The organism is Pedobacter panaciterrae, from assembly GCF_013204795.1.
In the GTDB taxonomy this organism is placed as follows: Bacteria; Bacteroidota; Bacteroidia; order Sphingobacteriales; family Sphingobacteriaceae; genus Pedobacter; species Pedobacter panaciterrae.
This window is the reverse complement of record NZ_JABMKW010000002.1, coordinates 57,672-115,342: the sequence shown is the minus strand read 5'-3', so window position 1 is coordinate 115,342 and position 57,671 is coordinate 57,672. Positions and strand designations below refer to the sequence as shown.

The 57,671-nt window shown below is 39.4% G+C and carries 49 protein-coding genes, 1 tRNA gene and 1 pseudogene (2 of these 51 cut by a window edge); 13 read left to right on the top strand and 38 right to left on the bottom strand.

Annotation, left to right across the window (positions count from 1 at the left end):
* The 21 genes and pseudogenes from HQN86_RS00495 to HQN86_RS00395 form a co-directional block, all read right to left on the bottom strand.
* Positions 1-3,050: the 5' portion of a hypothetical protein gene (locus HQN86_RS00495; protein ID WP_172659090.1), read on the bottom strand. It extends 2,143 nt beyond the left edge of the window; the window shows 3,050 of its 5,193 coding nt (coding positions 1-3,050); the start codon lies at positions 3,048-3,050; its stop codon lies off the left edge, out of view.
* 11 nt (positions 3,051-3,061) lie between these two features.
* Entirely contained in the window at positions 3,062-3,649 is a 588-nt protein-coding gene (locus HQN86_RS00490) for a hypothetical protein (RefSeq protein WP_172659089.1), read from the bottom strand.
* Positions 3,646-4,194: an OmpH family outer membrane protein gene (locus HQN86_RS00485; protein WP_172659088.1), complete on the bottom strand. Its 549-nt coding sequence runs from the start codon at positions 4,192-4,194 to the stop codon at positions 3,646-3,648. The genes HQN86_RS00490 and HQN86_RS00485 overlap by 4 nt, the downstream gene beginning before the upstream one ends.
* Positions 4,195-4,219: 25 nt before the next feature.
* Positions 4,220-4,567 carry a hypothetical protein gene (locus HQN86_RS00480; RefSeq protein WP_172659087.1) on the bottom strand — a complete coding sequence of 116 codons (348 nt, stop codon included), beginning with the start codon at positions 4,565-4,567 and terminating at the stop codon, positions 4,220-4,222.
* Between the two features lie 160 nt (positions 4,568-4,727).
* Complete coding sequence (locus tag HQN86_RS27115) at positions 4,728-4,952, bottom strand: helix-turn-helix domain-containing protein (RefSeq protein ID WP_172659086.1); 225 nt, start codon at positions 4,950-4,952, stop codon at positions 4,728-4,730.
* Between the two features lie 16 nt (positions 4,953-4,968).
* Positions 4,969-6,126 (bottom strand): type II secretion system F family protein, encoded by a 1,158-nt coding sequence (locus HQN86_RS00470; protein ID WP_172659085.1) that lies wholly within the window; start codon positions 6,124-6,126, stop codon positions 4,969-4,971.
* Positions 6,127-6,141: 15 nt separating this feature from the next.
* Positions 6,142-6,639, bottom strand: coding sequence for a PulJ/GspJ family protein (locus tag HQN86_RS00465; protein WP_172659084.1), 498 nt, complete (start codon positions 6,637-6,639; stop codon positions 6,142-6,144).
* Positions 6,620-6,985, bottom strand: coding sequence for a hypothetical protein (locus HQN86_RS00460; RefSeq protein WP_172659083.1), 366 nt, complete (start codon positions 6,983-6,985; stop codon positions 6,620-6,622). Before HQN86_RS00460 ends, HQN86_RS00465 begins: the two co-directional genes overlap by 20 nt.
* The gene (locus tag HQN86_RS00455) at positions 6,970-8,208 is read right to left on the bottom strand and encodes a hypothetical protein (protein WP_172659082.1); all 1,239 of its coding nucleotides are present in this window, start codon (positions 8,206-8,208) and stop codon (positions 6,970-6,972) included. Before HQN86_RS00455 ends, HQN86_RS00460 begins: the two co-directional genes overlap by 16 nt.
* Positions 8,208-8,744, bottom strand: coding sequence for a toxin-antitoxin system YwqK family antitoxin (locus HQN86_RS00450; RefSeq protein WP_172659081.1), 537 nt, complete (start codon positions 8,742-8,744; stop codon positions 8,208-8,210). Before HQN86_RS00450 ends, HQN86_RS00455 begins: the two co-directional genes overlap by 1 nt.
* Position 8,745: 1 nt before the next feature.
* Positions 8,746-9,240 carry a hypothetical protein gene (locus tag HQN86_RS00445; RefSeq protein ID WP_172659080.1) on the bottom strand — a complete coding sequence of 165 codons (495 nt, stop codon included), beginning with the start codon at positions 9,238-9,240 and terminating at the stop codon, positions 8,746-8,748.
* Position 9,241: 1 nt separating this feature from the next.
* A complete protein-coding gene (locus tag HQN86_RS00440) occupies positions 9,242-10,192 on the bottom strand; it encodes a fibronectin type III domain-containing protein (RefSeq protein WP_172659079.1) in 951 nt (316 codons plus the stop codon).
* Positions 10,185-10,742, bottom strand: coding sequence for a hypothetical protein (locus HQN86_RS00435; protein ID WP_172659078.1), 558 nt, complete (start codon positions 10,740-10,742; stop codon positions 10,185-10,187). Before HQN86_RS00435 ends, HQN86_RS00440 begins: the two co-directional genes overlap by 8 nt.
* Positions 10,714-11,796, bottom strand: a complete 1,083-nt coding sequence (locus HQN86_RS00430; protein WP_172659077.1) for a hypothetical protein — start codon at positions 11,794-11,796, stop codon at positions 10,714-10,716. Before HQN86_RS00430 ends, HQN86_RS00435 begins: the two co-directional genes overlap by 29 nt.
* 1 nt (position 11,797) lies before the next feature.
* Complete coding sequence (locus HQN86_RS00425) at positions 11,798-13,753, bottom strand: type II secretion system protein GspD (protein WP_246269355.1); 1,956 nt, start codon at positions 13,751-13,753, stop codon at positions 11,798-11,800.
* Between the two features lie 47 nt (positions 13,754-13,800).
* Positions 13,801-15,225 (bottom strand): GspE/PulE family protein, encoded by a 1,425-nt coding sequence (locus HQN86_RS00420; RefSeq protein WP_172659076.1) that lies wholly within the window; start codon positions 15,223-15,225, stop codon positions 13,801-13,803.
* 510 nt (positions 15,226-15,735) lie between these two features.
* Positions 15,736-16,167 carry a type IV pilin protein gene (locus tag HQN86_RS00415; protein WP_172659075.1) on the bottom strand — a complete coding sequence of 144 codons (432 nt, stop codon included), beginning with the start codon at positions 16,165-16,167 and terminating at the stop codon, positions 15,736-15,738.
* 182 nt (positions 16,168-16,349) lie between these two features.
* A complete protein-coding gene (locus HQN86_RS00410; protein ID WP_172659074.1) occupies positions 16,350-16,577 on the bottom strand; it encodes a hypothetical protein in 228 nt (75 codons plus the stop codon).
* A 762-nt stretch (positions 16,578-17,339) separates the two neighbouring features.
* Positions 17,340-17,752 (bottom strand): annotated as a pseudogene (locus HQN86_RS00405) (JAB domain-containing protein).
* A 603-nt stretch (positions 17,753-18,355) separates the two neighbouring features.
* Positions 18,356-18,649 (bottom strand): DUF7677 family protein, encoded by a 294-nt coding sequence (locus HQN86_RS00400; RefSeq protein ID WP_172659073.1) that lies wholly within the window; start codon positions 18,647-18,649, stop codon positions 18,356-18,358.
* 10 nt (positions 18,650-18,659) lie between these two features.
* Positions 18,660-19,010, bottom strand: a complete 351-nt coding sequence (locus tag HQN86_RS00395) for a hypothetical protein (RefSeq protein ID WP_172659072.1) — start codon at positions 19,008-19,010, stop codon at positions 18,660-18,662.
* Between the two features lie 80 nt (positions 19,011-19,090).
* On the opposite strand from HQN86_RS00395, the gene HQN86_RS00390 reads away from it, so the two are divergent.
* On the top strand, positions 19,091-19,309 hold the full coding sequence (locus HQN86_RS00390; RefSeq protein ID WP_172659071.1) for a DUF7336 domain-containing protein: 219 nt from the start codon (positions 19,091-19,093) through the stop codon (positions 19,307-19,309).
* A gap of 130 nt (positions 19,310-19,439) precedes the next feature.
* On the opposite strand, the gene HQN86_RS00385 is transcribed toward HQN86_RS00390, so the two are convergent.
* Together HQN86_RS00385 and HQN86_RS00380 are read right to left on the bottom strand one after the other, a co-directional pair.
* Complete coding sequence (locus tag HQN86_RS00385; protein WP_172659070.1) at positions 19,440-20,051, bottom strand: Arm DNA-binding domain-containing protein; 612 nt, start codon at positions 20,049-20,051, stop codon at positions 19,440-19,442.
* A gap of 163 nt (positions 20,052-20,214) precedes the next feature.
* Positions 20,215-20,288 (bottom strand) — tRNA-Ala (locus HQN86_RS00380).
* 218 nt (positions 20,289-20,506) lie between these two features.
* Here HQN86_RS00380 and HQN86_RS00375 point away from each other — a divergent pair.
* From HQN86_RS00375 to HQN86_RS00365, 3 genes are read left to right on the top strand one after another with little or no spacing between them, the layout of a single operon-like run.
* Complete coding sequence (locus HQN86_RS00375) at positions 20,507-21,214, top strand: DUF2490 domain-containing protein (RefSeq protein WP_172659069.1); 708 nt, start codon at positions 20,507-20,509, stop codon at positions 21,212-21,214.
* A 45-nt stretch (positions 21,215-21,259) separates the two neighbouring features.
* On the top strand, positions 21,260-22,000 hold the full coding sequence (locus HQN86_RS00370; protein WP_172659068.1) for a head GIN domain-containing protein: 741 nt from the start codon (positions 21,260-21,262) through the stop codon (positions 21,998-22,000).
* Positions 22,000-23,097 carry a serine hydrolase domain-containing protein gene (locus HQN86_RS00365; RefSeq protein WP_172659067.1) on the top strand — a complete coding sequence of 366 codons (1,098 nt, stop codon included), beginning with the start codon at positions 22,000-22,002 and terminating at the stop codon, positions 23,095-23,097. The genes HQN86_RS00370 and HQN86_RS00365 overlap by 1 nt, the downstream gene beginning before the upstream one ends.
* A 25-nt stretch (positions 23,098-23,122) precedes the next feature.
* Here the strand turns inward: HQN86_RS00365 and HQN86_RS26785 are convergent, their stop codons facing one another.
* On the bottom strand, positions 23,123-24,877 hold the full coding sequence (locus tag HQN86_RS26785; RefSeq protein WP_172659066.1) for an ATP-binding protein: 1,755 nt from the start codon (positions 24,875-24,877) through the stop codon (positions 23,123-23,125).
* 406 nt (positions 24,878-25,283) lie between these two features.
* On the opposite strand from HQN86_RS26785, the gene HQN86_RS00355 reads away from it, so the two are divergent.
* Positions 25,284-26,474: an ROK family protein gene (locus HQN86_RS00355; RefSeq protein ID WP_246269352.1), complete on the top strand. Its 1,191-nt coding sequence runs from the start codon at positions 25,284-25,286 to the stop codon at positions 26,472-26,474.
* Positions 26,475-26,551: 77 nt separating this feature from the next.
* On the opposite strand, the gene HQN86_RS00350 is transcribed toward HQN86_RS00355, so the two are convergent.
* The 9 genes from HQN86_RS00350 to surE all read right to left on the bottom strand — a co-directional run bounded on the left by HQN86_RS00350 (position 26,552) and on the right by surE (position 43,055).
* A complete protein-coding gene (locus tag HQN86_RS00350) occupies positions 26,552-27,967 on the bottom strand; it encodes a glycoside hydrolase family 125 protein (RefSeq protein ID WP_172659065.1) in 1,416 nt (471 codons plus the stop codon).
* Positions 27,968-27,970: 3 nt separating this feature from the next.
* Positions 27,971-30,232: a GH92 family glycosyl hydrolase gene (locus HQN86_RS00345; RefSeq protein ID WP_172659064.1), complete on the bottom strand. Its 2,262-nt coding sequence runs from the start codon at positions 30,230-30,232 to the stop codon at positions 27,971-27,973.
* Positions 30,233-30,400: 168 nt separating this feature from the next.
* Positions 30,401-32,053: a RagB/SusD family nutrient uptake outer membrane protein gene (locus HQN86_RS00340; RefSeq protein ID WP_172659063.1), complete on the bottom strand. Its 1,653-nt coding sequence runs from the start codon at positions 32,051-32,053 to the stop codon at positions 30,401-30,403.
* Between the two features lie 11 nt (positions 32,054-32,064).
* On the bottom strand, positions 32,065-35,124 hold the full coding sequence (locus HQN86_RS00335) for a SusC/RagA family TonB-linked outer membrane protein (protein WP_246269350.1): 3,060 nt from the start codon (positions 35,122-35,124) through the stop codon (positions 32,065-32,067).
* 590 nt (positions 35,125-35,714) lie between these two features.
* Positions 35,715-37,271, bottom strand: a complete 1,557-nt coding sequence (locus HQN86_RS00330; protein WP_172659062.1) for a RagB/SusD family nutrient uptake outer membrane protein — start codon at positions 37,269-37,271, stop codon at positions 35,715-35,717.
* A 54-nt stretch (positions 37,272-37,325) separates the two neighbouring features.
* Entirely contained in the window at positions 37,326-40,529 is a 3,204-nt protein-coding gene (locus HQN86_RS00325) for a SusC/RagA family TonB-linked outer membrane protein (protein WP_216854295.1), read from the bottom strand.
* Positions 40,530-40,910: 381 nt separating this feature from the next.
* A complete protein-coding gene (gene lpxB, locus HQN86_RS00320) occupies positions 40,911-42,017 on the bottom strand; it encodes a lipid-A-disaccharide synthase (protein WP_172659061.1) in 1,107 nt (368 codons plus the stop codon).
* On the bottom strand, positions 42,014-42,283 hold the full coding sequence (locus HQN86_RS00315; protein ID WP_172659060.1) for a stationary phase survival protein SurE: 270 nt from the start codon (positions 42,281-42,283) through the stop codon (positions 42,014-42,016). Before HQN86_RS00315 ends, lpxB begins: the two co-directional genes overlap by 4 nt.
* A complete protein-coding gene (gene surE / locus HQN86_RS00310) occupies positions 42,276-43,055 on the bottom strand; it encodes a 5'/3'-nucleotidase SurE (RefSeq protein ID WP_172659059.1) in 780 nt (259 codons plus the stop codon). Before surE ends, HQN86_RS00315 begins: the two co-directional genes overlap by 8 nt.
* Before the next feature lie 250 nt (positions 43,056-43,305).
* On the opposite strand from surE, the gene HQN86_RS00305 reads away from it, so the two are divergent.
* The gene (locus HQN86_RS00305) at positions 43,306-46,239 is read left to right on the top strand and encodes a M16 family metallopeptidase (RefSeq protein WP_172659058.1); all 2,934 of its coding nucleotides are present in this window, start codon (positions 43,306-43,308) and stop codon (positions 46,237-46,239) included.
* Between the two features lie 69 nt (positions 46,240-46,308).
* Here HQN86_RS00305 and HQN86_RS00300 read toward each other — a convergent pair whose 3' ends face one another.
* Together HQN86_RS00300 and acs are read right to left on the bottom strand one after the other, a co-directional pair.
* Positions 46,309-46,494 (bottom strand): CsbD family protein, encoded by a 186-nt coding sequence (locus HQN86_RS00300; protein ID WP_048903769.1) that lies wholly within the window; start codon positions 46,492-46,494, stop codon positions 46,309-46,311.
* A 67-nt stretch (positions 46,495-46,561) separates the two neighbouring features.
* Positions 46,562-48,454 carry an acetate--CoA ligase gene (acs, locus tag HQN86_RS00295; RefSeq protein WP_172659057.1) on the bottom strand — a complete coding sequence of 631 codons (1,893 nt, stop codon included), beginning with the start codon at positions 48,452-48,454 and terminating at the stop codon, positions 46,562-46,564.
* A 378-nt stretch (positions 48,455-48,832) separates the two neighbouring features.
* Here acs and rpmB point away from each other — a divergent pair, with 378 nt between their 5' ends.
* The 7 genes from rpmB (at position 48,833) to HQN86_RS00260 (ending at position 54,711) form a co-directional block, all read left to right on the top strand.
* Positions 48,833-49,066, top strand: a complete 234-nt coding sequence (gene rpmB, locus HQN86_RS00290; RefSeq protein ID WP_039866682.1) for a 50S ribosomal protein L28 — start codon at positions 48,833-48,835, stop codon at positions 49,064-49,066.
* 40 nt (positions 49,067-49,106) lie between these two features.
* Positions 49,107-49,289: a 50S ribosomal protein L33 gene (gene rpmG, locus HQN86_RS00285; RefSeq protein WP_048903767.1), complete on the top strand. Its 183-nt coding sequence runs from the start codon at positions 49,107-49,109 to the stop codon at positions 49,287-49,289.
* Between the two features lie 38 nt (positions 49,290-49,327).
* Complete coding sequence (locus tag HQN86_RS00280) at positions 49,328-49,489, top strand: DUF4295 domain-containing protein (RefSeq protein WP_069378912.1); 162 nt, start codon at positions 49,328-49,330, stop codon at positions 49,487-49,489.
* A 72-nt stretch (positions 49,490-49,561) separates the two neighbouring features.
* A complete protein-coding gene (gene ftsY, locus HQN86_RS00275) occupies positions 49,562-50,524 on the top strand; it encodes a signal recognition particle-docking protein FtsY (RefSeq protein WP_172659056.1) in 963 nt (320 codons plus the stop codon).
* 128 nt (positions 50,525-50,652) lie between these two features.
* On the top strand, positions 50,653-51,987 hold the full coding sequence (gene rimO / locus HQN86_RS00270; protein ID WP_048903765.1) for a 30S ribosomal protein S12 methylthiotransferase RimO: 1,335 nt from the start codon (positions 50,653-50,655) through the stop codon (positions 51,985-51,987).
* A 46-nt stretch (positions 51,988-52,033) separates the two neighbouring features.
* A complete protein-coding gene (bshC, locus tag HQN86_RS00265) occupies positions 52,034-53,620 on the top strand; it encodes a bacillithiol biosynthesis cysteine-adding enzyme BshC (protein WP_172659055.1) in 1,587 nt (528 codons plus the stop codon).
* Between the two features lie 8 nt (positions 53,621-53,628).
* Positions 53,629-54,711 (top strand): Ldh family oxidoreductase, encoded by a 1,083-nt coding sequence (locus HQN86_RS00260; protein WP_172659054.1) that lies wholly within the window; start codon positions 53,629-53,631, stop codon positions 54,709-54,711.
* On the opposite strand, the gene HQN86_RS00255 is transcribed toward HQN86_RS00260, so the two are convergent.
* The 3 genes from HQN86_RS00255 to dapB all read right to left on the bottom strand — a co-directional run.
* Positions 54,706-56,130 carry an alpha-L-fucosidase gene (locus HQN86_RS00255; protein ID WP_172659053.1) on the bottom strand — a complete coding sequence of 475 codons (1,425 nt, stop codon included), beginning with the start codon at positions 56,128-56,130 and terminating at the stop codon, positions 54,706-54,708. The genes HQN86_RS00260 and HQN86_RS00255 overlap by 6 nt on opposite strands.
* 313 nt (positions 56,131-56,443) lie before the next feature.
* Positions 56,444-57,643, bottom strand: a complete 1,200-nt coding sequence (lepB, locus tag HQN86_RS00250) for a signal peptidase I (RefSeq protein ID WP_172659052.1) — start codon at positions 57,641-57,643, stop codon at positions 56,444-56,446.
* Between the two features lie 9 nt (positions 57,644-57,652).
* Positions 57,653-57,671: the 3' end of a 4-hydroxy-tetrahydrodipicolinate reductase gene (gene dapB / locus HQN86_RS00245; protein WP_048906372.1), read on the bottom strand. Its footprint extends 722 nt past the window's final position; only the last 19 of its 741 coding nucleotides appear in the window; the start codon falls outside the window, past its right edge — the gene reads right to left on this strand; its stop codon occupies positions 57,653-57,655.

Sequence of the window (57,671 nt, the reverse complement as noted above, 5' to 3'; positions counted from 1 at the left end):
GAATATCCCGGTGTACTCCACATCATCGTTATTAGGCTAATGTTATCCCCGATTCTAAACAGCTCATTTAAATTTGGGATGTTTGAATTAGTGATATTAAATTGGTAATCATAACCACCAACATTTGTGAAATTACTAATCTGAAATGGCCTCGATTCATTTAGTACGCTCTTACTGTAAGTATCTCCTTCGTATTTTATTTTCACTTCTGCTCCCAATCCTGTAATGACTTTCCTAAGTGACCATACATCTGAAGACATATTTGAAACAGGTGTAGTTAACCTGTCTAGATTGCTGTTGTTGGTGTAGCTATAATCAGCCTTATACATCCCCCACAAATCGTAAAATTCTTTATTATATGGCGGATTCTTGGTAGTCTTTAATGTAGCCGTTATAGCACCTCCACTATAGGTACTATTTTTTAAGGTATAAGTCGAATTCCCCCCGGTTGGACTACCTTTAGCTATGATTACTCCGTAAAATGCCCCAGTACTAGCATTAGCTAATAAGTCACCGACGTTAAAGGCAGTGCTGGATCCGATAAATGAATTCGACGAGAGTGTTCCTGTAAAAGATTTACTTTCAGAGGGATCTAGTTCATATTCAAAATCAGTTGATGGCAATAAACTAACACCTCCTTTTCCCCGAAATTTTACCGACTTTAATGTCAGCTTCCCCTCTTTGGTACCAGTAGAATACATCTCGAAGCTGTTGGTTGTAGCCTTAGCGAGTGAATAATCATAGTTCATGTCAATAATCCTGATGGCTTTCGCTTCCAAATTTGCCCGACCGACGACACCAACATCATACCTATCTAATATATTATTTTCTAATTCGCATCCGGTACAAGTTACTGTTCGTCCATTGGTTATATAATTGTTGGAAGCCGATGATGTAGTGACAAAACTAGCGTCTGAGGCATTGAGTAAATAAATTTTATCCAAGCGCATAGAAATGGTGGAATTGATATTATAAAGGCCATCGTTCGTATAATTTTTGTCACTGTTTGTATTAAAAATTTCAGAAGAGGCACCTTTTGCATCCTTTCTGATATCCTTTTCAAATATTGCAACATGAGATCTTGTTCGAACGGCATTGAGATAATAGATTTCTCTTTTGCCCATACCCACCGTTCTAAACTGACTGTCGTCATCGGTTTGATAGCCTTCGGATGGGTTTCTCCAGCAATATTGATCCGACCACTTTCCGTATTCGAAACTAACCCAATAGCCATAGTCAGATGCATCAACCTGTCCAATCGTACCCCGATCTACATAATCCGGACCCGTAATTGCTGTTAAATGCCAGGTGTATGCATACCCTTCACGTTTCCTCTGCCTGTTGAACATCTCTCCAGGAGAATATGCTGTATTTTCCTGGTACATTTCTTCATCGTAAGCATAAGCCGGCAAGTTATAATGATAAGTAATTCCATTGGAATTGGTAATGGAAAATCCAGCAATGTGATTGCTTAACTCAGATTGATAAGTGTGGGCCCTTCGGTTTAAACCATATACTACTGGTGTTATAAATTTATTGTCATAATTATGTACTGTACCGGTAGGAGTTGTGACATAGTAATTTATATCTCTGGATCCTGCAAGCAAATTACTGGATCCCCCCCCATTATACCAATCACCGTCTATTGGAGTTGGTCCTGAAAAAGGAGGATCCCAAATATAGATTTCATTATTCACGTTTGGATAGTCTCCGTAGCTCTGCAAATAATTATTTGAAAAATCATTATCAAATCTGAATTCTGGGTAATCACCATAAAAATTTGAGTAATATTTGACAGTCTGAACATTTGTTGTAGGATTAACCATTTCCCAACGGTTTTGGTTAATCGTAATACCTTCAAAGGCATAAGGCCTCATTGTACCTCCAAGACCCTGAGCAGTAACCTGATATGAATCATAGCTAGGTAGTGATCCTCCTTGTATTTTATTAGGATCAGGATTATCAACCCCATTTAGATTCTCATCTGCAAAAGAGTAGCTATCATAGGCATAATTGTTGGGCACCTCTTCATAAGCAGAAGTTACTTGGTGCAGGCCGCCAAAAATCTTAGATTCCTGCTGTTCGTCAGACCAGTACCGAGTTTTTTCCCGGCTATAAGACACTAAAAACAGATCAACTGACACTGAACTCGTGCTTGTCCTGATATTTCCTTGTTTCGAACTGTTAACTGATGCTGTAAAACCTGCAACATTCAGGCTTGAAGTCGGACCATTCGATGACTTCGAGATGTCCTGAGTGCTGTAGCTCAGATTTGCACCAATCCCAACATTCAGAGATTGAAAATTCGTAGATAAGTTCAATCCACCTGATACATTAAAACCCTTGCCATTTGTACTTGCTGTCAAAGAAGCATTGGCATACGGACCTTGTGTACTTATTCCTATCGCCAATGAAAAAGGCCCCTTTGTAGCTCCGACTTGACCGTAAGCGTAAAAATCACCGTTGTCAGCATTAACACCTATTCCCGCACCTATGGAAAACGGAGAACCTTCAAACCCGATGCCGACTCCAGCGTTCCAACCCCAACTTCTCCCGGCATAAGTATCGTTTGAAAATGACAAACCAAATGAAGCTGAACCGACATTACCAAATATTGGTATATTTACACCTATGCTAGTTTTCTTCTTAACCCCCCCTACCCAATAATCACGTCTGCTCGCTTGTGCTCCAAGCCAATCATCAGGAAAACCATTTACACTTCTATTTATAGCGCCAGGATTTAAGGACCATCCTAATCCGACCCAACTTGCGTCTTCATTTGGTTGGAGGCCTCCATGATACGATAATGTTAATGGATACCCTCCTTCAGGTCCAGGCACTTCCATTAAAGGGAGGTTGTACACAAAGTCACCAGTTAAAGGATTTACCATATCAGTTGTGTCCACCGGCTCAAAACTCGTTGCTTCGGGTGATGTCGGTCCTGACGTAAGCGCATACACTACAGAAGGTGTAAACACCTGGTTCAGAAAACAGAAGAGCAGAGATAGAGAAACTATCCGGCTTATTTTTGATTTATACCTAAATTTCATAGCGCATGTATTTAAATTTTCAGTGCTTTATTAAGTCGATCAATGTCACCTCTTAAAAAATTATATTTCAGTTCTCCTAATCCTATACCGAAGTCCTCAATTGTTAAACTATATTTTTTTGAAGCTTTTATTTCATCGGAATCGAAAACCAGAAGAAGTTCGTTCGCAGGTGAAAGACCATAAGTTTGCTGAAACAAGCAATCGGTTGGAGAAATAACATGTTCATCATCCATTTTTAAGGATACCAATGGAATCATTTGAAATGACAACGTTTGAAGTACATCACTGTAGACGTTCAAATCCAGCTGACTCAGTAATTCTTTTCCATTCCTCGAAAAACTTATAATGAAACAAATCTTAGAAGATTTGCCTGAGTTTGAATTACTATTTTTCTGAAAATTCCATTTCTTATTGTAGATAATTTGAAAAGGCACATAGCTGGCAGAAGTAAGAACATCAGATTTCTTAACCTCTTGCAACAAACCGTTATCTTTGTCTTTGACATACTTAAAGAAACCTTCTCTGCTATGGATATCCTGTGTACAGCCACTTACGAAACTTATCAAGAGAATAAGGCTTGAAGCCACTAGTCCTTTCATTTCTTTAAATCTTTTTGATATTGATCGTTCATTTCTTTTAAAACTGCATCGGTGATATCCAAATGGTCTTTGGCATACGCAATAGTCCCCGAAGGATTCGCAATCAGGATCATCGTGTAATTGTGATCTTTACCATATTCCAAAAGAAAGTCATTAATCTTAGTGACCACGGGCTGTGTTGCCTTAGCATACTCCTCCTGGGCATTTCCTTGTATACTCCGTTGATATTGATATAACTGTTTCCTTTTCTCATCAATAAGTTTTCTCGACTTAACTTTTTCAGTACTTGAGATTTTAGAGGCAGTCTGCTCATACGTCTTTATTTCCTGTTGGATCTCCTTAGTCAGCGTGTCAATATTGGATTGCCAGACTTTGGATTTTTCCTCATATGCCTTCTTCGCTTGTTCTGATGCTTTATATTCAGTAAGGAGTTTGTTTGATTGCACATAAGCAATTTTCTCACCTTGAAAAAAACTGTTAAAAAACAAAATCAAAACCAGGAGCAACAAGGCCAGATTCAGAAACGGACTTTTCAAAACTTTCATAGCTAATTTAGATGTTTAATTGTTATTAATAATCTCCTCGCCTTTTCTGATCCCGCGAGATACGTGCATCAGATTTTTTGGAGATAATTTGCTTCATTTTGGCTGTTCTGGCTTTTTCCAGATTTTTCAGCCGCATTATTTTCACTTCAGAAGTCAGGGTAGAATCTTGAAAAACCTTGTTCATAGCCTGCGTTGTGGAATCCATAAATACAACTATGCTCTTTGCTTCTGTTGCAGTTAAACTAAACTTTTTACTCAAAAAACTTGCTCGTGAATTTTGCATGCTTTTATCAGTCTCTTGTGCACTTAAACCCAAACAAACAAAAGTGCATAACGACAGGATTCCCGGTAATATAATTTTGAGCTTTTTCATCATTTAGATATTTACATTCATCTCATTACAAACCTAATCATCAGACCTTTATCAATCCAGCAAAAAAGGATGACCTCTAGTCATAAAGCATGATTAATAATCATATTATATGACCTTCAGTCATATTTTAAAAAATCGAGCTAAAACAGTTTATTTTACTCTAATAATTTCTGTCCGATTTTAGAAAATCAGGTGGATTGAATTCAAGTAGCTCAAAAATCTGAAACAATCTATGTCCTGAACATTTGCTTTTACCTGATTCGATCTTGCAGTATCCAGTTTGAGTAATACCTAACTTCGCTGCCATATAATCTTGCGTGAGGTTTTTTATCCTCCGTTTAGTGCGGATCAGCTCCGCAAGCTCCAAGTAGATTTTATCTTCCATATTACTATTAAAAAATTCAAAAACTATTGCTCATCTGGAACATTGGCAAGTACATAGAGATCAGTATAAATCCCACCACCAAGCCCAAAAAGATAATGATCAGGGGCTCTATGAGCTTACTAACCGTTCCCGTCTGATATTCAACTTCCTGCAAATACTGACCAGCGATATTTTCAAAGAAGTAATCCAGTTTATTGATCTCTTCTCCCACCTTCACTAGCTGAATCATTTTCGCGGAATAAATGGGGAAAGCAGATAAGCTCAAGTACAATGACTTTCCCTCCATAATATCCTGTTCGACTTTTTTTAGAGAAACCTCCATTGGATAAAAACCGATCGTCTTTCTAGACATACTAATTGCCCTCAACAAAGGGATTCTGGTGCTAATCAGCAGTCGCATGGTATTGCAGAACCTGGCCAGATAGATCTTTATCACCAGTTCCCGAACCAGGGGAATTCTCAGTACCACTCGGCTGGAAATGTCCCTAAAACGCTCATGCTTGCGATATCTGAATAAAAGGTAAACCACAGCAGCACTGACCAGAACAAATGGTATAAACAAGACACCCATTAACGAGGAGGCCTTTATCACCATCTCAGTCATCCAGGGCAGCTTACCGCCGAACCTTTTAAATACATCACTGAACATCGGCACAACAAACCTCAGCATGAAAAACACCGCTCCAGCAGAAGTGCAGAGCACAATAGCGGGATAGGTCAGTGCACCCAATATCTTCCTTCGCTGCTCCACCTTGCGCTTATAGAATAATGCCAGGTCCTTCAGCACCTCAGCCAGGTTACCTGTCTCTTCTCCTATCTGTATACTGAACTCATCATAATCCGAAAACTTCCCAGTTCCCCTTACCGCCTTAGCGAGTGCGCTACCTGAGATCACCTGGGTCTTAATCTCACGATAAATGCTCAGATGCTTGTCTTTCAAACTTTCCAGTGTAACCAGGTCCAGACTATTTTTTAAATCTATACCTGATTGTAGCAGCGTGCCAAGCTCAAAAAAGAAATGTTCCTTCTTCTGATCATTTAACCCTGAGGATTTGAAACTGATATCCCTGGACATCAGTTCCATCAGCTTTGAGGGTTTTTTAGTTCCAAGGCTGGCTTCTAATCGAGTCGTCCTCTTTTCCTTTCTATACTTTGAAATATCTATCGTTTCCATCAGAATGTATTTGCTTTAATCGTCCGTATCAGGATCTTGGTAAGTAAGTAGCTCAGCGGACGAATAATTCCTGTGTATACTGATCTCCATAGGCTTTTTATGGTAAATAAACTTCAATACCAGATAATCTGTAATGCCTTCTGAGACATCCGATCCTTCAAATGAACAGTACATCTTCAGATCCTTCATTCTCAAGGAATCGGTCACCGTACCTGCCCTGCGCAGCAGGTAGTCCCCGCTGGGCGTATAGCTGACCTCCTCCCTTCTCAATGAGTCCTTAAGATGTAATCCATTTTCATCTACTTCTGCCAGAGAGGCACATTCCATATCCCTACCCAATGCCAGCCTGATCAGCTGCAAATTGGCATGATCAAGGTTCTTTATCCTGTAATCACTATATAACCTACTGAATATTGTAAATACAGTATAGGCCATGCTCATGACAATAGCCGCCAGCATCATCGCCAGCACCATTTCAATTAACGTAAAAGCCTTAATCCTTCGCTTCTTCATCTGTCATTAAGAATTTGGTATATTCATAAAGATTGGTACTGTCTGTTGCACTCACCTTCATAATAATTAAACCTCTTCTTTCGAGGTCAGCTTTATAACTTATCTGAAATTGCAACCCCGCTCGTTCAAGCCGCAAATCCTCCCGATTTCTCGTTGCAGAAAGACTGTCTGCTACCAGCTCTGTCAGGTTTTTCGCCCGTGATCTCTGATCATTTACCCCTGTGCTGGTTACCCTAAGAAAGACTACCATCCCTGCTGAAAAAGTGATCAGCAACAGTAACATGGCTATCACAGTTTCAATTATCGTTGCAGACCTGATCATTCCTCCTGTTAGTTTACTTTGCATAGCAACCTCCCTCTTTTTGTTTCCATATTCATTAGCCTAGAACTCAAATAGTATCTCGACCGACAGGTTTTATCCAACACTACATCGATCAGGTAGTTTTCATAGATGGCGGAGGACACTTTGGCCATCAGCCGGATAGCAGATACAGAACCATGTATTCTGACAGTCTTATTCAACGCCACATACCCCTTACACCAAACTTCTCCCTTAATGACTGTACCTGCATCCAGCGAGATTATCGGCATTAGCAGGGTCTTCGCCTTTTCCCAGGCAAAAAGTTGCCCCCTTATCTCGGTATTCTTTCCAATCTTTATCCCAGCCTGAAACTCTGCAGTATCATTTTTCAGCACCATCAGCGCTGACGGATAGGCCAGCTTCACTGAATCTCCAACTACAATAGAATTCGATGCGATCACCTGCAATCGACCCTTAAAACCTGTCCCAATCCTGACCTGAGGCGCCACCAGGATCACCTGGTCCAGCATGCTGCCCGCAATTACCTCAATTAGGCTGTCAGAAGAAATGATCACATTTCCATGAGCCTTAAACCTCTCCGATATTACCGTTTCCCTGTGCTGATGGATCCTTTTTACAGCATAAAAAAATGAATTACTAAGCGTGTCGGGCAAAACTTCCTCTGCCAGATTTTCTGTTTCCAGTAAAGCGTTGAGATATTTCAACATAGCCTTATCAGGCAAAGGCATCATCCTTTCGCTATCTTTTATAGCTCCATAAATCAGCGTTCTATCTTCATAACCAGTTCCATCTACGTAAGCAGCCCTAATCCCTGATTTCGGCAGGTATGCCGTACCGCTTATTTTACTTTTCCCGCTGATGGACACAGGTCTGTCCTCGTCAGTAAGGTACAGTACCTTTAAGGTATCGGTGAGCAAGGCCCCGATTAGAAATGCATTCTTTACCGTATCTGTATTCGCATAGCTTTTCACCAATCCCAATTCGTAAGCACCCCATTGCCTCTTCTCCAACAATACACTGTCGTCACCATTTCCAAAAAGGTCAGTTCGCTGAACAGAATCCTTTATAAAGTCATCCCCCATTAAAATCAGTTTAGCTGAACCTGCATTCCTATTCAGCAGATCCATACGCTCATACTTTCGTTCCTCCATTTTATACGTATAACCGATCAGTAGCATGGAGCCGCAGACCAGTACAATAAGAATGGAAATAATCAGAGAAATATAAAGTGCTGAAGAACGTATCATTACTTACCGAATTTTAAGAACTTCTTAACTCTTGAAAAGAGCCCCGTAGTATCTAATGAAGTCTTTTTCATTACCAATAATCCTTTCCTATATTTCAGCGTATCTATCGGCCTACCCAGACTATCATACTTTATCACAAACCCATTCAGATGTCCGTCTTTATAGGTTTCGCTTTGCTTCAATTGCCCCCAGGTATTCCACAGAAGCCATCTACCACTTTTAAGCCCCCTTTTAAATCGGCCCGATAGCAGCAACCTTTTGGTTCCCACACTGTAGCCCCTGAACTGTCCATGTAGTACTTTGCCTGAATGGGCACCCTGTGAGCTATTTATCCTACCATTTTCAAACCAGTAATAAGTATTTCCCGTTTTAGGCGGGATCAGCAGTCCTTTACGCTGCACTTCCATCTGTATGGTAACTGTATCTGCCTGTATTACAACGTGTGTCCCCAGATTATCCATATATCTCAACTCTACCGGCTTACAGGAAGCAAGCCAAAGTAGTAGCAGTAATAATAATTGCACAGTTCTTTTCATGTCATTCCGTTTTAAGTAGTCTGTTTTTGCCCATATAGCTGACCATTACTGCATCTTTTCCGATCTTTTTTACTTTGACCTTGTTAATCGTATCGCCCTCTTTCAGCATTCTATCCTGTCCCTGGCAACTAATGATAGCCACTCTGTGGGCTCCCCTGCTGTCCGCTACAAAACCCAGATATTTCATTTCCTTTACAGGGTCAGGAAAAGGTGTCACGGGGATAGCATCAATCCGTTGCCTGGCAGTCAGTCTTTTTATTGTGTCTGGCAGCTTTGACCTCTCTCCTGTAAATGGATCCGGATATTCCGGCAGCAACTTAAAAGTATCCGGGTACAATTTTGGTAAGACAGTCTTGTCTGCAGGGCGGTCATTTTGCACTATGGCATCCATATCAACAGAATCACCTCCTGAAAGAAAGATCTGATACAGCACCAGCCCCCAGATGCCTAGCACCAGAATCCCCAATATATACACCAGTGGCTTTTTAGTATTCATCTTACTGCAAGCTAAAATTGCGCATATCGGTTAGCGATCCTTCATTCCCAACTTCATCTATGGCAAGTACCCGCCAGAAAATTGCCTCACCCTGCACCTGTCCTAGCCCAAAGGAATAGCTAGTTCCGTTCAACGTCAACGGAAAAGAAGAATTGTAAAGCGTGCTGCCGTCGCTTCGGTACATATAAAGTTTATATTTCCTAGCCGTACTCACCGGCTTCCAAGATAACACTACGGGCAAAGGAAGTATCGCTCCGTTTGCCGGGCCGATCACTTCAGGCTTCCCTGGTGGAGTCTTATCAAAGTTCATGATCCTGGCTTCAGACCACTTGCTACTCTGTGTCCGATTCTCTGCTCTAACGCGCCACTGATAGCTCTGATCTTTGGGGAAGCTAAAGCTAAACTGATTACCACTTAGCGCATTATCGTATACTAGTTTAGTCTCGTCTGTAAAGTTTAGGGTGTCGATCTGCAAACGGTATTGCTCTGCGCTAAACAGTACATTCCAGTTCAATAATACCTGAGGCTGATTACTCAGATAACCGCTTGCCGGACCAATCAGCGTCACCTTCTGCTCGTCCAAACTGGAGGGATGTAAGATAAAGGAGTTGCGTTGGTAAATAGATGCACTACTCCCGTTCTCCGCACGCAGCCGCCACTGATAGTTTCCCGGGTCGAGGGTAAGTTCCAGTCGTGTGCCTTTGCTAATAAGGGTATCGAAAGCAATGGAAACCGGCCTGTCAAAATCAGGGCTCGCAATCTGCAACCGGTAACGGAGTGCATCCTCCATGGGTTCCCAGGCAAAGCCTACTTGATATTTATTCGTTTCTGCACCGTCTGCAGGCGCAAGCAGCTTCACTTCACGTTTTTCCAATGAAGGTTCAATAAAGTCCTTGCAGGAAGTAATCATTGCCAGCAGTAAGCAGCAGCCATAAGTAATGCTCTTATTCATTATGATGTCCTTTCTTTACAGGTATCCCTGTTAATATCAATATTAGTGTAGTCTGTGTATCTCTAGATGCTCTTTTATAGCTGAGGCCTGTAATACGACCTACAGCACTTATTGTATCCAATTCCCGTTGCATTCTGAGTAGGTCGTGGAAATTACCTGTAAACTCTATCTTCTGGTTCAGTCCCCCCGTATTACCTAAGTGCACATTTATCCAGCTTGGAAATGCTTTTACTAAAAGCTTGTTTTTCTGGCTAAGGGTAGCGCAATAGTTCCAGAGCCGGTTCTTCCATAGCATAGTATCTACTTCAAACCTATGGTACACGCTACCAATAAACTGTGCTCTATCTGCTGTATACCCTGGACTAATAGTCAGCTCGCTGGACTGTATGACTGCATCCTGCAATAACAAGTATTTCTGGTAGCTTTCCCATGTTTTTTTCAGTGCCAGCTGCCAAACCCCAACACAGAGCAGCAATGCCAGCAATGGGCTGCACTTCACCAGTATTTTATAGTTGATCCTTTTAGCCTTCATCTGCATTCCTCCCCTCATAATCACTGATACTAATTTCGATCACAAATTCACCCCTGCTAATATCCCTGTTCAGACCATAGCTTGCTATATCACATGTCTTAACCCAGTTCATCGCCCTGATCTTGTGCAGCCAGTTATTCAGTGTAGAAGCATCGCCGCTATTACCGTTGATCCTGATCTTTCCTGTTTCATATACTTCATCAGGGACAGTAGTTGATGGTTGAGATAAGCGTAGAGGATTAATAGTAAAACCCGAAATACCTATATCAAAAGGCTTAGATGCCATCAACCTGTCGGTAAGCCAAGCACAAGGATAGCCACCTGTCCAGCCAGCATGTTTGATCAGCACAGCCTTCTGCTGCAGTGTCTCTTCCATCTCCTGATATTTTTTTACTTGGGCCCCGGTAATATTGTTTTGCCGCATTAACTGCTCAGTCTTGTCAGAATAAACGCTGAAAAAGAAAAAATTAATGAGCAAAACCAGTAATAAGACTAAGCCGGAAAGCATCAGCATACCCTGAAACCTAGCCTTTGCTACCACTTGATCATAGTTTTCCTGTAATCCCGGATATCCTGCCTTTACCGTTTCCGCACCAAGCAATAGCTTTATTGCATTTTCCTGCTGTTCTGCCGTTTCAGGGCCAAGATTTAACGCCAGAATCTCAAACCCGCCTCTCGTCAGTTCCTCAATGTAAGGATCCGCAACCTCCTTTCTCACTACTGAAACTGCGGTTAGGTCTTCTCTTGCGACCCACTGCATGTAAAAATCATCCGGTCTCGCGTTTGGCAAGGTGTGAGCGAATACCTGCTCATCTGTTAAACGCTGTCTGTCGATCTGCTTGCTAAGCACCCCCCTCCCAGAAAGACAGAGCATTAGTGGGCCAGGCCTGAACAGACGGCTGAAATGTGCAATATTTTTAAAGCCACTCTTTCTGTCCGTCACCTGCAGCTTCTCACCAGAAAGGTTTAGTTCATAGACATGACACGTAGTAAGCCCGTCGTTTTCCAGCCGGATCTGTAACACGATAAGCCGGCGCAAACGAAACAGGTCTTTAAAGATTTGTTTTTTCATATTATTGGTAAATGATAGTAGGTTTAATGAATACCAGCGTAACCACCTTGCTGCGTGTACGTTCCCGGGAACTGAAAAGCCATTTGAGCACTGGTATACGTGATAAGAATGGGATACCGCTTCCAGCCTCGCTTTTCTCCATTCTTTCCATCCCACCAAGCACGATCATATCCTCGTTGTGTGCCCTGATGATGCTCTCAAATTTGCTTGTCGAGGTTGGAGGTGGGGCATTGGCGGGGGGTGTCCCGATGAAGTCAGAAATCTCTACCTTGATACGCATGGTCACCTGATCATCCCCCGAAACCACCGGATTTACCGTAATGGCAAGGTTTGCATCCACTTTATTAAACTGCTCAGTAAAAACCGTCTGCGTGTTCACAGATGAAAATACATTCTGCGTCTTGGTTACATAATATCTCGTTGTACCTATACTCAGTGTAGCCGCATGACCGTTCAGCGTACTCAGTTTAGGCACCTGTCTGATTTCGGCATTATTGTTTGCTTCTAGTGCACTCAGTTTCATATAAAAATTAGGCGTCACCTTGCCAATGTTAAAAGTCCGGTTGGTTCCTATCCTGCCCAAAAACTCATTGATTGAACCCGCACCCAAAGTCATGTCTAAACCGGAGAGTACCTGTCCGCGGGTTCTCACCGTAGAGTCTGCGATCCCCGCCTCAATACCCGTTCTCACTGTATGGCCCTTTCGCACATCCAGCAAAGTGATCTCCATCAACACCATAGGAACCAGTCTGTCCAGCTCCTTCACATAAGCCTCCACTTCGGCAATCTGAGGGGAAGCCCCTGAAATGAGCAACGTATTCTGCTCCCGGAATTCCTTAATTTCCAACCCCTTTTTAAGCTCCATAGGAATCATCATCATCACTGTGTCCACAGAGCGGTACTGCAGCTGTAGTACTTTGTTCCTACGCAGTCCTTCCAGTTTCCTATCGCCGATCAAGTAAATGCCATTCTCTATTTTATAAGTATAGTCCGTTCCATTGAACATCGCTGTTAGAAAATTATCAAAGTTCATGTCTGTTACTTTTGTACTAATGTTTCCTGTCAGGTCTGAATACAAAAAATAATTGGCTCCAGTTTCAAATGCGGCAGATTTTACCAGGTCAGCAATAGGTGAATTCACCGCTTCAATATTTAACATCTTCCCCCTTTTTTCAATATTAAAAGGTCCCGAAGGCTGGCCCCCATTCTGGTTCCCAACAATAGCATTATCGCCTGCAGCTAGTCTGAAAGGTTTCCTTACCGCAGTTTGCCCATCGCTATTGATGTACAATTCCTCCCCCTCTGCCAGTGGCTGGAACACAAAAACCTGGTCGCTGGTCTTTACTAGCTTAATACCATTTCCAAAGGCCAGTTTTTCAAGTGCGGTTTCCAATAAAGCCTCATTGTAGAAGCCACTCACAAGTTTGCCGTTCAGACTAGCAGGCACCACAATGTTCTTACCCGAAAGCCTGCTCACTTTGCGCACCACCAAGTCCAGCGTATCGTTATTCAATTCCATCGACAGCGTATTTGCGCCTGCATTATAGTTTACCGGAATCTCCTTAGGTATATATTTCGGCTTTACCACAGGTGGATTGTAAGATGCTACAGTGATGATTGATCCGATCACATTGATGTCCAAATCATAGTTCTTAGCTAGAAAAATCAGGATGTTAAGTGCATTTTCATTAGTCACATTACTACTCACCTTGATATTCAACATCGGATCAACATTGATGTTCAGCTGGTTCGACTGTGCAACTGCACGCAGAAGTTCCTGTATAGAAGCACCTGACAGTCCCACCTGTACCCTTTGCTTCAGCCCCGGCACAAAAGCTGAAAGCCCTACTAGTTTCTTCTCCAGTTCTGTCATTCGCTGTTCTTTGGTCTGCTGCGCCATTACAGGGTTCTGCCAGCTCAGCAAACCCATCACCAGAAATAAAATAACTCTTTTCATTTGTTTGTTCATCTTAGCGCTTGTATCGATCCTATTAAATATTATCATTAGTTCAAGAGTAAAGGATAAATCTCTTCCAGTGAAGTCTCACCAGAAGCAAACAGTGCAAAAGCATTTTCTGCCAGTGAGCTAATCCCTTTTTCCTTTAACACAACCTCTGCATTCATCTCCGAGGCCTTGATCAGTGCTGCCAAATCACGATCCATCCCAATTACTTCATAAACTGCCTTTCGGCCACTAAAACCCGTATTATAGCATTTCGGGCATCCAGCCGGGAGATAATGGGTATCCACTCTATAAAAAGGTTTAAAACTTCTGGGATATCCCATTTCGTCAAACTCCGCCAGGCTCTTGCACACAGGACATAGTAGCCTTACCAGCCGCTGTGCTACGCTAGTATTTAATGTATTTGCTGCCAGAAATGCCGGGATACCCATATCCAGCAATCTGGATACCGTACCCCATGCAGAGTTTGTATGTATGGTAGACAATACCAGGTGTCCTGTCAGTGCGGCTCTTATCGCCATATTCGCTGTTTCCGGATCACGGATCTCACCTACCATGATCACATCGGGATCCTGGCGCAAAAAAGTCCTCAATGCAGAGGCAAAGCCAAGGCCTATATTCTCCTTCAGTTGTACCTGATTGATGCCTTCCAGTGTATATTCTATTGGATCTTCTATCGTTACAATATTTCTTGTACTCTTGTTGAGCAGTTTCAAGGTAGCATACAGTGTCGTGGTCTTGCCCGATCCGGTAGGCCCACTGATCAGTACGATACCGTTTGGTCGTTGCACCCCTTCCAGATAGGCACTTAGATCTGGCTCCGACAAGCCCAGTTTAAACAGGTCAATATTAGCTGTGTCATTATTCAGCAGACGCAGCACGATCTTTTCTCCAAACAGTGTTGGCAAAACAGACACGCGGATATCAAAGGCCTGACTAGCTGTCTTAAAGCTGATTCGGCCATCCTGCGGCAACCGCTTTTCCGCAATATCCAGGTTTGCCAGGATTTTAATCCTATTGATGATTGCGGGATATTCTGAAATACTTAGTCGATACCGTTCTATCAGCATGCCATCTATCCTGATCCTTACACGACATTTCTCTTCATAAGCCTCGATATGAATGTCACTGCTCTTTAGCTTTTTGGCCTCAGAGATAAGCTTCTGCAAAAAATCATTCGAAACAGGTTCATTGCTCGTAATCTCCATTTCAGTCCTGTGATTTTCCCTCAGGTAATACTGATTCAGTAGCCTTGATAATGTTTCTGGGGTTTCCGGATGCAGAGAAATCTTTCTGTTCATGACGATCTCCAGTTCATCTTGAAGCAAAACAGCTTGTTCTGCGCTTTCAGTATACATGCAAAGTACCCCTTCTTTGAGATCAAAAGGAAAAATACGGTAATGCCAAGCAGTCTCGCCTGTGATCTCATGCAGGAGCTCAGCTTTTACAGAATTTTCAGGTTTCATAATAGACAAAGGATGAGGTTTTCATTTAGATCTTTTAGTTGAATATTTCCTAGCCATACTATTCCAAGTACAGGAATAAGCATCAGACTCTGCAGGCCAGCGAGCGGTATGGTAAAGTTTTCAGGCCGGTTATACTTTATATATATTCCAGAGCAAATGGTGATCAATACTAGGCTAACTAGATAAAAAAGGAAGAATAAGGCAACTGGAAAATAAACAGCGAGGCAAAACAACAGTAAAATGTCCCCAAGGCCTAAGTAACTTTCCATTACATTAATCAGTCTGTGGTCCCTAAAACTGAAGAACAGGGTGACCAGAAAAAAATTGAAGAGAATAAGACCAACGTTCACAGCTGCTTCGACAACTGTGAAATCTTTATTGCTTATGAGTAGTAAAAAGCCCAACACAGGGAATGCGTACCAGGAAATTGCCCTGTACTTAAAATCTTGAATACCCATCATCAGAAGGATAAATAAGATGGAGCCGTTAATCGATAGCGAGAGCATGCTGTTAATCTTGGATCACTTCCTTCAGATTCTTTTCCTGGTCTATTTCCCAGACATTGAAGGTCCCGTCCCCATCAAAGTCTACCACTGCAGTCGCCCTAATCACAAATCCAGTCTGTGTGGCAGAAGTCACTTCTAGCCTATAGTTGGCCTTCCCATCAGCGCCATCAGTTGTGAGCTTCTCTTGAGTGAAACCGATCTCCAATAAGTCATTGCTATATTTGGAATGTTCATAGAAATAGGCCTTTTCCAGTTGATGTGCATGTTCCAGCTGCATCTTAGCTTCGGTTGATTTTGCTTTAGTGATCAGCGGCATCAGGTTGGGTAGTGCCAGCAGCACCAATATACCTATGATAACCAAGACAACAAGGATTTCTGTAAGCGTATAGGCAGGGACTTTCCTGCCAAATAAATTTGTCGGTTGATTACTTTTCATACTAGCGAGTTTTCACAATGTTATTAAATCCCAGTACACTTATAGTGTACTGGGAAAAATGTGGAAAACTTCACCTTTTAGACATCGATTAAAACTTGGAAAAGCTGCCTAAATTAAGGAGTACTTAAAAATGAAATCGACTATGATATCAATTTGGATTGGATAAACAACAAATCTGCCAACTATTCCTCATCAACAAATCCTACAAAAAAGTATCCCTTTCGTGTATATATGTATCCACTACTAATCGTATAAATAATGGGCATTTTATACTCATGCCGCATATACCCAATTAGTCTTTTCACATAAGTAGGCGATAATGAGAGTCTTTTAGCCAGTTGAGTGGGCGTTCCGGTTGCCTTCTTTCGAATCAATTGATCAATTCTCTGACAATTTTTTACCGTTGACATATATAACCACTAAGAAACTTAACATCATTTTTCTGTACATTTCAATCATCCAAAATTAGATCAGTTAAAATTCTAGCAAGGCAGAAGAGCGCTTCGATAGAGATAATAACATATTTACAGTAATTTCTTGTAAATGCAAAATATATTTTATCGTCAATCAAAAGCCTAATTTTTCTTATAAAAATCCACCTTGCAGTTGAGTAACTATTTAAATGCACAGGAAAAACAAAAAAGTTAGGCAATATATTTGTGCAATACCTTCCTGAAAACCTCCACAAACAAAATAAACGAACAAAAAAATTGAAAAAGAGAACGATAAATAAGATATATCAAATTAGTTTATCCAAAAAATTGTTTTACTATGAAAAATTCGATCTGCTGATTAGGGCAAAAAAGACCGGAACAACGGAAGAGCTCGCTCAAAAATTTTCAATTACTACTGCACTTGCTCATGATATTATATTCCATATGATCAATGAACTAAATTGTCCAATCGAATATTGCGAATTGGATGAATCATATCATTATCGAAGAAAGGGTAAGCTGATTCTGGGTTTCCTTTCGGAATAAATGATTTACTTTCATTATTATATTATTTAAAAGCACCCATCTAAACCTGGTTTTAAGCCATCTGTTCTAATCATTACTGGAGACCAGATCAAAGTTAAAGGTAGCCCAACAGAATCATATCAAACTAGAGAAGTCTTTTCTTTTCTTATTCAGCACTTGGGAAATTTATCAACCTTTCAAACAAACAATGCACTATGCTGTGAAAACATGAGCAGCCATATGAGATAGGTATATGAAGCACAATAGAGGGGGCTTTTGAGTTATAATACCAATACCTGCTGGTTCATACAGGGCTAAAAGCCCTTCATCCCTAAAGGAGAAGTAACCCTGTTTAGTTAGAATGAGGTGATCCAGGATCAACAAATCCAATAATTTCCCTGCCTCTACCAGTCTTCGGGTTAAACTAAGATCTGCCTGGCTGGGTTTCAAATTACCACTCGGATGATTGTGAAACTTATGATTCCGCTGGCACAGCTTTTCAAGGCAATGGCGAATACCAGCTTTGGATCAACCAGTGTTCCTGCAAATCCGCCGATGGAGATTTCTGTCATGCCGATCACATTGTTCGCACGGTTCAGCAGCAGGATGAAAAATTGTTCGCTCATTTCAATCCTCCCCTGATCCCAGTTGTTGAACAATAGGTTATACGCATCTTTTGACTGGGCCACTTTAGGCCTGTCGCAGGCTTTAAACTTTGGCTGATAACTTACTTTGATTTCTGATACCAGGAACAGGGAATTTTGGATTTGCACTTTCATCGTCTTAAATTTTAAATTGAAAATTTGATTAATTGTGCGCATCTCCCGGACAGGACTGAGCAAGCAAAAAATGCAGCGGAATTAATGGACAAGCGGGGAAAGGCCATAGGAGCGTTTATGCCGAACAATTTTTGCGCCCCGAAAGTCCCGTCCGAACTTAGAGCAGGATGAATAGAATAGCTCCTCAGCTACTGTCTACAACCCATTCTTTGAAACGATCAAAACGCCTTCCGCCAGCCGGCGGAAGGCGATCAGGCCTTCAGGCTAATGGCCCGTCTTGATTGTAGCGATCAAAAATAGCATCATCCATTCTAGTGTATTCGTAAGTCTTTAGACTCTTGAAGTCGGAAGTGATTCTCGACTTTTTACGTCTCTCTTTGTAGCTATCGATAGATGTCCCAATAACAATAAAAATTGCATAACTAGCTATTCTGTAATCGAAAGTAGGCATTAGTGCAAGATGACCTCCCAATCTTCATAAGGAGGCTCCACATTGAAATTTCCATCGCAGTACTCTCGCAGATAATCCGTTGCTCTCTTTTCTGCGTACTCTGCATTTAGTACAGTTCCTGCATCATCCAGTTCGAGTACATTAATAAATATAACGTAAGTCTGCTCAATAGCGCTCGGTTCTTCTCCATACAGAGACAGATAGTCTATACCTTTTAAATTGTGGTGATTGCCACTTGATAAGAAGTAGGCAAACTTTCTAAATGCAGAATTAAAAGATTTACTTAGTTTCATGTTGATATGATTAGAGATCGTACTCGGAAGTGAGATCTAAAAGATAGTGTCCAGTTATCTTGCAACCGTTTAAATCAACGACTACGACAGCATATTGGTTTGAATTAGAGCCAGAAAGTAAGACATGGTCAAATATTGACGTATCAGTCCGGTAAACATGTTCAACCCGTTCATCATTAAGAACAGAGTCGGCAACGATACCTTGTTCGTTGAGCTGTTTCACGTATGGCCAAATATCTAAAACAGGTTCAGCTGAATCAGTTACATCGATCATCTTATTACCGAATGTACTTTTAAATTCTTCTTCGGTTAGTTCAGTTGTCATAAAGTACCAAGATAGCAGTTTGCTTTCAGTTTCCATATCCATCTATTATTATAAAACCTATTGTTAAGAGGTAAGTACAGATTGTGGATATGGAAAGAGGATTGTAGCTTTATACTATGGAAGTATATTTACTATGGCATACTCATGTTGACCACATGCTTGATGGTGGCGAAGATGTGAAACTAATTGGAGTCTACAGTTCAATTGCCGAGGCCAACTCAGCTATCGAACGGAAAGGAAGTTGTGAGGGCTTCAGAGATCATAAAGTTGGGTTTGAAATATCTACTTACACTTTAGATAAAGACACTTGGTCTGAAGGGTTCGTAACGCAATAGTTCATCCCTTATCCTTTACAAGGTAAAAAGTATCCTTTGATATTCGAGTGCTTCACCTTTTAAACAGGCAGGAACTACTGCTCCTGTTGAATTAATAGGATCAGCAGCACTACACTTACTTTTATATCAGCTATCGCACATCTGGACTCCAAGTTATATGCCCGTTAACTTCCTCGCAAAGGAAAACACCTCCCATACCATAGTCGTAAATCAAACAAAACTGTATTGCTTTATCTTCGATATAGTCTTTAAACGCAGTAGACAAGTCTAGCATCCGCATAAACTCCTTCTTTACATCGCCCATTTCTAATATACAAGAGCTTCTGGTAATAAGAGTCAGATCATGTTTTACAGTGCTTCCTGTAACTTGAATATTGCTATTGTCCAAAGTTCTGAAAGTTAGTCCGCCAACGTTATATAAGTGCCCCCCAGTAAGCGAGTGCACGGCATTCTCAAGTGCTTTAACTGTGTTGTCAGTTGTCATTTGTGTGTATATTTCGCAGATAGTTCCGCGAAAGGGGTGGCCACATACGGAATAATCTCCATGCAATCGTCTGTTTAACAATACTGCGTTACTGTGTTTTCTTATCATCTTCTTACCGCTGTCCCATTGATCTTCTTTGAGATAGATTTTAGTAGAGCGAGTGGCGGATTTACCTCCATAGTAAATCCTAAAGTTTAGTGGGCAGGTCTCTTCCTTGGTGATCCTTCGTTTGTCCAGAAAGATTTTGATGGTTACCATAGCATTTGTTGTTATGGTTAGGCCGTGCATGTGCACATCTATGTGCACGATTTATGCACGTTACCGTGCACATTTTAAGCACATCTCGTTTTATAAAATCAAGAACTAGAAGTCTAAAGCAACAAAAAAGCCTCTCAGAATTAACTGAAAGGCTCTCTAAGGGTGGAGAATAGCGGAGTCGAACCGCTGACCTCTTGCCTGCCAGGCAAGCGCTCTAGCCAGCTGAGCTAATCCCCCTTGGCTAATAATAGTTCGAAAACTACCAGAGTGGGGCAAAAGTAATTAATTTTAGAAACCTTACAAATTAAATAACGAAATAGATGAATTAAAATCAGATAAGCAGAGTCTGGATATAGTTTTGAAAACTAAAAGAACAGCCTCTAATAGAATAAGCTTTTATAAATATTAAATTTTGTTCCTATTTTAGCAACACACACAAATAGAACAATATTTTTATGCGCCTTTCCTTATTTCTACTCGCTGCATTAAGCCTATTTTGCACCGCCGGTATTGCCCAAACCATACAACAAAACAGCGGTTGGTTATTCTTAATGAACACTACTAAAATAAATAATAAATGGGGTGCCCATCTTGATGTTCAACTAAGAACGGCTGACAACTGGGACCAGCTGAGAAATTTCATGTTCAGACCCGGCTTAACCTACTATATTAATAATAAAAATGAAGTGACATTAGGTTATTTGTTAAATGAAACTCACACCCAGTTAATCGGCACCAATGATAACAAGTTGACTGAGCATAGGATATGGCAGCAATATATTTATAAACATAAAATCAGCAAAATTCTTACCAGTCACAGGTTTAGAACAGAGCAACGTTTTATAGAAAGAAACGGAACAGATGATCTTTTTTCACAACGCTTCAGGTATTTTTTAAGATTTATTGTGCCACTAAAAAAAGGTCAACAGGATTTTGAAAAAGGACCATTTGTAGCCTTACAAAATGAGGTATTTCTAAACCTTCAAAATAAAGACGAACTAAACGGCCATGTATTTGATCAAAATCGTGCCTACGCCGCAGCGGGATATAGATTAAGTAAAAAGGTGGATATTGAAGCTGGCTATCTTAATCAAACTTCTAAGGGGCTAAACTCCTCTACAATGAACAACGTAATTCAACTAGCTCTTTACACAAGGTTTTAGACATTAATTCGTTTATTTAGACATATAAAATTTAAAAAGATAAAGATGAAGAAGACATTTCTATTTGCCGCCTTATTTTGTACCATTGGGTCCAATGCAATTTCTAAAAATAATAATTCAGTCTTCCCTCCTTTTGCTAAGATAGATGCCTCTTCTTTTGACGAAAGAAATGTAAAAAACTTTACCGGTGTTGCCGCAGGTGGGCCTATTAATGTGGTGATTAAAATGGGCAGTACCGAAAGCTTAAAATTTGAGGGGGATGCAGAGGCAATTTCTACATTAATAAGTGAAGTTAAGGGCAACATCCTGGTAATTCGCCCAAAGAATAGCTGGACAAGCTGGGCAAAAAAATATGAAGGTAAAACAATTACTGCATATGTAACGGCAAAAGACATCACAAGTTTAACCATGAGCGGAAATGGAAGCATAATTGTATCAGGCGCATTAACCAGTGGAGAATTTACATCCACGTTAAGTGGTTCTGGCAGCATAAAAGCCAATATTGATGTAGATAAGCTAACGGGCGTCATCAGCGGTTCTGGCAACCTAAACATAAGCGGTAAAACAGATGCAGCACAAATTACCATCAGTGGATCAGGAAATTTAAATGGAAAAACCTTAGTAACCAATAGACTATCAACAAGGATTAGTGGATCAGGTACTGTTAGCATTAAAACGGATGGCACCATTAAAGCATTTATTAGTGGTTCTGGTAATGTTTATTACAGTGGAAATCCTACAATAGAAAAAACCGTGATTGGATCTGGCGGAGTAAGCGAACTGTAATGAAGCAAATCTTATCAGTTTTTATTCTTCTTTTTCTATTTTCCCCGTCAAGGGGGCAGGATTTAGCTCATTTTGCTGATAGTATAAGGGTTAAAAATGAAATACCCGAGCTAAGTTATGCTGCTTTTACGGCCGACAGCGTACTAGTGAAAAACGTATTGGGCTTTAGAAGATCTGATGTTCAAAATAATGAAACAAAAGCCAACACTGATGATTATTTTCATTTGGGGTCAAATACAAAAGCAATAACAGGTTTTATTGCGGGTTATCTGGTAGAAAACAAAAAGATTAGCTGGGCCACAAAGTTTTTCACTTTATTCCCGGAATGGAAAAAAGATGCTAACCCTGCATTTTATGAAATCACGTTGCTCGACTTATTATCGCACAGAGCGTTCATTAAACCCTATAACAGCGGGACAGAGTTTCAATCGTTACCCAAATTTACCGGCACCAAAGATGAGCAGCGTAAAATGTTTGTAAAATACCTGATCAATAATGACGCGCTGGAAAAAAATAATGAAACCTATAATTATTCTAATGCTGGCTACAGTGTTGCCACTGCCATGCTTGAAAAAGCTAGCGGAAAAACATGGGAACGGCTACTAGATGAAGTCCTTTCAAAAAAACTTCATTTAAACTATAAATTGGGATGGCCTAACAGAACTGATGTAAATCAGCCTTGGGGGCATTGGATTGAGAACAACAAGTTAACTCCCCTATCTCCTCATACAGATTACAATTTAAATCTTATTGAACCAGCTGGAGACATCAGTATGCCTATCAGCGATTACATTAAATTTGTTCAGCTAAACTTGTCGGGATTAAGGGGTAAGAATAATCTTTTAAAGTCAGAGACTTATAATTACCTGCATTATGGATTAAAGGATTATGCTATAGGATGGCTTAATGTAAATAAACCCGACAAGCATTCATCTGAACACGCGGGTTCTGCGGGTACATTTTACTGTTATACTTTGATTAACAAGGATAAAAATGTAGCTTATATCATTATGGCCAACTCTTCAACTGAGAATGCTTTAGATGGAATATTTAAGCTTCTGGAAAAACTGATAAAAACAGTTGAAAAAGTGAAATGAAGATAAAAGGGCAGAAATTAGACTATTATAAGGAATTAAAGTTTGCTATACGTTCCTGAACAATTTGCAACTTCACTTTTAATTCCTCGGGCTGAAATGGCTTGCTTAAGTAATCATCCATTTTGCACTCTTCTATTTTCTCTCTTACCTCATCGGAGGCTGAGGCTGTAAGTGCAATGATATGAACATTTGATTTAGTGGAATCAGCAATTTCTCTAATCATTTTAGTTGCAGTATACCCATCCATCACAGGCATATTTAAATCCATTAGGATTACATCGAAATAGTTTTCATTAGCTAATCTAAATGCCTCTTCACCATTTTCAGCGATTACAATTTGAGCATTCCAGGTGGACAACAGCTTTTTCATGAACAAGATATTCATTGCATTATCCTCGGCGAGAAGGATTTTTAGCTGATCAATACTTACCTCTTTTTGCTTAATTTCTTTAACTGTAGTAGTAGTTAGCTCCGTTGTTGCATATTTAATATCAAAATAAAAGCGGGTTCCTTTACCCACCTCACTATCTATCATTATTTTACTACCCATTTGCTCTAACAAATGCTTTACAATGGAAAGGCCTAATCCTGTACCTCCAAAATTTCTGGTAATACTTTTTGATGCCTGTAAGAAAGGTTCGAAAATTATTTTTTGCTTTTCAGGACTGATGCCCATACCTGTATCTTTAACTGAAAACCTAATAACAATACCATCCTGATTTTTCCTTCTTATTATGGCACGTACCTCCACCATCCCCTTTTGGGTAAACTTAATGGCATTACTTACTAGATTAAAGATAATCTGGACAAGCCTTGTTGGGTCCCCAATTACTTGTTGCTTTCCAATTTGGGTATCTATTTGAACATGATAATTTAATCTCTTTTCTCCAGCCTTTGCTCCGAACCCTGCGCAGGCATTTCGAATCAGAGTTGAGATATCAAAAGGAATCGATTCCAATTCTATTTTCCCTGAGTCTATTTTATTAAAATCTAAAATATTGTTTATCAACGACAGCAAACTCTCGGCAGAGAACTTAAGCACATCCAGATTTTCTTTTTGCTCTTTATTTGGTTTATCATTTAGTAAAACGTTTGACATTCCAATCACAGAATTCAGGGGCGTTCTTAGCTCATGTGACATCGTTGAAAGAAAATCTGTTTTAGACTTAACAGTAAGCTGTAGTTCTTCATTAAGTATCTTTTTCTCATTTAGTGTACCATAGAGGACGGTATAAAAGTAGTAGTGAGATGCTGCTATGGCAATGAAATTAATTCCTATTATGAGTATGGCAATGTTATGATTATCATATTGACTATTAAGAACCGTAAAGTCGCTTCCACGATTAATAAGTGCTAAACACATCGATACGGTAAATATTGAACAGTAAAGGATACCCCACCGGCGACCAAGTCCATAAAAGCTAAAGGTCATTGCCATAAAAATATGCTGCATTATTGGAATGCTTATTTTATGAAAAAATAAATGCCTCATGACATAGCTGGTAATTGCTATTAACGCAACGTGTATTAATATTTTTACAATATCTGGTCTGGAGAGTAATAGTTTAATTACCACAATTGAGACGAGAAATGAAATTGAATCGCCAATAAGTTTATCGTAGCTATGACTAATTAAATGATCGGTAACTGATAGTGCAAGTTTTGGGAAATTTAACAGAAAAACAATGAATAATACCGTTATTTTGGCTCTTTCAATAGGATCCGAGACGTTCAGCAACGTTCTTTTGAGAGACCAGTTAAATATAGATAAATCGTTCACTATTAGGCGCTAATAAGATTCTAAAGATACCTATTTTAATGGAATAACCATATCACCCCGCCCGAGTAGAGTATCGGTGGTGAGTAGGAGGCCCGATGTAAGCCCGCAGCTCCGTTAAAAAAGGCTCGTCTTGTAAAGTGGATCATACAGTAAATTGAACTGGTTAGGCCCCCTAATTGGTGGATGCGATAAATATACTAACAATTATCCTTGGAGATAATAATTTTCATTATTTTAGACAACGCAAAGTGCTGGAACGATTGAGCTGTCCCAAATTGCACGATGCGTGTTCACTTATGAACAATAATAACCCAATAATAAATTAAACGGCTATCCTTAGTCTTATGCGCATTAATATTTTAACTGGCATACTCTTGGCTCTACCGGCCTCTGGAAAACATGTATCATGACTGCAACAATTAGAAAATACCACATCTTAAGAAAAGAAGTGATCAAACAGCTGTATTACAGCAAGATGCTCACCTTAACTGAACTAAGCTCTCTTAGTCATAAGAGCTTACCTCTAATTACCAGCGCGGTGAATGATTTGGTAAGAGATGGTTATGTTCTAGAACACGGCCTTGCCCCCTCAAGTGGTGGTCGCAGGCCCTTGACTTTTTCATTGAATCCGCAAAAACAAATGTATATCATCGCTGTGGCTATGGATCAGCTGGTAACACGCATGGTTATTTATGATTTGCTAAACAAACCTCAAAATATAACTTATACACTCCCACTCAACTTGGTGGAAGATACTGATGCATTAACCAAATTAGTCCAGTTCATCAAATCAAACATAGCACTTTCTGGAATTCCTTCAGAACAGCTCCTTGGAGTTGGGATTGGAATGCCTGGGTTTGTGAATGCAGAACAGGGAGTTAATCATACTTTTCTTAAATCCACAGACGAAAAAAGCTTAAAGGATTATCTAAAGAAATCAATTGGTTTACCGGTATTTATTGAAAATGACTCTAGCTTGATTGCCTTCGCGGAATTGAAATTTGGGATTGGGAAAGGCTACGATGACATTATGGTTATAAATATTGGCTGGGGAATAGGCCTTGGAATGATCATTAATGGAAATCTTTTTAAAGGACACAATGGTTATGCGGGTGAATTTAGCCACATACCTTTATCTCAAAGTAACAAATTATGCTCATGCGGCAAAAGAGGCTGTTTAGAGGTAGATACCTCTTTATTGGTTCTGGTTGAAAGGGCACGATCTGAAATGGCAAATGGTATAAGTTCCAGTATGGAAAATTTATTTAAAGATGAATCGAGGTTACAAGGAGATCATTTTCTGGATGCGGCAAGAGCGGGTGATCCTTTAGCACTCTCTATACTTTCTGATGCTGCTTTTTTAATAGGAAAGGGGATTGCTACACTTATTCACATTATGAATCCGGAACTTATAGTTTTAAGTGGTCGGGGTGCAGCAGCTGGTAAATTTTTAATGGCTCCAATACAACAAGCTATAAATGAATTCTGCATCCCCAGATTAGCTGACCATACAGAAATAAAAGTTTCGAATCTTGCATCACAATCTGAACTTTTAGGTGCCGCAACTCTTGTAGTGGAAAATTGCGATTTCGCCTAATCAAAACTACTGCTTTAGGTATAATTGAAAAGGGAGTTGTTTAAGAAAAAACAACTCCCTTTTACTTAGACCATTATTTACACCAAAAGGTGAGGTTTTTCTTTGTAAATTTTCCAAAGCAGCTCGCCAAAAATTGTGTTCGACCATGCAAACCAAGATCTGGTAAAATCTTTAGCATCGTTTTTATTAAAAGATTCGTGCATAAATCCCGTACCACCATGACAGCTTTGCAATGTTTGCAAACATTGCTTAATTTCTGCATCATTGTTGCTCGTTAATCCTCTCATTACAACACTGATTGGCCAGATCTTATCTAATCCCGTATGTGGGCTTCCAATTCCTTTTCCGGCCTTACCCTCAAAATAGAAAGGGTTTTCTAATGAAAGAATTAGTTTGCGTGTATTGATGTATACGGGATCATTAGGTTTTACTGCACCTAAATAAGGAAGTGCCAGTAAACTAGGTACGTTAGCATCGTCCATAATATTGAAACTGCCATATCCATTTACCTCAAATGCATATACCTTACCAAATTCAGGGTGTGTTACAATCGCATATTTCTGCAATGCATTTTCAACTTCAGTTGCCAAGGCAATACATTCATTTGCCAGAGCAGTATCTTTATTTACTGCCTTCAATATTTCTGCTGCTTGTTTTAAACTGATAACAGCAAAGAAATTAGAAGGAACAAGGAAGTTATATATAGTTGCATCGTCACTAGGACGGAAAGAAGAACAGATTAACCCAACTGGTTTTACTGGATATCCGTAACCACTTAATGGTACGCCGTCAGTAGCCCAGGATGTTTTGCGTTGAAAATGATATGGTCCCAGACCGTCTTTTCTTTGCTGTTCTTTAAAAGTCTTCACAATTAAAGCAATTGCATCTCTCCAGGCTGTATCAAACGGTGCTGTATCTTTAGTTAACGTCCAATATTGATAACTTAAACGGATTGGGTAACATAATGAATCAATTTCCCATTTGCGCTCATGAATACCCGGTTTCATGTCGGTAATATCGGTTTTCCACTCCCCTTCTTTCGTTTCATCGCCATAAAATGCATTTGCATAGGGATCTTTATGAATACATTTTACCTGATGGTTAATTACACCCGCAATCATATCGTGCAGTTTTTTATCATCCTTTACAAGCGATAAGTAAGGTGTTACCTGAGCTGTACTATCGCGCAGCCACATAGCATCAATATCACCAGTGATAACATAAGTATCAGGCTTACCATTTTGTTCTGTATAAGTTACCGTAGTATCTAAAGTATTAGGAAAGCAGTTTTCAAATAACCATCCTAATTCCTTGTTTTTGACATTCTTTTTGAATTCAGCTATTGCACTTTCTACAGCTTTACTTTGAAAGTGTCTTTTTGATTCAGGTACTCTGACAACAGGAAAATCTGGTGCTGCAGCAAATGATACTTTGTCTACCATAAGTCCGGCTGCCAATAACCCGGTGTTTTGTAAAAAGATTCTTCGTTTCATGTTTTATTTTGATAAAGAAAAAGGCTTATCATCACCAGAAAGGCCTCTTTGCAGATTTGGTTTATTACTCATTTCAAATTTCAATATACCCCCATTGGTAATGTCACTATGTGTGATATAGTTTTTGGTATATGTTTTTCCATTCAGCGCGGCTGCACTAATGTAAAAGTTTTCTTTGTTATTGTTGTTTCCCTCTATGATAAATTTCTTGCCATTTTCCAGGCTAATTGTAATTTTTTTGAACATTGGACTGCCAATAACATATTGATCTGTACCCGGACAAACGCTATAAAAACCCATTGCACTTAATACATACCATGAAGAAGTTTGGCCCTGATCTTCATCGCCAGGATACCCATTTTCTGTAGAATTATAAAGTTTATACATTACATCTCGTGCATGGAATTGTGCTTTCCATGGTTCACCGGCATAATTATATAGGTAAATCATATGCTGTATTGGCTGATTACCATGTGCGTACTGGCCCAGATTGGCCATCACCATCTCTGTCATTTCGTGGATTAAGCCACCATAAGTACCTACCTTAACTTTATTGGGTTCAGTAAATACAGAATCCAATTTAGCAGTGAAATTCTGTTCACCTTTCATCAGATTGATTAGCCCTTGAACGTCTTGAAATACCGACCATTGATAGTGCCATGCGTTGCCTTCTGTAAACGGACCACCCCATTCGATGGGGTCAAAATTAGGCACCCATTTGCCATCCTTTTGTTTACCGCGCATAAAGCGGGTAACCGGATCGTAAACATTTTTATAGTTATACATCTGTCTGCTAAATACATCAGCATAGAAATCGTTATTGGTCATTTTTGCCAGATTATAGCCACAAAAATCATCGTAAGCATATTCCAGCGTTTTTGCTGTGGCCTCTCTGTATTCGGGATATGGGACGTAACCCAGTTCGTAATATTCCTTCCAACCATGGCGGCCATTGGCGGGGCCCCATGGACCTTTATTGGTTGCCTCATGAAGATATGCTTTTAGCGCTTGTTCCGGATTAAATGTTCTGATCCCTTTTGCCCAGGCATCAGCCAATAAAGAAATGGCGTGATTACCAATCATACTTCCCCCCTCTCCAGGGAATGACCAGGATGGAAGCCATCCGCATTGCTCCTGCGCATCCAACATTGCCTGCATATAACGGCCATGCATTGTAGGCTGCATAATAGTATTTAGTGGAAACTGGGCACGGAAGGTATCCCAGAAACCAGTGTCAGTAAACATGTATCCCTGGTGCACTTTACCGTCATACGGACTAAAATAATAAGGTTTACCATCTTTATCATATTCAAAGAATTGTCTTGAAAACAAGCTTGCTCTGAAATAGCAAGAATAGAATGTAGCTTTATCCTCTTCCGATCCGCCTTCTACAAGGATCTTACCCAAATGGTCATTCCATATTTTTGCGCCCGCAGCTTTTGTTTGATCCAGGGTTTTAAACTTCCCTAACTCTCTTTTTAAAGTTAAGCTTGCCTGATCTTCACTGATGTAGGATGACGCCGTTTTCGCTTGTACCATTTCGCCAGGTTTAAACTCGATGTAAGCACCCTTCCCTTTACCCTGTGCTGTTAATGTACCTTCTGATATTGCATTATTAGTGTTATCCCAGGTACCATACTTTACAAACGGTTTATCAAAAATGATTTCGAAATAGCTATTCAGGCTGTCTCTTATACGGCCGTTATGAACATACCCTGTGATCTTTTTTTCTTTAGGATAGATCTTTACCTCACTTAAACCGGTGTATCCGTCCAAAACAAGGTAACTTTTACCATTCTTAGGAAAAGTAAAACGCAGGTGCGCTCCCCTTTCTGTTGGGGCAATTTCAGTAACAATATCATTATCGAGTTTTACCTTGTAGTAATTAGGTTTAGCAATTTCATTCTTGTGGTCAAAACCAGTCTGGCGATCATTTTCATTTACAACTAGCTTTCCTGTAACCGGCATTAAAGAAAATACGCAATAATCATTTGTCCACGAACTGCATTGATGGGCTTGTTGAAAACCGCGAATGGTTTTCTTAAAATATTGGTATTTCCAGCCATCTCCATTGTTACCCGTTTGTGGGGTCCATGTATGCATGCCAAAAGGTAGCGCTGTTGTAGGGTATGTATTACCCCTTGTAAGTTCATGTTTAGAATTGGTACCCTGCAGGGTGTTTACGTATTGCACCAGATCTGGCTGTTGCGCAAATGCAACATTGAGCAGCAATACAAATGCGATTAAAATAGTTTTTAGTTTCATGTTTGTGTGGTTCTCCCTTATTACCTATCTAAGGGGTTTTATATTTGGTTTAAAACGATTTAGTATCCCAATAATATGAAAATAAAATAACTTTTAAAAACAGAACGGGTGATTGTTGTTAACAATCACCCGTTCTTGATACTTAGGAAAATCCTAAGGAATTATTATTTAATTATAACCTGGGTTTTGAGTAAGCTTAGAATTTAAATTACGCTGCTGCTGCGGAATTGGATACAAAGCCTTGTTTGCATTACTAGGTGTATGGTCCCACCATAAACCTGTAGCAAATTTACCAAAGCGGATTAAGTCATCCCTTCTGAAACCTTCAAAAATGAACTCACGTCCGCGTTCAGCTAACAACTCATCCATTGTAAGTGTTGAAGTCGTGTATGCATTAGCAGCCCAGTCAGCCTCAGTGAATGCACGTTTTTTACAATCGTTGACTAATTGTACTGCTTCCCCTGTTGCAACGCCACCGTTTTTACGCATAATCGCTTCTGCTTTTGCAAAATAAATCCAGGTTAAGCGGTAGATGTTCCAGTCGGTATTATTATAATTAGGATCAATTTCGGGTTTCCCACCAGGGCCTGGAAATTGATTGCCTAATTTATATTTATTAAAACGAACACCGCTGTTCTCTTCACCTTCACTCATATTAGAGACTTTAGAGCCAGTTTTGTTTTTCTGGATATTATCCACAAATTCTAATTGCAGATCTTTGTATTCTTCAGAAGCCAAAACAGGTGTTTTTCCATCCGAAAACTTAACCATTTTACCAATTAACAACCAATCAGATTTACGTTTGTCAGCGTCTTTGTAGGTGGTGTATACGCCAGGAATTACAACAATACCATCGTTACCATTACGGCCACCGCCATAGATTTCCTGTTGTTTAAAGTGATAGAATTCTGATGGAAAGCCTGTAGCAAAATTGGCAATTTTATAATCGTAAGCAATTGAGAAGATCACTTCTTTAGACAGATCATTAGTGCTTTTAAACTGGTCTGAAATGTTTGGATCTAAAGCCATGCTTCCATTTTGTCCTCCCGCCTCTCCTGAGATTATTTTATCAGTTGCTGCGATACAATCATCCCATCTGGGAGTGCCTATCCATGCCTCCGCATTCAAATAAAGCTCCGCCAACATTGCATAACCTGCTGCCTGATTCATCCGGCCAAGCGTTGCTCTCGATGCCTTAGGCGCTTTTTCAATATTAGCTTTAATCTCACTCTCAATAAATGCAAATACTTCAGCTCTGTTGGTAGTATTAGGAAGTTCTACAGATGAACCTTCTGGAATCGCTGTTGTGATCGGAATATTCCCAAATAAGTCCATTAGCTTTAAATAATGGAAAGCACGAAGTAATTTCAGTTCAGCGATATAGGCATCTTTTTCTGCCTGTGTGATACCCATTTTTGCAATATCACGAGTCTCGATATTTGAAATGGCACTGTTACAAAGCCCCATTCCCCAGTACATCAGCACCCATGCGTTGTTGATTCCTCCTTCGTCAACAGTCCAGGTATGGTAGTGCAATCTTTTCCATTTACCACCATCTTCACCATGACGACCTTTGGTTGGCCAAGCCAATTGATCCCCGGATAGCTCTGCAAGTCTCCACCAGCCGTCTTGTCCGGAAGGGGTAGCCCAAGCATTGGCATGTGTATACGGCCTTAAAACCGCAGATATGACTTCTGTTTTATTGTTATAGAAATCATCTGCAGCGATTTCGTCGTACGCATTTTCATCAAGTTTGGTACAAGCGCTTGTTAAACACATTGCGCCAACCAACGCGGTATATATAAGTGATTTACTTTTCATTTTTTTATTAATTAAAATCCAACATTTAGACCTACTAAGAAAGAACGTGTACTTGGATAAGGCCCCCTAGTGTCAATTCCTAAAAATCTACCATTGTCCTCATTACCAATTCCCGTATCCAATACATAATCAGGATCATTACCCGAATAACCAGTAATTGTAGCCAAGTTCTGACCTGTTACATACACCCTCAGGTTTCTCAAGCCTTTAGTTTTCAATTTGAAGTTGTATCCTAAAGTGATCTCGTCAATTTTCACAAAGCTTCCGTTCTCTACATAGTAATCAGAATACATGTACGTATCGTTGATCTGGCTGTATTTAGTGAAGGCTTCTTTTAAGATATTTCCACTCCAGGCAGACTTATTTCCGTAGCTTAAAGCCGTTGTATTTAATATATCAAAGTCAAATTTTCCTCTTAGGAAGATGCTTAAATCAAAGTTCTTGTATCTGAAATTGTTGGCCCATGATGCATAATATTTAGGTACTGCATTTCCAATTGGTGCAAGATCTGTTGCATTTAAATCATCTCTTGAATTGTTGATTTGATCATTTCTAACCTTCTCGCCATTTCTATTGTAGAATAGCCACTTACCATCATCTGTAAAACCAGCAAATCTCTTTCCATAGAATACACCTATTTGTTTACCTTCAAAAATGGTAAAAGCTTGCCCTAGGTCACCTGCTCCTTGTATATCTCCTTTTTGGATAAACTTAACAACATATTGAGAGTTTGAATAACTGTCCATAACGTTCTTAGTAGTACTCGCAGTTAAATTGGTATTCCAAGAAAAGTCTTCTGTAGTTATGGCTTTATAGCCTAATGCTAACTCAATCCCTTTCGATGAAAATGTACCTACGTTAGTCCAAATTTCCCTGACTACGTATGGAGGCTGAGGAGAGGTATAACGATCAAGGAGATCTTTGGTTTTACGGTTAAACACATCCAATGATCCGGTCAATTTATTGTCGAACATGGTAAAATCAACACCAATATTTAACTCTCTTTTTGATTCCCATTTCAAATCAGGATTATAATTGGTGGTTGGGCCATATGTTTCATAATAGCTACCATCCGGATACAGATATTTACCACCTCCTCCAAGCATAACTCTTGAAACATTATTTGCTGTAGGTGCATTACCAGTCATACCATAACCTGCTCTCAATTTCAGATAGTTGATAAACTTAACATCCTTCATGAAATCTTCCTGAGACATATTCCATCCAAGAGATACTGCTGGGAAATTACCCCATCTGTTGTTTTTACCAAATTTCGAAGAACCCTCATGACGTAAAATAAATTGCGCCATATACTTGTCATTGAAAACATAATTCACCCTTCCAAAAAAAGCGATCAATGTGTTGTCAGATTTTGAGCTGGACATACCTGCTTTTCCAACACCCAGGGCTGCACCAGCACCTATATTATCTTCATGAAATACATCATTGATAAAGCCTCTGTTTTCCAAACTAGATGCCTCCTGAATTTCGTATCTATAGCTGTAACCACCGATTGCGGTTATTTTATGTTTATCAGCGAAGGTATTTTCATATTGAATTGTTGGTTCCAAGGCATATTTCTGCTCTAGAAAGTCACCTTTATAGGCATAGCCACCACCTGGAAAATCTGTATTTTCCATTGAATCTTCACTAGCTTTTAAGCGATATTGTCCATCCGTGTAGCTATTGCGCTGTACCGATCCGAAAATTGAAGCTTTCAGCCCCTTAACAATTTCCAGCTCTGCCTTTGCATCGGCAGAGCTCGTTTGCTGTTTCCTGTACGAGGTTTGCTGGGCTAAACGCGCATACTCATTGGTACTGGTCAAGTCAAAACGGTAACTACCATCGTCATTAAAATTAGATAATGTCGGGTTTTTTGTAGACTCGCTTTCCCAACCGCCACCACCTAACATGTTTGCTTTGTTGATGTTGGTAGCTAAATTAAGCTGCACATTTAACTTGTCGTTTAGTCCCTTTTGATTTACATTTAAACGCAGTCCATACTCCTCGCGACCGTTTTCACGGGCAATCCCATCAAGATTCCTGTAATTTACACTGGCACGATAGCTGGTTTTATCCGAACCACCGGTTAATGCCAGGTTATGATTCTGAGAAAAGTTGTTGTGATTGATCAAGTCATCAAAAAAATCAGTACTGTGACCAAAATCTTGTTGTTTAAGTTCGCCAGAAGCAATTTTCTGTCTAAACTCATCAGCGGTTAAGAAATCTGGTCTGTTTTGGATATACTCCTTTCTAAAATATGAAGAGTAATCAAATGTAGCAGGTCCTGATTTACCTTTTTTGGTGGTGATTAGAATTACACCGGCATTGGCACTGGTACCATATATTGCAGCTCCAGATCCGTCTTTCAAAATGTCTACCGAAGCAATATCATCTTGTTGCAAAAGATCAGGGTTACCTCCGGGTATACCGTCAATTACATATAAAGGTGTTCCGTTACCCGTGGCAGTTACTGCTCCCCTTAGCTGAACGCTTACACCTGAATTCGGATTAGATCCGCCCGGTCTGGAAATTTGAAGACCAGCGACTTTACCTTGGATAAGATCTAGTGGGTTTCTTGAACCACTTTGTCTGAAATCTTCTCTACCTACGTGAGCTACAGATGAAGTAACCTCTTTTTGCTTTAATGTTCCGTAACCTACTCCTACCACAACAACATCATCAAGGTTCACACCTTCATCAAGCGCCATTTTAATAGTTAATGGCGCAGTACCATTTCCAGCAGCTTTACTTTGCGTTGCATAGCCCAAATAAGAGAAAGTAATTAATTCCGTCTCACTTTCGGCTTCGATGCTGAATTTACCGTTAGCATCAGTTACTGTAGCTTTATTTGATGCTGTTTTAACTCCAACACCGGGTATAGGTTGAGATTTTTCATCCAGGACTACCCCTGTTATGATTACTTTGCGCGCAACAGCCTGTCTATCTGGCTGAGATAAGGCCCGGCTTAAATTATTCGTTTCCAGATAACCCTCCGTTGCAGAGTAGCTTCGAAAACTCATGGAACAGAGTAGACATACCCCCGTACCAATTAGTAGTTTAATGTTCATGGGTTTTTAGTTTAAATTATAGTTAGTGTTATTAAATGTTTCAAGTTCATACTGTTGCAAAAGCGCATAAAACGTTTTACTAGCTATTTCCAGACATCAAAACCGTAGGCATAAAAAGTCTATGGTTCTACTTTGGAAGTAGCCTAAAAAGAGAGAAAATTAGATTAGTTGAGAGAGGGTCTAAGATTATACCCTGAAGCGGTTATTGATAAAAAGAAAATATTTTTTTAACGGAACAACCTGAATGTTTTGTGAGAGAGCAGCGGCTAAGAATAATCGTTGGTTTTTCATGAATATTTGGTATACGTAGATTTCAGTAAAACGTTTTATCAACGCCAATATTAAAGAAAATTGTTCAAACCAGAATTTTTTTTTTGCTTTTTTTACAAACAATATTGTTACAATTTGAAATGATATGAAGGAAAAATAGAAGTTAAGTCCCCTTAAAATAAAGCAATTACTACTGGAATTTAAGGCAAAAAAAGAGGCTATATAATTGATAAAAATCTAAGCTTTGTAGCAAAAAAATCACAAAAAAGCCTGCAGTATAAAATATAACTGCAGGCTCTATCCTGATTAATTATTTGATATTATTGATATCCGGGATTTTGAGGGGCAAGGTTAGGATTGTTTTGCAACTCAGGTCTTGGAATAGGGAAAAGCAGATGTTTATTCTGTAAAGGTTGATTGGAACTCAGGTTCACATGTCCCACAAAATTATCAAATCCCTGTGTAGTTTCGTTATATACTTTTCTAAGCCTGACCATGTCAAACCAGGTGATCTGCTCATAACACAGTTCATGCCAGCGCTCTCTCCACACAGCTTCCCGGAATGTTGTTTGACTGTAAGTGCCAAATGCAGGAGTTACCAGTTTGGCGCGATCGCGAATGCGCTTAAAAGCATCATATGCATCCTGCGTTGGAGCACCTAACTCGTTTTGAGCTTCGGCATAGACAAGCAGAATTTCCGCGTAGCGAATCACCGGTACATTCAAATTGTTATTGCGTGTACCCGCTACGCCCGAAGAACCATTGGCGATGGTATTAAAGTGTTTGAATATATAAGGTGCTCCCAGTTGAAATAAAGCTCCGTTACCATTAGTAAAGTAGCTGGTATAAAAATACCCCTCCCGGTCTTTGGCACGTTCATCTCCTGCTTCGTAGGAATTATAAAACTGACGGGTAGGAACGGTACTTCCTGTACCCGATGCACCATTAAATGTAACCGGTTTGAAGTTTGGATACATATTGTCCATTGGGTTACCTGCAACTACAGAATTGTATTGGATCATGAAAATGTGTTCTTTTTCATTTTTCAATGTTTCTCTGTGTACCTCTGCATAAGTTGCAAAAAGATCAATCGCTGCCGGATTCGCTTTTGCGTAAGTGATCACCTCATTGGCTTTATCCGCTGCCAGTTTGTAATGGGTTGCTCCTTTGCTCAATGGGAAGCCAGCCATTGTCAGGTAAACCAACGCCAGTTCCGACTTAACTGCTGCCAGCGAAACCCTGCCATTCTTATTCATCCAGGGTAATCCCGCCTCTTCAGCAGCAATCAAATCTTCTACAATTAAAGTATATACACTCTCAGCTGTAGCCCGCTTAGGGAAAAAATCCTCAGACTGTAGTGTTTGTGGTTTTGTAATTAATGGTACATCTCCCCACAACCTTACTGCATAGAAATATGCCCATGCACGGAGGAATTTTGCTTCGCCTAAAATACGTTTCTTTTGTGCATCATCCATAGGCGTAATACCTGGAACTTTTTCAAGAACCAGGTTTGCCTGAGCAATAACTCGATATATACCATTCCAATAATTGATTACATGTCCCGTATTCGGATCGTAAATCAGTCCGTATAAGTTATTTAGGTCGGAGTTTTGAGCTGTCTCTGTGGTAGAAGTTCCTGTCACTGCTTCCAGCAATTGCCAGTTTGAAGAGAAGATTCCGGCCCCATCGCCAATAAATCGTGTCCCTGCATATACTGAGGCTATCGCTGCTTCAGCATGTTCCGGTATGGTATAGAAATTATCAGGTGCCAGATTTGAAGGATCGCGCTCTTCAAGAAACTTTGAACAACCTGATCCAAGCAGTAATAGTCCAAAAAGGGCCGCACTGCTAATATGTTTTAATATGTTAATTTTCATCAGTATATCTTTTTTAAGTGTTAATCGCATCATTAAAATGATTTAATAAAAACATTACAAACCTATATTTAAACCCAACATGAAGATTGTTGGTCTTGGGTAGCTGTGCCAATTCATTCCCTGCGAGAATACGTTATTGCCGTCATTTGCATACCCACCTGTTGGTGTTGTTTCAGGGTCTCCCTGAAGCTCTTTACTGGTAATCAAAAAGAGGTTTTGTGCAGATACATAGACCCTTAATCTGTTCAACCTCATTTTTTGTACAATTGAATTGGCGAAGTTATATCCAAGCAACACATTCCGGCCGCGGATGAACGAACCGTCTTTGATCCAATGGGTATCCACATTGGTTACATAGCCGGCACGAGTATCACGGATTTCGGCAATCTGCGTATTCTGGTTTTGAGGAGTCCACGCGTTCAATACCGTAGCATAGCTGTTGGCCAGAGAAACCCTGTCTTCACTAGAGTGAGTAGTCATGTCCATCACGTCTGCCCCAACTGAATATTGAAGTTCAACAGTTAGGTCAACACTCTTATAGCGGAAAGTATTGGATAATGCACCCCAGGCGTCTGGACTACCATTACCAATAATTGATCTGTCGGCATCATTTATAGCATAATCTCCATTCACATCAAGATATTTAATATCACCTGGTAGAATTGTATTTCCATTTCGATAACTCACAAATTTAGCTGCTTCTGCACGCTCTGCTTCAGACCAAACACCCAAGCGGGTAAGTCCCCAGAATGAACCAGCAGCCTCTCCAACACGGATAATATTAGTTGGATTGGTAAAGTTAGGACCACCTATACCAAAGATATCAGCAGGTGTTGCCAGAGAAAGTATTTTGTTTTTATTAAAGGATATATTAAAAGACGTTTTCCATGAAAAATCTTCTGAATCAAAGTTTGTGGTATTCAATTGAGCTTCCAACCCTTTATTCTCCATAGATCCGATATTTTTTCGGATATTTACAAAACCACTTGTACGTGGAACCGGCGCATCCAGCAACATGTCTGTGGTTTTCCTATAATAAAGATCCAACTCCAGTGATATTTTGCCGCCAAACATTCCCAGTTCAACACCAACATCGCTTTGTGTGGTCTTTTCCCAGCGAAGATCCGGATTAGCAAGTCTGTTTAGACCTGTTCCAACTACTCTTACATCATTAATAACTGCTGGATAGTTGGTGCCCAGCAGGGGAAGTGATGAGTATGGTGGTATTTCCGAATTACCTGTAACTCCGATGCTACTGCGAAGCTTTAAATTAGAAATAACGCGGTTGTCTTTTAAGAAATTTTCTTCAGAAACTCTCCATGCAATTGCTGCAGAGGGAAAGAACGAATATTTGTTACTTTCGCCAAACTTCGAGGAGCCGTCCGCACGACCAGTAACAGTGAACAAATATCTATCCTTAAAACTATAATTTAGTCTACCAAAGTAAGAGTTAAGTTGTTGCAGCGATCTATTGGATCCGACCTGCGGATTCAGACTGCCTGCTCCTAAATTGTTAAATTCAAAATAATCAGTTGCAAAGCCCCTTACCTCAGAGCTGATGTTGTTGAAAGTGCTTTTCTGCCAGGATATCCCCAATAAACCAGTGATGGAGTGATTCTCGTTAAAGCGCTTGTTGTAGGTCAGGAAATTTTCTATAGACCAGAAGGCTTCTTTCCGGGTACGTCCGGCAGCATAGCCCTGATCAGAGATATTTAGCGTACGCCCGCTGTATTCATTATTTTCCTGTGAAATCACATTTGCACCTATTATGGTTTTCATTTCTAAACCTTCGGCAAACTTGATATTTGAATACAGACTGCCAAGGGTTGTTTGGGTTCCCAGTAAAAACTTGGTATCATACAACCTGTGCACTACATTGAAACGGCCCTCGGCATTTGGATAGTCTCTGTTATCAGCATAAAAACCGTTACTGTATTTTACAGGTAAAAACGGAAAATCTTCTACAATACTGCGCGCCACCTGATCACTTTGATCTACCAGATTCTCGTTTTGATTGGTGTAGCTTAGCGTACCCCCTACCTTTAACCATGGTTTTACCTGGTCATCAATACTGAACCTGCCAGAATATCGCTTGAGGAATGAGGTCTTGATGAGTCCCTGATCATTTCTGTGTCCGATTGAAAAGGCATAGGTAGTGCGCTCATTACCTCCACTAAAACCAAGCTCATGATTTTGAGATAGCTTGTTCTGAGTAGCCTCTTTAAGCCAGTCGGTATCAAAATAAGGGTTGCCGCTACTATCAAATAACCTTGGATCCTTTCTGGCCAGGGCTGGGTTTCTTGTAACATATTTACCTGCTGCCCATCCTGCCGGGTCATATTTTTCCATGTTTTTATATGCCAGATCTTCCACAGCCAGGAATTCTTTCGCATTTAATACTTTCGGAAAATTAGGACCAACTGACGGCACACTCACATCTACATTATAATCTATCCTGCTTTCACCGGTCTTTCCGCGCTTGGTTGTAACCAGAATAACACCATTGGCTCCCCTGGAACCATAAATAGCGGTAGAGGATGCGTCTTTCAACACCTCTACAGAAACGATGTCATTAGGATTGATGTAGTCAATAGCCTGGCTGGCCTGGGCTTGATTTCCCATTGGCAACTGAACCCCATCTACTACATATAAAGGATTATTAGATGAGTTGATGGAACTAAAACCACGAATCCTGACATTGGCTCTTCCGCCAGGCCGACCTGAGTTTGTATTGACCTGGACTCCGGATATCCTTCCTGTTAAGGCCTGATTTAGAGAAGATGCCGGACGTTCCTGCAATTGCTCTGCTTTTACCGTACCTACCGCACCGGTTAAATCAGATTTTTTAGAGGTACCATAACCAATCACCACTACATCTGCCAATTCAACTCCTTCGGCAGGAACCATTTTAATGGTAAGTGGTGAAGCACCAGACCCCGCGGCCCGGGTTTGAGTAGCATACCCGATATACGAGAACGAGAGTTGCTCACTTGCATTATCTACCTCAATGCTGAATTTACCACTGGCATTGGTAACGGTAGACTTGTTTGTTTTGAGAGATTTGATCCCTACACCAGGTATAGGTTGAGATTTTTCATCAACCACAGTGCCTGTAATCACAATTTTCTGTGCCTGAAAGAAGGCGACACTGCCCATACCGGAACTGATTTTGGTGTAATCAGCGGGATGCGCATAGGATTGTAACCCTGTTAAACAGAGCATTGGAATCCCTGCGAGGATAATTTGTTTGATTTTCATTAGCTTAATTTTAGTTTATATTTAGTTAGAGTAAGCGTACTAAAAACCCCCATTCCAATGTAAAATCACAAGCACGCAACAACGCACATGACCTTAAAAAGGAATGCTTAAGAAAAGTTTGAAAAGGGTATAATTAAGATGCTTTTAAAGCAACAGGATCATACAAGGTGGGGTGTAAAAAAAATCTAATTTCTCTTACAATCAAAAGGAGAAATTCCTGGTGTAGATGTACTACTGGTTGGTTGGTTCTGTTTCTCATAATATATGGGAGCTATATTTTATAAAAACGTTTTATCTATACCAATAATAAGGAAAATAATTCACAAAAGAATATTTTTTAAAAAATAAATCTAGGTTAAAAAACTGAAAAAGAGGGACTTCCTAAATCCCCTTTAGATATGAAATTATGAGTTTTGCAGTACGTTCTGATGCACCGGCAGTTCCCATTTTTGAAGATAATTCTTCGTAATCGCCCAGCATTTTTTGTCTGCCTTCTCCACTTAAGATGAGGCCAAGCTCATCAGAAATATTTTGTGTATTACAATCTTCCTGAATTAATTCTGTAACCACCTTTCTATCCATAATCAAGTTCACCAAAGAAATGAACCTTATTTTAACAAGCATCCTGGCAATAGCAACAGAGATTGCCCCTCCTCGATAAACCACAACTTGCGGTATATGAAACAAAGCAGTTTCAAGCGTTGCCGTACCAGATGCTACAATTGCGGCCGCGGCAACATTCAATAGGTCATAAGTTCGTTCAAAAACCAGCGTTACATTTTCAGACGAGATGAATTGTTTGTAATAATTCTCATCAAAATCAGGAGCCGCTGCAACAACAAACTGGTAATCGGGAAAACGACCTGTTACACTTAGCATATCTGGCAGCAAGCGCTCAATTTCTTGTTTTCTGCTACCAGGAAGCAGTGCTATAATCTTATCATTCAACCCATAAGTTTTTTTGAAAGAAGGGTCAGGAGTAAATTGAGCAATTGCATCTAATAAAGGATTGCCAACATAATCGACCTCCATGCCCCATTCTTTATAAAAATCTACTTCGAAAGGCAAAATGCAAAACAGCTTATCAACTATCCTTTTGATTTTTAATACACGCTTTTGATTCCATGCCCAAACCTTTGGAGAAATATAATAGCAAACACGAATTCCATTCTCTTTAGCAAACTCTGCTATTTTTAAATTGAAGCCAGGAAAATCAATAAGAATCAGCGTATCAGGATGATATTCCAATACATCAGCCTTACATGCCTTCATATTTTTAAGGATGGTACGTAGATTTAACAAAACCTCGGTAAAGCCCATAAATGCCATTTCAGCATAGTGCTTTTTAAGAATACCCCCCTCAGCTTTCATTTTATCACCACCATAAAATCTGAATTCCGCATTTAGATCCTGAACTTTTAATGCCTTCATTAAGTTGGCTCCATGTAAATCTCCGGATGCTTCTCCGGCTACTAAATAGTATCTCATGATTGGGTAACTTTATAATAAAAGAAGGCAAATGCCCATAGAAATGTTGCACTGATAATACCCCTGCCCACATTATCCTTATTCTGCTTAAAAAAATAATGCATTAATAAGGCATTTACAGCAATACAGCCAATCAACAAAAGATCTGCTTTAGCTAAAAAAGCGAACCTATGCATCAGGTACCATACCCCGGCAACTAGTATACCAGGCACCAAAGCACCGATACCCAAACCTATTAATACAGAATTCTTTACATTTCTAAACATCAAATGTCCAGGTATTTAAAACAGGAATTGCATGATGAGCTGTTAAATCAAACTGAACAGGAACTACTGAAACAAAACCATTCTCCAGCGCCCAAACATCTGTATCTTCACCTTTATCATTATTTTGAAAAACACCTGTTAACCAGTAATAAGGGCGCTCATATGGGTCTTTTCTTTCATCAAATTCTTCTGCCCATTTAGCATTCGCTTGTCGGCAAATCTTAATGCCTTTTAAACCGTCGCCTTTTGGAAAATTAACATTAAGCAATGTTGCAGGCGGTAAACCATGTTCAAGTACCTGTAAAGAAATGGCTTTAATAAACTTTTTACAATGACTAAAATCTGCCTCTTGCGAAAAATCATCAAGTGAGAAACCAATCGAAGGGATACCTTCTATTGCCCCTTCAACCGCGGCCGACATGGTTCCTGAATAGATCACATTGATGGAATTATTTAACCCATGATTTACACCAGAAACACACAGATCAGGCTTTTTACCTTTAAATATTTTATTTACAGCAAGCTTAACGCAATCAACAGGTGTACCGGAACATTTATACATTTCCACACCAGGATACAAATCTACCCGATCAAAACGCAATGGCTTACCAATAGTAATTGCGTGGCCCATCCCCGACTGAGGTCCATCTGGTGCTACTACAACTACATTTCCGATTTCCTCAACAACTTCAATCAAATTCTTAATTCCCGGAGCGGTTATACCGTCGTCGTTTACCACTAAAATATTAGGTCTGGATTGCTGCTTTTTCATTTAAGATATATCTGTTTTATTATAATCATAAAAGCCTGTTGATATGTCAGAATCACCTATTTAAGCAAAACTGGTATGCCTACAGCCCTTGTTGCCGTAAAAGTACAAGAATTCGATCTAAAGTTCAGGACTTAATACACAATCCACATATATTTGATGCATAACTTAAAAGCTGTGAGGCCATATGGGATTTAAATTTATTTTAATAAGGATCCAAGACAACCTTACTATACATAAAAAAATAAAATATATGAAGAACAAACTATTAGCGCTATCCTTTTTCCTTTTGATAGGGTCTGGGGTTATGGCTCAATCTGGCTATCAATGGAAAACAGCCACCACTGATGGATACACTTACAAATACGTAACAAACGACCCAACCAAGTCGCGGTTTTACACACTAAAAAACGGGCTAACGGTTATTTTATCACAAAACGTAAAAGAACCGACTATTGAGTTCAGAATGGCTGTTAGAGCGGGAAGTAATACAGATCCGCGTACAGCAACTGGCTTAGCACATTACCTGGAGCATTTGCTATTTAAAGGAACCGACAAATTCGGAACAATGGACTATACAAAAGAGAAACCTTTGTTAGATAAGATAGATGGATTATACGAGCAATACAACAAAACCACTGATCCTGCTAAACGGAAAGAGATTTACGCGCAGATAGATAAAACATCTGGTCTGGCATCTAATTATTCAATTGCCAATGAATACGATAAAATGATTAAAGCAATTGGCGGCCAGTCTAGCAATGCCCATACATGGTATGAAGAAACCGTATACAATGAAGATTTTCCGGCCAATGCCACTGATAAGTTTTTAGCTCTGCAGGCCGAAAGATTCCGCAATCCTGTTTTCCGCATCTTCCACACTGAACTGGAGGCTGTTTATGAAGAGAAAAACCGTGGACTTGATAATGATGCCTGGAAAATGGATGAGAAAATGTCGGCACTATTATTTCCTACTCATAATTATGGTCAGCAAACCACTATTGGTACAATAGAGCACCTTAAAAACCCATCTCTTGTCGAAATCAGAAAGTATTACAATAAATATTATGTGCCTAATAATATGGCAGTAGTATTGGCTGGAGATTTTAACCCTGATGAAATGATTAAAAAAGTTGACAAGTCATTTGCCTTTATGCAATCAAAACCTGTCACACTTTACAATCCGGCTCCTGAAAAACCGTTAACTAAAATTCAAAAGGTCGATATATATGGCCCCAGTGCAGAGAGTGTAGAAATATCTTATAGAGGATATGCTGAGAACACCAAACAGAGCATGCTATTAGATTTAATATCAAGCATTTTAGCGAACGGAAAAGCAGGTTTGTTCGACATCAACTTAAACAAACTGCAAAAAGTTTTACGCTCAAGCGCCGGCTATCAGCAGATGAAGGATTATGGTGTTTTCAATATGTCGGCCCAACCTAAACAAGGCCAAACATTAGAAGAAGTTCAAAAGCTATTACTTGATCAAATTGAGATCTTAAAGAAAGGAGATTTTGATGAAAGCCTTATCAAAGCAACTGTAGCCAATAGTAAACTAGGATTACTGCAAGCCTTCGACAATAATGCATACCGTGTTGATGCTGCAACTAATGAATTTATTTTAAATCGTGGAACCAAATGGGACAAATCTTTAAGCAATCCTGATGAGATGGCTAAGATTACCAAGAGCCAGGTTACTGAATTTGCAAAACAGTTTTTCATTAACAACTATGTTATTGCATTTAAACACAAGGGTGAAGACAAAAACATTGCTAAGGTCGAAAAACCTGCCATCACTCCCGTAAACACAAATGCTGCAGAAACATCTGTTTTCACCAAAGATCTGCTTGCAGCTCCAACAAATCCTATAGCACCTAAGTTCCTCGATTATAAAAAAGACTTAAACTATGGCAAAGTGGGCATTGCCGATGTAATAACAGTTCAAAATAAAGAGAACAGCATTTTCCGCTTATCTTACCGTTTCGAAATGGGCGCATTAAACAACATGCTGCAACCATATGCTTCGCAATACTTAACTTTTTTAGCGACGGATAAATACTCTGCCGAACAAATAAGTAAAGAATTTTATAATATTGCCTGCACCTATAGCATCAATGTGGGTAACGAGGTTACTACTATAAATATTAGTGGCTTACAAGAAAACTTTGAGAAAGCTGTAACGCTGGTTGAGCATATTTTGGCCAACTGCAAACCGAATGAACAGGCATTGGTAGAACTTAAAAGCCGTATCCTTAAAGCAAGAGAGAACAACAAACTTAATAAGAGTGCAATACTAGGCGGTTTAATGAACTATGCTCAATATGGAGCTAGCAATCCATTTAATTCTACCTCAAGCAACGAAGAAGTAAAAAATATTACTTCAGACCAGTTGATCAGCATCCTACATAATATCGACAACTTTAAACACACCATTACCTATTATGGACCACACACCCTGGAAGCTTTTACAGAAAGCATAGGTAAACTTCATAAATTACCTGCAGCGTTTAGCCCTGAACCACCGGCTAAAAAATTCACGTACACCAACAATGCGACCAATCAGGTCTATTTTGCAGATTACGACATGGTTCAGTCAGAAATTCGCTGGATAAGAAATGGAGGCGTTTTTAATCCAGACCTTACAGCCAAAGTAAACTTATTCAATAGCTATTTTGGTGGGGGTATGGGATCTATAGTTTTCCAAACTATACGTGAATCTAAAGCTTTGGCGTATTCAACATTTGCCGTTTATTCATCGCCCGACAGAAAAGACAAGAATTATGCTATGATAGCTTATGTAGGTAGTCAGGCTGATAAAATGAACGACGCCGTGGCAGGGATGAACGAATTGCTTAATGTTTTACCACAAGCAGATAAATCGTTCGAAGCCTCAAAATACAATGCATTAAATGCGTTGGAAACCAGCCGTGTTACTAAAGATGATATTATACAGAGTTACTTTGCAGATCAGAAACTTGGGATTGACCATGATTCGAGAATTGACGAGTACAATGGTTTAAAGCCTTTAACATTTGCTGACATCAAAGAATTTCACACCAACAATGTTGCTAACAGGCCCTACAATTATTGCATTGTTGCTTCAGAGAAAAAAGTGAAATTAGAAGACATGCAGAAGTTTGGAACCGTTACCAAGTTAACATTGGAACAAATATTTGGGTATTAAAATCCAAAAAATCCTCATAAATAAAAGGGCCTGATCATAATTATGATCAGGCCCTTTTATTTATGTTTCTTATAATGATTTTATCCAGGTTACCAGTTCATCTCTGGTTTTACCTGTTTTTTGCTGCAATTTACCCAACAACTCATCATCTTTCCCCTCTTCATGCTTCAAATCATCCTCGGTTAAGTCAGCATACGCTTGTTTCACTTTACCCTTAATTTCATTCCATTTTCCTTTTAATTCTAACTTATCCATGATAGTTTCTTATTTTGTTTAACAATAAATAGACACTACATAAACAAGCTTAAGGAATAATTGTTTGTTACTTTTTTGCTTTTTCTATAATTTCATCAACAACCGCAGGATCCAGAAGCGTAGTAATGTCTCCTAAATTGGTAGTATCACCCTCTGCAATTTTTCTTAAAATACGGCGCATAATTTTACCGGATCTTGTTTTAGGCAATCCCGAAACGAAGAGTATTTTATCGGGCTTAGCAATAGCCCCGATAACACGGGTAACCGTTTGAAGAATATCCTTACGGGTAAGATCTTCATCACCATGTGCATTTGGGAAAATTACAAAAGCATAAATACCTTGCCCTTTTACCTCATGTGGAAAACCTACTACAGCGCTTTCTACCACACCTGCGTGCATATTAATTGCGTTTTCAACTTCGGCAGTACCAATTCTATGGCCAGATACATTAATTACATCATCTACCCTACCAGTAATTCTATAGTAACCATCTTCGTCTCTTAAACAACCATCCCCTGTAAAATACATGTTCTCGTAAGTAGAGAAATAAGTCAGTTTACAACGTTCATGATCTCCGTAAGTCGTACGCAACATACCAGGCCAAGGGAATTTAATACATAAATTACCGCTCACACCGTTACCTTCAATCTCGTTGCCCTGCTCATCAACCAACACCGGCTGTATACCAGGTAAGGGAAGTGTTGCAAAACTAGGTTTAGTTGGCGTTACAAAGGCGATTGGTGAAATCATGATACCACCAGTTTCAGTTTGCCACCAGGTGTCAACAATAGGGCAATTGCTCTTGCCTATATTTTCGTCAAACCAATGCCAGGCTTCCTCGTTTATAGGCTCTCCTACCGATCCTAAAACCCTTAAAGAGCTTAAGTCGACCCCTTCAATAGGCTGCAGACCAAAACTCATTAAAGATCTGATTGCTGTTGGGGCAGTATATAAAATATTTACTTTATGTTTTTCAACCACCTGCCACATTCTTGACGCATCTGGATAAGTTGGAATACCTTCAAATATTACCGTTGTTGCGCCTTGCGAAAGGGGTCCGTAAACAATATAAGAGTGTCCGGTTATCCAACCAATATCTGCCGTGCAGAAGAACACTTCATCAGGTTGATAGTTAAATACATTAGAAAATGTGTATCCGGCATAAACCATATATCCACCAACAGTATGTACCACACCTTTTGGTTTACCTGTAGAGCCGGATGTATATAATATAAACAGCAAATCCTCGGCATCCATTTCTTCGGCCGGACAATTGGTATCAACTAATTTTATCTCATCTTCCCACCAGATATCGCGTCCTTTTAACATAGAAACAGGAGTTCTGGTATGTGTTAAAACAATAACTTTTGCAACACTTGGGCAACCAATCAGTGCATCGTCAATTACTTCTTTTAATTGAATTTGCTTATTACCTCTAAATGCACCATCAGCGGTAATTACTACCCTGCACTGGGCGTCATTAATACGATCGGCTATAGATTTAGCAGAAAAACCACCAAATACAACAGAATGCACAGCGCCAATACGTGCACATGCAAGTACCGCCACGGCTAGTTCCGGAACCATTGGCATATAAATACAAACCCTATCGCCTTTTTGTACACCGTTCTTTTTCAGAACATTGGCAAAGCGGCAAACCTGTTCGTGTAATATTCTATAACTTAAAGTAATGCTGTCTTTTTGTGGATCATTTGGCTCCCAGATAATGGCAGGTTTATCGCCATTTTCAGCCAGGTGGCGATCAAGACAGTTTTCGGTAATGTTCAGTTTGGCACCTTCGAACCATTTGATATTAGGCTCTGAAAAGTTCCAGGAAAGTACTTTATCCCACTTTTTTTTCCAAAGAAAATTATCGGCTATACCTGCCCAGAATTGCTCAGGTTGATCTACGCTTAACTGATAAGTTTTTTGATATTCTTCAAATGAATTAATTTGCATATTTGGTTTATTTCAACAACTAAAACCCAAACTTAGATAAAATTGTGCTTTATAAAAACAATTTTATTGATCAATATTATAGTGGCTAAAAAGCATGTTCGGAAAGGGATTTGGCGTTGAGCCTGTTCCACACTTGTTCGAGGTATCTTCGGAACAGATTCGTAAAAATGCACTTTTTGTGGAACATACTACGAAGGTGGTTGGCTCGATGTAAGTTAGAGGCGTTGGCGATGTTATTACTTTATATATGTAGTTGTGATGAATAAATAATAATTGAAATTATTTTTGACTCTTACTTGATGATTACAAATATTTTACTGATATTTGCACACTCTTAAAAAAATTAAGCGAAGAACAATTAACAATATATTTAAAGGCATGTCTAGAGTTTGTGATTTAACCGGAAAAATGGCAATGACAGGTTTTAATGTTTCTCACTCAAACGTTAAAACCAAGCGTAAGTTTTATCCCAACTTACAACTTCAGAAATTTTATATTCCTGATGAGGATCGTTGGATAACACTGAAAGTATCTACTTCAGCTATCAAAACCATCAATAAAATTGGTATTACAGAAGCGATTAACCGCTTCATGAAAAAAGGATATTTGTAGAAACATTGGTTGATGTGAAATCAACCTTAATATTAATAAAATGGCAAAAAAAGGTAACAGAGTACAAGTTATTCTAGAGTGTACAGAACATAGAGCAAGCGGCATGCCTGGTGCTTCTAGATATATCACTACTAAAAACCGTAAAAACACTACTGAGAGATTAGAGTTGAAAAAATTCAATCCAGTGTTGAGAAAAGTAACTGTACACAAAGAAATTAAGTAATACATTTAGTATTTAACTAAATACAATCTATTTAGATCATGGCAAAAAAGGTAGTTGCAACCCTGAAAACGGGTAAAGGAAAGGAATATTCGAAAGTTATTACAATGACTAAGTCGCCAAAATCTGGTGCTTATTCTTTCAAAGAAGTTATTGTTCACAACGATCACGTTCAAGATGCTATTTCTGCATCTAAAAAATAATTTTAATATTTTATAATATTAAAGCCGTCCCTTTATTCTGGGAGGGCTTTTTTTGTTTTTCTATACATTCTTATGGGTTTATTTGATTTTTTTAAGAAAAAAGAGACCGCGCCTGAAGCGCAGGAAGCTCTCGACAAGGGATTAGAGAAAACTAAAGAGGGCTTTTTAAGTAAGATCACTAAAGCTGTAGCTGGTAAATCTACAGTGGATGATGATGTACTGGATAACCTCGAAGAAGTTCTGGTAACCTCTGATGTTGGTGTAACCACCACATTAAAGATTATCGATCGCATACAGAAACGTGTAGCAAAGGACAAATACTTATCTACCTCCGAACTAAACAATCTGCTGCGTGATGAAATTCAACTGTTACTTGCAGAAAATAACAGCAACGATTTCAGAAGTTTTGAATACGGTAACCACAAGCCATACGTTATTATGGTAGTTGGTGTAAATGGCGTGGGCAAAACCACAACAATAGGGAAACTGGCACATAAACTTAAAGCAGAAAATCTTAAAGTTGTTTTAGGTGCTGCCGATACTTTTAGAGCCGCAGCGGTTGAGCAGATTAAACTTTGGGGTGAGCGTGTGGGCGTTCGTGTGGTAGCACAGGCAATGGGATCTGATCCTGCTTCTGTAGCTTTCGACACATTGCAGTCGGCCGTTGCTAATGGCGAAGATGTTGTAATTATTGATACTGCCGGACGTTTGCACAACAAGGTTGGTTTAATGAACGAACTTGGTAAAATTAAAAATGTGATGCAAAAGGTAGTCCCTGGAGCACCGCACGAAATATTATTGGTACTTGACGGATCTACAGGACAAAATGCTTTTGAACAGTGCAAGCAATTTACTGAAGCAACCGATGTAAATGCCTTAGCTATTACTAAACTTGACGGCACTGCTAAAGGTGGCGTTGTTATCGGAATCTCAGATCAATTTAAAATACCCGTAAAATACATAGGCGTTGGCGAAAGCATGAACGACCTGCAATTGTTTGATAAAAAAGCATTTGTTGATAGCTTGTTTAAATAGCACACTCCGTCATCTCTCCTATCGTCGAGATGACGAAGCGTTTAAAAACATCATTAGTTACTATTCTTGGATGGCTGACGTACAAACAAGCATAAAATAAAATAAAAAAATATACTGACTTACAAAACATGAATACAAAAACTTCCACAAAAATAATCCCCGTTAAAAAACCAAAGATCAACGTAATTACACTGGGCTGCTCCAAAAACACTTACGATTCTGAGGTTCTAATGGGTCAATTGCGCGGAAACAGTTTAGATGTTGTTCATGAGTCTAATCAGATTGGCAAAAATGATATTGTGGTAATCAATACCTGTGGTTTTATAGATAATGCAAAGCAAGAATCCATAGACACCATATTACAATACAGCCAGCTAAAAGATGAAGGAAAAGTTGGTAAAGTAATTGTGACCGGATGCTTATCTGAGCGTTACAAACCTGAATTAGAGGCTGAAATTACTAACGTTGATGCCTACTTTGGCACCAACGATTTAAATAACTTACTGCACTCCTTAGGTGCAAATTATAAGCATGAGCTAATAGGCGAACGCCTGTTAACTACTCCTTCTCATTACGCTTATTTTAAGATTGCAGAAGGCTGTAACAGACCTTGCTCTTTCTGTGCCATTCCGCTGATGCGTGGTAAACACGTATCCCGTGATATGGAAGAATTGGTGAATGAAGCTAAGATATTAGCTGCCAACGGAACCAAGGAACTTATTCTAATTGCACAAGACCTTACCTATTATGGCCTTGACATTTATGGAAAACGTAACCTTGATGAGTTATTGCGCAGACTATCTGACGTGAAAGGAATTGAGTGGATCAGGTTGCAATACGCCTACCCTTCTGGCTTCCCTATGGAAATTCTTGATGCCATGAATGAGCGCGAGAATATTTGCAAATATTTAGACATGCCTCTGCAGCACATCACAGATAACATGCTAAAATCTATGCGCCGTGGTATTACCAAGCAAAAAACCATCGACATTGTGAATCAGATTAGAGATAAAGTACCGAACATCGCTATGCGTACTACTTTAATTTGTGGATACCCAGGAGAAACTGAGCAGGATTTTGAAGAAATGCTTAGCTGGGTAGAAGAAACCCGTTTCGACAGATTAGGATGTTTCACTTATTCGCATGAGGAAAAAACCCATGCACATAATCTAGTTGATGATGTTCCTGAAGAAGTAAAACAAGCACGTGTGGATGCGATTATGGAATTACAACAAGGTATTTCTTTTGACATAAACCAGGATAAAGTAGGTAAAACCTATAAAGTTTTGGTTGACAGAAAAGAAGGTGATTTCTTTATTGGCCGTACTGAATTTGACTCTCCGGAGGTTGACAACGAAGTTTTAATTGATGCTGCAACAGGTTATGCAGCCAATGGAACCTTTGTAAATGTTAAGATTGATCGTGCTGAGGATTTCGATCTATATGGACAGATTGTAAAATAAAGGCTTCATATTTAGATTTATAGTTTATTAGCTTAAATTCGTGGCAATGCAAGCTAAATACATCTCTTATCAGGAAACTAATGCGTTCTCTTCCACCGTACTAGACTACATCGGAAAAAATGAGAAGCTGAGCCCTTTTTACAAGTATGAACCGGATTTTACTGGCTTTACTAAGGCTATTGCTGAACGAAATTTTAGTGCCGACAGAGCTATTCTGGTTAGCACTTTACAAAAACAATATTCATCAATTCATGTTTCGTCATTAGTAAAAGCCAACATTGAGCTGTTAGCCGATAAGAAAACTTTTACTGTTACGACAGGCCATCAGCTAAATATATTTACCGGACCTCTATATTTTATCTACAAGATAGTAACGGCAATAAACCTTGCCAGTGATTTAAAACAACAATTTCCTGATTACAATTTTGTTCCCGTTTATTGGATGGCCACAGAAGATCATGATTTTGAAGAGATCAATCATGTTAAGGTTGAGGACAAAATGATTACCTGGAATAAAAAAGCTGCCGGCGCTACAGGAAGACTAGACACCTCTGACATCGCAGAAGCTCTTGCTGCTTATAAAGGATATCTTGGGATAAGCGAAAATGGTATTAAGTTTTCTAAGATAGTTGATCATGCTTATACTAAAAACAAAAAGTTAGGTGACGCTACCCGTGAACTGGTAGATGCTCTTTTTGGCAAGTATGGTCTGGTTTGCGTAGATGCCGATGACCATAATCTTAAAAGCGAGTTTGCTGAGATTATCTATAAAGATATTACCGAAGAAAATAGCTTTAAGCATATCAGCAAAACCAATGCTAAGTTAGAAACCCTCGGTTACAAAGCTCAGGTTAACCCAAGAGAGATCAATTTCTTTTATATGATTGATGGTTTAAGGGAACGTATTATTGAAGAAAAAGGTCGTTACAAAGTGATGAACTCTTCTATTGATTTTACTAAAGAGGAATTGCAAGAAGAAATAAATTCATACCCCGAAAGATTTAGCCCTAATGTGATAATGAGACCTGTTTACCAGGAAGTGATTCTACCTAATATAGCCTACATTGGCGGTGGGGCGGAAGTTACTTACTGGCTGCAATTAAAAGCAAACTTTGACCATTATAAAATAGATTTCCCTGTATTGATACTGCGTAATTCAGCTATGCTTATCGACAAAAGAAGCGAAACCAGAATGGAAGTATTGGGGATTAGTCACAGGAATTTATTTAATGAACCAGAAGCGCTAAAGAACGAGTGGGTTAAATCTCACGTTAACCTTCAGTTCTCTCTTGATAACGAAGAACGATCTATAAGAGCTGTTTTTGATCAAATAAAGCTTAATGCTTATAAAATAGACAAAAGCCTTTCTCAATCTGCAGATGCAGCAAAAACAAAGGCTTTAAAACTAATCTCTACACTGGAGAAAAAGATGTTAAGAGCCGAAAAGCGAAAGCATGTTACTTCATTCTCTCAAATAGATAATCTTAAAGAAAAACTATTCCCTTCGGGTGTGCTACAGGAGAGGGTACTTAATATTGCACCAATGATTGTGCTTTACGGTGATGATTTTATTGATTCATTGATCACCCATTTCAAACCCTTAGACCATCAGTTTACAGTTCTTTTTGCTTAAAAAATCAGATGACCTTTTACACTTTTACAGAAACCAAATTACGCCAGTTTACAGAGAATGTATTTTTAAAAATGGGATGCCCGTTAACCGATGCTCAGTTGGCGGCAGATGTATTATTAAAATCTGATTTAAGAGGTATTGATTCACATGGTGTAGCACGTTTAAGCGGCTATGTCCGTTTGTGGGAAAAGCAGCGGATAAATGCGAATCCGGTAATAAAAATTGTTCATGAAACTCCTACAACCGCCACCGTTGATGGCGATGGTGGTTTAGGTTTAGTGGTTGCTCCTTTTGCAATGAAAGTTGCAATTGAAAAAGCGCGGATTTATGGTAGCGGGTGGGTAGCTGTCAAAAATTCAAATCATTTTGGTATTGCCGGTTATCATTCGTTAATGGCAGTTGAAGAGGAAATGATTGGTATTAGCATGACTAATGCGAGTCCGCTTGTTGCGCCTACTTATGCCAATGAACGGTTGCTAGGCACCAATCCTATGTGTTATGCTTTTCCGGCAGGTAAATATCCTCCTGTTATAGTTGATATGGCAACTGCCGCAGCAGCAAATGGAAAACTGGAGATTGCTCAAAGAGCAAATCAACCTATTCCCGAAGGATGGGTACAAGATGCCTCAGGCAATACTTCAACAAACCCGCATCAATTAAAAGAGGGTGGTTCATTACTGCCTCTTGGTAGCGACAAAGATCATGGAAGCCACAAAGGTTATGGTTTAAGTGCTACTGTGGATATTTTATCTGCAGTATTGTCTGGCGCAAATTACGGCCCCTGGGTACCGCCATTTGTTGCTTTTCTAGAGCCCCCTGCTGACCCTGTTGGAGAAGGTATAGGACATTTTCTTGGTGCGATGAGAGTTGATGGCTTTAGGCCGGCGCAGGATTTTAAAGATCATCTTGACAATTGGATTGAACGCTTTAAAAGTGCTAAAACTGTTGATCCGGATAAAAAGGTAATTATTCCGGGAGAACCGGAATTTGCTTATGAGCAAGAGCGTAGAATTAATGGTATCCCGTTAATTGACGTGGTTGTTAATGATTTGAACGAACTCGCGAAAAAATTAGAAATAGAGGGGCTATAAAGCCCCTTTAAAAGAAAATGCTAATGCTGGTAGATCTTTCTGGATATTTTTTGGCAACCATACTTTTACAGTAGTCCCCTTGTTTTCCCATTTAAGTTTCTGACCGGTTTGAATTAGTTGAACTGCAGTTCCTTTAGCAGGTATGTTTCCATTCCAAACTACATATTCAGGAGTTTTATCTTTAAGGCAAGTTAATGCATACTTGGTTTTTCCGTCCTTACTTTGGGTAAACCAGGTGTCACCATCATGATATTCCTTAGTGATTCTTGTATCATAAATAGCCTTTCCATTTATATTTAGCCATTTACCTATGTTTTCAAGTCTTGATATTGCATCCTGAGGAATAGTTCCATCCGCTTTCGGACCAATTCCCAGCAACAGACTGCCTCCTTTTGCCACCACCTCAATTAAAGTATGAATTACCTGGGTGGCAGACTTATACTGATCGTTAGGAACAAAGCCCCATGCACCGCCTAAGGTCATACAGCTTTCCCATGGGTTTGCTAACTGTGTTTTTGGCACGCTTTGTTCGGGTGTTTGATAGTTCTCATAAGGCCCATGAACGGTTCTATCTACCATTAATAAACCTGGCTGTGCTTTACGTGCCATAGTGGCAATTGCAGGCATATCAATGTCCTGACTCCATTCAGGAATTTTCATTCCCCATGCAAGTACTTCTTCATTAACGGTTTCTAATGGTCTAACCCATCCACCATCTAACCATAGAATATCAACTGAACCATAATTATGCATCAACTCACTGATCTGGTTAAATGTCTGTTTTTTAAACATGCTCCATCTCCATGGATTTTTTCTGATATCGTAGTTATTGTTTCTATCCGCGGTTGCATATTTTGGCCACCAATAGTATTCAGAATGCCAATCGGGTTTTGAAAAGTAAGCCCCAATCATAAAGCCTTGTTTGCGAAAAGCATCGAATACATATTTTGCAACATCAGCTTTAGGATTATCCTTAAATGGTCCGGCAGAGATCTTAAAATCTGACTCTTTAGTATCAAACATATTGAAGCCATCATGGTGCTTGGTTGTAAATACCAGGTAACGCATGCCTGCATCTTTACCTGCCTTTGCCCATTGTTCTGGATTAAATTTAACAGGGTTAAAATCCTTACTTAAACCCCAGTACCATTTTTTATAATCTTCGTAGTTACTCGTGCTATCTCTTGAGATCCAATCTTCTGAGCAAATAGACCATGATTCAATAATGCCTGGAACGGCATATAGCCCCCAATGAATAATCATTCCGAATTTTTGATCCTGCCATTTGTCTAGTTTTTGGCTAACCAGAGGATCTTTAGGCCATTCGTATACAGTTGACTGTTGATGTACACCGTTATCCTGGGCTTTGGATGTGCCAAAAAGTGCGACTAAACCTATTATTATAATACTTTTTTTCATGCACCCTAAAAGTAAAGAAATCCCCATCGATTGCCAACCGTGATTTAATATTAATTATATAAAAAAAGAGGGCCCTAAATGGAAGGGCACTGAAAAAGTGGCTCGAAAATAACCGAGAGAAATAAAATTATGAAATAATTGAATTTGACCCTCTCAGGGTCGGCTACAGAAAATTTTAACTAGAAAAACTTCTTACAACTTAATGAAAATGGGGCAATTCATGATTTATGAACTACCCCATTTTTGTAAAGGACTTTTTCAGTGCCCTCCCTAAATGACACCCTCTTTTTACTATTTAAATAAATCTTTGGTTCTAGTTTATTCCTCTCAGTAGCCTATTCCATCTTATTTTATTAAAGAATGATCCATTGGTATTATAGCTCATCCAAATAAATAATGCTTTTCCTACAATATGATCTTCAGGTACAAATCCCCAATAGCGAGAATCTAATGAGTTATGTCTGTTATCTCCCATCATCCAGTAGTAGTCCATTTTAAAAGTATAACTGGTTGCAGGTTTACCATTAATCAACCAGCCAGTGCCAGCTTTCTCTAACTTGTTACCCTCATAAATTCTGATACTTCTCTCGTAAAGAGGCATTGATGCACTATCCAATTGAACTGTCATCCCCTTTTTAGGTATAAGAATGGGGCCAAAATTATCAGCATTCCAATTTCTTTTTGGATCAAAAGGGAAAACATCTTTCTCCTGATAGCCTTCTGGTTGAGTCACTTCTTTTACAGATTGCACAAAATCCAGTTTACTAACCTTATCCATCATTGGTTCTGTGCCTGTAAAACTATAAGTATTAGGAGATGATTGATTAATATCCTCTGATATATTAAATCCAAGATCCTCAAAAACAGAGAAATTGATATCGGCTGTTTTAAATGTAACTGCATAAGTCATCTGCCCAGTACTTTTAAGTTTCTCTGGTTTACCATTTACAGAAACAAGACCATCTTTCATACTAATTATGTCACCGGCAATACCGATGCACCTTTTAATATAATTCTCTCTTTTATCAACAGGTCTGCTTACAACAGTGTAGTGTTTATTAATTGCATCCCAGCCTTCTGATCTCACCATTTTATAGTAGTCAACGTCCTGAATCTCCAGGGCTACAGTATCACCCTGAGGGTAGTTAAATACCACTACGTCATTTCTTTTGATCTCAGATAAGCCTGGCAATCTGCGGTACTTCCATTGCACGCCATCCCAATATGCTTTAGTACCGGTTAAAGGCATTGTATGATGAGCAAAAGGGAATGCAACTGGTGTCATTGGCACACGAGGGCCATAATTAACCTTACTAACAAATAAGAAATCACCTATTAATAATGATCTTTCCATAGATCCTGTTGGGATAGTATATGCTTCTATAAAAAATACCCTGATTATCGTAGCAGCAATTACTGCAAACAAAATAGCATCAACCCATTCTCGGCTTCTGGATTTTTTCTTTTTTGGCTTAGTGTCCTTATTCTCCTTTTGCCAGAATTTCCAATTCATATTTTTTTATTATTTAAAATTAAATATA

What these genes read in the sequence shown, in the direction of transcription:
- HQN86_RS00490 (WP_172659089.1), bottom strand. Translation starts at nt 3,649, where the DNA reads ATGAAAGGACTAGTGGCTTCAAGCCTTATTCTCTTGATAAGTTTCGTA.
- HQN86_RS00485 (WP_172659088.1), bottom strand. Translation starts at nt 4,194, where the DNA reads ATGAAAGTTTTGAAAAGTCCGTTTCTGAATCTGGCCTTGTTGCTCCTG.
- HQN86_RS00480 (WP_172659087.1), bottom strand. Translation starts at nt 4,567, where the DNA reads ATGAAAAAGCTCAAAATTATATTACCGGGAATCCTGTCGTTATGCACT.
- HQN86_RS27115 (WP_172659086.1), bottom strand. Translation starts at nt 4,952, where the DNA reads ATGGAAGATAAAATCTACTTGGAGCTTGCGGAGCTGATCCGCACTAAA.
- HQN86_RS00470 (WP_172659085.1), bottom strand. Translation starts at nt 6,126, where the DNA reads ATGGAAACGATAGATATTTCAAAGTATAGAAAGGAAAAGAGGACGACT.
- HQN86_RS00465 (WP_172659084.1), bottom strand. Translation starts at nt 6,639, where the DNA reads ATGAAGAAGCGAAGGATTAAGGCTTTTACGTTAATTGAAATGGTGCTG.
- HQN86_RS00460 (WP_172659083.1), bottom strand. Translation starts at nt 6,985, where the DNA reads ATGCAAAGTAAACTAACAGGAGGAATGATCAGGTCTGCAACGATAATT.
- HQN86_RS00455 (WP_172659082.1), bottom strand. Translation starts at nt 8,208, where the DNA reads ATGATACGTTCTTCAGCACTTTATATTTCTCTGATTATTTCCATTCTT.
- HQN86_RS00450 (WP_172659081.1), bottom strand. Translation starts at nt 8,744, where the DNA reads ATGAAAAGAACTGTGCAATTATTATTACTGCTACTACTTTGGCTTGCT.
- HQN86_RS00445 (WP_172659080.1), bottom strand. Translation starts at nt 9,240, where the DNA reads ATGAATACTAAAAAGCCACTGGTGTATATATTGGGGATTCTGGTGCTA.
- HQN86_RS00440 (WP_172659079.1), bottom strand. Translation starts at nt 10,192, where the DNA reads ATGAATAAGAGCATTACTTATGGCTGCTGCTTACTGCTGGCAATGATT.
- HQN86_RS00435 (WP_172659078.1), bottom strand. Translation starts at nt 10,742, where the DNA reads ATGAGGGGAGGAATGCAGATGAAGGCTAAAAGGATCAACTATAAAATA.
- HQN86_RS00430 (WP_172659077.1), bottom strand. Translation starts at nt 11,796, where the DNA reads ATGAAAAAACAAATCTTTAAAGACCTGTTTCGTTTGCGCCGGCTTATC.
- HQN86_RS00425 (WP_246269355.1), bottom strand. Translation starts at nt 13,753, where the DNA reads ATGAAAAGAGTTATTTTATTTCTGGTGATGGGTTTGCTGAGCTGGCAG.
- HQN86_RS00420 (WP_172659076.1), bottom strand. Translation starts at nt 15,225, where the DNA reads ATGAAACCTGAAAATTCTGTAAAAGCTGAGCTCCTGCATGAGATCACA.
- HQN86_RS00415 (WP_172659075.1), bottom strand. Translation starts at nt 16,167, where the DNA reads ATGAAAAGTAATCAACCGACAAATTTATTTGGCAGGAAAGTCCCTGCC.
- HQN86_RS00410 (WP_172659074.1), bottom strand. Translation starts at nt 16,577, where the DNA reads ATGTCAACGGTAAAAAATTGTCAGAGAATTGATCAATTGATTCGAAAG.
- HQN86_RS00400 (WP_172659073.1), bottom strand. Translation starts at nt 18,649, where the DNA reads ATGAAACTAAGTAAATCTTTTAATTCTGCATTTAGAAAGTTTGCCTAC.
- HQN86_RS00395 (WP_172659072.1), bottom strand. Translation starts at nt 19,010, where the DNA reads ATGGAAACTGAAAGCAAACTGCTATCTTGGTACTTTATGACAACTGAA.
- HQN86_RS00390 (WP_172659071.1), top strand. Translation starts at nt 19,091, where the DNA reads ATGGAAGTATATTTACTATGGCATACTCATGTTGACCACATGCTTGAT.
- HQN86_RS00385 (WP_172659070.1), bottom strand. Translation starts at nt 20,051, where the DNA reads ATGGTAACCATCAAAATCTTTCTGGACAAACGAAGGATCACCAAGGAA.
- HQN86_RS00375 (WP_172659069.1), top strand. Translation starts at nt 20,507, where the DNA reads ATGCGCCTTTCCTTATTTCTACTCGCTGCATTAAGCCTATTTTGCACC.
- HQN86_RS00370 (WP_172659068.1), top strand. Translation starts at nt 21,260, where the DNA reads ATGAAGAAGACATTTCTATTTGCCGCCTTATTTTGTACCATTGGGTCC.
- HQN86_RS00365 (WP_172659067.1), top strand. Translation starts at nt 22,000, where the DNA reads ATGAAGCAAATCTTATCAGTTTTTATTCTTCTTTTTCTATTTTCCCCG.
- HQN86_RS00355 (WP_246269352.1), top strand. Translation starts at nt 25,284, where the DNA reads ATGACTGCAACAATTAGAAAATACCACATCTTAAGAAAAGAAGTGATC.
- HQN86_RS00350 (WP_172659065.1), bottom strand. Translation starts at nt 27,967, where the DNA reads ATGAAACGAAGAATCTTTTTACAAAACACCGGGTTATTGGCAGCCGGA.
- HQN86_RS00345 (WP_172659064.1), bottom strand. Translation starts at nt 30,232, where the DNA reads ATGAAACTAAAAACTATTTTAATCGCATTTGTATTGCTGCTCAATGTT.
- HQN86_RS00340 (WP_172659063.1), bottom strand. Translation starts at nt 32,053, where the DNA reads ATGAAAAGTAAATCACTTATATATACCGCGTTGGTTGGCGCAATGTGT.
- HQN86_RS00335 (WP_246269350.1), bottom strand. Translation starts at nt 35,124, where the DNA reads ATGAACATTAAACTACTAATTGGTACGGGGGTATGTCTACTCTGTTCC.
- HQN86_RS00330 (WP_172659062.1), bottom strand. Translation starts at nt 37,271, where the DNA reads ATGAAAATTAACATATTAAAACATATTAGCAGTGCGGCCCTTTTTGGA.
- HQN86_RS00325 (WP_216854295.1), bottom strand. Translation starts at nt 40,529, where the DNA reads ATGAAAATCAAACAAATTATCCTCGCAGGGATTCCAATGCTCTGTTTA.
- lpxB (WP_172659061.1), bottom strand. Translation starts at nt 42,017, where the DNA reads ATGAGATACTATTTAGTAGCCGGAGAAGCATCCGGAGATTTACATGGA.
- HQN86_RS00315 (WP_172659060.1), bottom strand. Translation starts at nt 42,283, where the DNA reads ATGTTTAGAAATGTAAAGAATTCTGTATTAATAGGTTTGGGTATCGGT.
- surE (WP_172659059.1), bottom strand. Translation starts at nt 43,055, where the DNA reads ATGAAAAAGCAGCAATCCAGACCTAATATTTTAGTGGTAAACGACGAC.
- HQN86_RS00305 (WP_172659058.1), top strand. Translation starts at nt 43,306, where the DNA reads ATGAAGAACAAACTATTAGCGCTATCCTTTTTCCTTTTGATAGGGTCT.
- HQN86_RS00300 (WP_048903769.1), bottom strand. Translation starts at nt 46,494, where the DNA reads ATGGATAAGTTAGAATTAAAAGGAAAATGGAATGAAATTAAGGGTAAA.
- acs (WP_172659057.1), bottom strand. Translation starts at nt 48,454, where the DNA reads ATGCAAATTAATTCATTTGAAGAATATCAAAAAACTTATCAGTTAAGC.
- rpmB (WP_039866682.1), top strand. Translation starts at nt 48,833, where the DNA reads ATGTCTAGAGTTTGTGATTTAACCGGAAAAATGGCAATGACAGGTTTT.
- rpmG (WP_048903767.1), top strand. Translation starts at nt 49,107, where the DNA reads ATGGCAAAAAAAGGTAACAGAGTACAAGTTATTCTAGAGTGTACAGAA.
- HQN86_RS00280 (WP_069378912.1), top strand. Translation starts at nt 49,328, where the DNA reads ATGGCAAAAAAGGTAGTTGCAACCCTGAAAACGGGTAAAGGAAAGGAA.
- ftsY (WP_172659056.1), top strand. Translation starts at nt 49,562, where the DNA reads ATGGGTTTATTTGATTTTTTTAAGAAAAAAGAGACCGCGCCTGAAGCG.
- rimO (WP_048903765.1), top strand. Translation starts at nt 50,653, where the DNA reads ATGAATACAAAAACTTCCACAAAAATAATCCCCGTTAAAAAACCAAAG.
- bshC (WP_172659055.1), top strand. Translation starts at nt 52,034, where the DNA reads ATGCAAGCTAAATACATCTCTTATCAGGAAACTAATGCGTTCTCTTCC.
- HQN86_RS00260 (WP_172659054.1), top strand. Translation starts at nt 53,629, where the DNA reads ATGACCTTTTACACTTTTACAGAAACCAAATTACGCCAGTTTACAGAG.
- HQN86_RS00255 (WP_172659053.1), bottom strand. Translation starts at nt 56,130, where the DNA reads ATGAAAAAAAGTATTATAATAATAGGTTTAGTCGCACTTTTTGGCACA.
- lepB (WP_172659052.1), bottom strand. Translation starts at nt 57,643, where the DNA reads ATGAATTGGAAATTCTGGCAAAAGGAGAATAAGGACACTAAGCCAAAA.